Annotated in this window: 54 protein-coding genes (1 of these 54 running past the window's edge); 40 read left to right on the top strand and 14 right to left on the bottom strand. The window is 46.9% G+C overall.

Going from position 1 to position 57,671, the window contains the following annotated elements:
* The 9 genes from IEY34_RS26310 to IEY34_RS26275 all read left to right on the top strand — a co-directional run.
* Positions 1-458 carry the final stretch of a hypothetical protein gene (locus IEY34_RS26310; protein WP_189017297.1) on the top strand. The gene continues 1,987 nt to the left of window position 1, outside the view, so the window shows 458 of its 2,445 coding nt (coding positions 1,988-2,445); its start codon lies off the left edge, out of view; it ends in the stop codon at positions 456-458.
* Positions 459-485: 27 nt separating this feature from the next.
* Positions 486-1,469, top strand: a complete 984-nt coding sequence (locus tag IEY34_RS26305) for an SGNH/GDSL hydrolase family protein (protein ID WP_189017294.1) — start codon at positions 486-488, stop codon at positions 1,467-1,469.
* Between the two features lie 305 nt (positions 1,470-1,774).
* The gene (locus IEY34_RS26300) at positions 1,775-2,185 is read left to right on the top strand and encodes an extracellular solute-binding protein (protein WP_189017291.1); all 411 of its coding nucleotides are present in this window, start codon (positions 1,775-1,777) and stop codon (positions 2,183-2,185) included.
* Between the two features lie 4 nt (positions 2,186-2,189).
* Complete coding sequence (locus IEY34_RS37375; protein WP_268240183.1) at positions 2,190-2,324, top strand: hypothetical protein; 135 nt, start codon at positions 2,190-2,192, stop codon at positions 2,322-2,324.
* 672 nt (positions 2,325-2,996) lie between these two features.
* Positions 2,997-4,745 (top strand): sensor histidine kinase, encoded by a 1,749-nt coding sequence (locus tag IEY34_RS26295; RefSeq protein ID WP_189017344.1) that lies wholly within the window; start codon positions 2,997-2,999, stop codon positions 4,743-4,745.
* Positions 4,738-5,841, top strand: coding sequence for a response regulator transcription factor (locus IEY34_RS26290; protein WP_189017288.1), 1,104 nt, complete (start codon positions 4,738-4,740; stop codon positions 5,839-5,841). Before IEY34_RS26295 ends, IEY34_RS26290 begins: the two co-directional genes overlap by 8 nt.
* A gap of 160 nt (positions 5,842-6,001) precedes the next feature.
* A complete protein-coding gene (locus tag IEY34_RS26285; RefSeq protein ID WP_189017285.1) occupies positions 6,002-7,723 on the top strand; it encodes an extracellular solute-binding protein in 1,722 nt (573 codons plus the stop codon).
* 72 nt (positions 7,724-7,795) lie between these two features.
* Entirely contained in the window at positions 7,796-8,686 is an 891-nt protein-coding gene (locus IEY34_RS26280; protein WP_189017341.1) for an ABC transporter permease, read from the top strand.
* Between the two features lie 17 nt (positions 8,687-8,703).
* The gene (locus tag IEY34_RS26275) at positions 8,704-9,588 is read left to right on the top strand and encodes a carbohydrate ABC transporter permease (protein ID WP_189017282.1); all 885 of its coding nucleotides are present in this window, start codon (positions 8,704-8,706) and stop codon (positions 9,586-9,588) included.
* Between the two features lie 448 nt (positions 9,589-10,036).
* Here IEY34_RS26275 and IEY34_RS26270 read toward each other — a convergent pair whose 3' ends face one another.
* Positions 10,037-10,222 (bottom strand): hypothetical protein, encoded by a 186-nt coding sequence (locus IEY34_RS26270; RefSeq protein WP_189017280.1) that lies wholly within the window; start codon positions 10,220-10,222, stop codon positions 10,037-10,039.
* Positions 10,223-10,373: 151 nt separating this feature from the next.
* On the opposite strand from IEY34_RS26270, the gene IEY34_RS26265 reads away from it, so the two are divergent.
* Positions 10,374-10,907 (top strand): type 1 glutamine amidotransferase domain-containing protein, encoded by a 534-nt coding sequence (locus IEY34_RS26265; protein WP_189017277.1) that lies wholly within the window; start codon positions 10,374-10,376, stop codon positions 10,905-10,907.
* 363 nt (positions 10,908-11,270) lie between these two features.
* Here IEY34_RS26265 and IEY34_RS26260 read toward each other — a convergent pair whose 3' ends face one another.
* From IEY34_RS26260 to IEY34_RS26230, 7 genes are all read right to left on the bottom strand, one after another.
* Positions 11,271-12,320, bottom strand: a complete 1,050-nt coding sequence (locus IEY34_RS26260) for an LLM class flavin-dependent oxidoreductase (RefSeq protein ID WP_373291342.1) — start codon at positions 12,318-12,320, stop codon at positions 11,271-11,273.
* 183 nt (positions 12,321-12,503) lie between these two features.
* Positions 12,504-13,013, bottom strand: coding sequence for an SRPBCC domain-containing protein (locus tag IEY34_RS26255; RefSeq protein WP_189017271.1), 510 nt, complete (start codon positions 13,011-13,013; stop codon positions 12,504-12,506).
* Positions 12,991-13,362: an ArsR/SmtB family transcription factor gene (locus IEY34_RS26250; protein WP_189017267.1), complete on the bottom strand. Its 372-nt coding sequence runs from the start codon at positions 13,360-13,362 to the stop codon at positions 12,991-12,993. The genes IEY34_RS26255 and IEY34_RS26250 overlap by 23 nt, the downstream gene beginning before the upstream one ends.
* A 233-nt stretch (positions 13,363-13,595) precedes the next feature.
* Entirely contained in the window at positions 13,596-14,822 is a 1,227-nt protein-coding gene (locus IEY34_RS26245; RefSeq protein ID WP_189017264.1) for a Ger(x)C family spore germination protein, read from the bottom strand.
* Complete coding sequence (locus IEY34_RS26240) at positions 14,806-15,906, bottom strand: GerAB/ArcD/ProY family transporter (RefSeq protein ID WP_189017261.1); 1,101 nt, start codon at positions 15,904-15,906, stop codon at positions 14,806-14,808. Before IEY34_RS26240 ends, IEY34_RS26245 begins: the two co-directional genes overlap by 17 nt.
* Before the next feature lie 18 nt (positions 15,907-15,924).
* On the bottom strand, positions 15,925-17,475 hold the full coding sequence (locus IEY34_RS26235) for a spore germination protein (RefSeq protein ID WP_189017258.1): 1,551 nt from the start codon (positions 17,473-17,475) through the stop codon (positions 15,925-15,927).
* Position 17,476: 1 nt separating this feature from the next.
* Entirely contained in the window at positions 17,477-17,689 is a 213-nt protein-coding gene (locus IEY34_RS26230; protein WP_189017255.1) for a hypothetical protein, read from the bottom strand.
* A gap of 137 nt (positions 17,690-17,826) precedes the next feature.
* On the opposite strand from IEY34_RS26230, the gene IEY34_RS26225 reads away from it, so the two are divergent.
* Genes IEY34_RS26225 through IEY34_RS26215 form a run of 3 tightly spaced genes read left to right on the top strand, consistent with a single transcriptional unit; the run spans position 17,827 to position 21,447 of the window.
* A complete protein-coding gene (locus tag IEY34_RS26225; protein WP_189017252.1) occupies positions 17,827-19,284 on the top strand; it encodes a spore germination protein in 1,458 nt (485 codons plus the stop codon).
* Positions 19,265-20,362 carry a GerAB/ArcD/ProY family transporter gene (locus tag IEY34_RS26220; protein WP_189017249.1) on the top strand — a complete coding sequence of 366 codons (1,098 nt, stop codon included), beginning with the start codon at positions 19,265-19,267 and terminating at the stop codon, positions 20,360-20,362. The genes IEY34_RS26225 and IEY34_RS26220 overlap by 20 nt, the downstream gene beginning before the upstream one ends.
* Positions 20,359-21,447: a Ger(x)C family spore germination protein gene (locus IEY34_RS26215; RefSeq protein ID WP_189017246.1), complete on the top strand. Its 1,089-nt coding sequence runs from the start codon at positions 20,359-20,361 to the stop codon at positions 21,445-21,447. The genes IEY34_RS26220 and IEY34_RS26215 overlap by 4 nt, the downstream gene beginning before the upstream one ends.
* Positions 21,448-21,821: 374 nt before the next feature.
* Here IEY34_RS26215 and IEY34_RS26210 read toward each other — a convergent pair whose 3' ends face one another.
* Positions 21,822-22,181 (bottom strand): ArsR/SmtB family transcription factor, encoded by a 360-nt coding sequence (locus IEY34_RS26210; RefSeq protein ID WP_189017243.1) that lies wholly within the window; start codon positions 22,179-22,181, stop codon positions 21,822-21,824.
* Between the two features lie 401 nt (positions 22,182-22,582).
* Here IEY34_RS26210 and IEY34_RS26205 point away from each other — a divergent pair, with 401 nt between their 5' ends.
* The 3 genes from IEY34_RS26205 (at position 22,583) to IEY34_RS26195 (ending at position 24,490) form a co-directional block, all read left to right on the top strand.
* Positions 22,583-23,029 (top strand): flavodoxin, encoded by a 447-nt coding sequence (locus IEY34_RS26205; protein ID WP_189017240.1) that lies wholly within the window; start codon positions 22,583-22,585, stop codon positions 23,027-23,029.
* A 21-nt stretch (positions 23,030-23,050) separates the two neighbouring features.
* Positions 23,051-23,761: a hypothetical protein gene (locus IEY34_RS26200; RefSeq protein ID WP_189017237.1), complete on the top strand. Its 711-nt coding sequence runs from the start codon at positions 23,051-23,053 to the stop codon at positions 23,759-23,761.
* 63 nt (positions 23,762-23,824) lie between these two features.
* Positions 23,825-24,490, top strand: coding sequence for a hypothetical protein (locus IEY34_RS26195; protein ID WP_229757849.1), 666 nt, complete (start codon positions 23,825-23,827; stop codon positions 24,488-24,490).
* Positions 24,491-24,581: 91 nt separating this feature from the next.
* Here the strand turns inward: IEY34_RS26195 and IEY34_RS26190 are convergent, their stop codons facing one another.
* On the bottom strand, positions 24,582-24,764 hold the full coding sequence (locus tag IEY34_RS26190) for a DUF2812 domain-containing protein (protein ID WP_189017232.1): 183 nt from the start codon (positions 24,762-24,764) through the stop codon (positions 24,582-24,584).
* Positions 24,751-25,089, bottom strand: a complete 339-nt coding sequence (locus tag IEY34_RS26185) for a PadR family transcriptional regulator (protein WP_189017229.1) — start codon at positions 25,087-25,089, stop codon at positions 24,751-24,753. Before IEY34_RS26185 ends, IEY34_RS26190 begins: the two co-directional genes overlap by 14 nt.
* 178 nt (positions 25,090-25,267) lie before the next feature.
* Here IEY34_RS26185 and IEY34_RS26180 point away from each other — a divergent pair, with 178 nt between their 5' ends.
* The 19 genes from IEY34_RS26180 (at position 25,268) to IEY34_RS26095 (ending at position 44,549) form a co-directional block, all read left to right on the top strand.
* Positions 25,268-25,867 carry a hypothetical protein gene (locus IEY34_RS26180; RefSeq protein ID WP_189017226.1) on the top strand — a complete coding sequence of 200 codons (600 nt, stop codon included), beginning with the start codon at positions 25,268-25,270 and terminating at the stop codon, positions 25,865-25,867.
* A 233-nt stretch (positions 25,868-26,100) separates the two neighbouring features.
* Complete coding sequence (locus IEY34_RS26175) at positions 26,101-26,964, top strand: MurR/RpiR family transcriptional regulator (protein WP_189017223.1); 864 nt, start codon at positions 26,101-26,103, stop codon at positions 26,962-26,964.
* Between the two features lie 12 nt (positions 26,965-26,976).
* Positions 26,977-28,305 (top strand): ABC transporter substrate-binding protein, encoded by a 1,329-nt coding sequence (locus IEY34_RS26170; RefSeq protein ID WP_229757846.1) that lies wholly within the window; start codon positions 26,977-26,979, stop codon positions 28,303-28,305.
* A 21-nt stretch (positions 28,306-28,326) separates the two neighbouring features.
* The gene (locus tag IEY34_RS26165) at positions 28,327-29,280 is read left to right on the top strand and encodes a carbohydrate ABC transporter permease (protein ID WP_229757845.1); all 954 of its coding nucleotides are present in this window, start codon (positions 28,327-28,329) and stop codon (positions 29,278-29,280) included.
* Positions 29,281-29,292: 12 nt separating this feature from the next.
* Positions 29,293-30,108: a carbohydrate ABC transporter permease gene (locus IEY34_RS26160; protein ID WP_229757844.1), complete on the top strand. Its 816-nt coding sequence runs from the start codon at positions 29,293-29,295 to the stop codon at positions 30,106-30,108.
* The gene (locus tag IEY34_RS26155) at positions 30,108-31,577 is read left to right on the top strand and encodes an arylsulfatase (RefSeq protein ID WP_189017220.1); all 1,470 of its coding nucleotides are present in this window, start codon (positions 30,108-30,110) and stop codon (positions 31,575-31,577) included. Before IEY34_RS26160 ends, IEY34_RS26155 begins: the two co-directional genes overlap by 1 nt.
* Before the next feature lie 115 nt (positions 31,578-31,692).
* Positions 31,693-32,196: a GNAT family N-acetyltransferase gene (locus IEY34_RS26150; protein ID WP_189017217.1), complete on the top strand. Its 504-nt coding sequence runs from the start codon at positions 31,693-31,695 to the stop codon at positions 32,194-32,196.
* Positions 32,197-32,720: 524 nt separating this feature from the next.
* A complete protein-coding gene (locus IEY34_RS26145; RefSeq protein ID WP_229757843.1) occupies positions 32,721-33,434 on the top strand; it encodes an ABC transporter ATP-binding protein in 714 nt (237 codons plus the stop codon).
* A 17-nt stretch (positions 33,435-33,451) separates the two neighbouring features.
* On the top strand, positions 33,452-34,669 hold the full coding sequence (locus IEY34_RS26140; protein WP_189017214.1) for an ABC transporter permease: 1,218 nt from the start codon (positions 33,452-33,454) through the stop codon (positions 34,667-34,669).
* A gap of 262 nt (positions 34,670-34,931) precedes the next feature.
* Positions 34,932-35,933 carry an aldo/keto reductase gene (locus IEY34_RS26135; protein ID WP_189017211.1) on the top strand — a complete coding sequence of 334 codons (1,002 nt, stop codon included), beginning with the start codon at positions 34,932-34,934 and terminating at the stop codon, positions 35,931-35,933.
* A 28-nt stretch (positions 35,934-35,961) separates the two neighbouring features.
* Positions 35,962-36,783 (top strand): dienelactone hydrolase family protein, encoded by an 822-nt coding sequence (locus IEY34_RS26130; RefSeq protein ID WP_189017208.1) that lies wholly within the window; start codon positions 35,962-35,964, stop codon positions 36,781-36,783.
* Between the two features lie 284 nt (positions 36,784-37,067).
* Entirely contained in the window at positions 37,068-37,304 is a 237-nt protein-coding gene (locus IEY34_RS26125) for a hypothetical protein (protein WP_189017205.1), read from the top strand.
* 52 nt (positions 37,305-37,356) lie between these two features.
* Positions 37,357-37,488: a hypothetical protein gene (locus IEY34_RS37370; protein ID WP_268240180.1), complete on the top strand. Its 132-nt coding sequence runs from the start codon at positions 37,357-37,359 to the stop codon at positions 37,486-37,488.
* 572 nt (positions 37,489-38,060) lie between these two features.
* Positions 38,061-39,392: a hypothetical protein gene (locus IEY34_RS26120; RefSeq protein WP_189017202.1), complete on the top strand. Its 1,332-nt coding sequence runs from the start codon at positions 38,061-38,063 to the stop codon at positions 39,390-39,392.
* Positions 39,393-39,570: 178 nt separating this feature from the next.
* The gene (locus tag IEY34_RS26115; RefSeq protein ID WP_189017199.1) at positions 39,571-40,587 is read left to right on the top strand and encodes an NAD-dependent epimerase/dehydratase family protein; all 1,017 of its coding nucleotides are present in this window, start codon (positions 39,571-39,573) and stop codon (positions 40,585-40,587) included.
* A gap of 2 nt (positions 40,588-40,589) precedes the next feature.
* Positions 40,590-41,657 carry a dihydrodipicolinate synthase family protein gene (locus IEY34_RS26110; protein WP_189017196.1) on the top strand — a complete coding sequence of 356 codons (1,068 nt, stop codon included), beginning with the start codon at positions 40,590-40,592 and terminating at the stop codon, positions 41,655-41,657.
* A 55-nt stretch (positions 41,658-41,712) separates the two neighbouring features.
* Entirely contained in the window at positions 41,713-42,381 is a 669-nt protein-coding gene (gene sdaAB / locus IEY34_RS26105; protein WP_189017194.1) for an L-serine ammonia-lyase, iron-sulfur-dependent subunit beta, read from the top strand.
* Between the two features lie 45 nt (positions 42,382-42,426).
* On the top strand, positions 42,427-43,344 hold the full coding sequence (gene sdaAA / locus IEY34_RS26100) for an L-serine ammonia-lyase, iron-sulfur-dependent, subunit alpha (protein WP_189017192.1): 918 nt from the start codon (positions 42,427-42,429) through the stop codon (positions 43,342-43,344).
* Positions 43,341-44,549, top strand: a complete 1,209-nt coding sequence (locus tag IEY34_RS26095) for a M20 metallopeptidase family protein (RefSeq protein WP_189017189.1) — start codon at positions 43,341-43,343, stop codon at positions 44,547-44,549. Before sdaAA ends, IEY34_RS26095 begins: the two co-directional genes overlap by 4 nt.
* Positions 44,550-44,926: 377 nt before the next feature.
* Here IEY34_RS26095 and IEY34_RS26090 read toward each other — a convergent pair whose 3' ends face one another.
* The 3 genes from IEY34_RS26090 to IEY34_RS26080 form a co-directional block, all read right to left on the bottom strand.
* Positions 44,927-46,666 carry a methyl-accepting chemotaxis protein gene (locus tag IEY34_RS26090; protein ID WP_189017186.1) on the bottom strand — a complete coding sequence of 580 codons (1,740 nt, stop codon included), beginning with the start codon at positions 46,664-46,666 and terminating at the stop codon, positions 44,927-44,929.
* Between the two features lie 196 nt (positions 46,667-46,862).
* Positions 46,863-51,560 (bottom strand): X2-like carbohydrate binding domain-containing protein, encoded by a 4,698-nt coding sequence (locus tag IEY34_RS26085; protein WP_189017182.1) that lies wholly within the window; start codon positions 51,558-51,560, stop codon positions 46,863-46,865.
* Positions 51,561-51,923: 363 nt separating this feature from the next.
* Complete coding sequence (locus tag IEY34_RS26080; RefSeq protein ID WP_189017179.1) at positions 51,924-53,177, bottom strand: MFS transporter; 1,254 nt, start codon at positions 53,175-53,177, stop codon at positions 51,924-51,926.
* 129 nt (positions 53,178-53,306) lie between these two features.
* Between IEY34_RS26080 and IEY34_RS26075 the strand changes: the two genes are divergently transcribed.
* The 5 genes from IEY34_RS26075 (at position 53,307) to IEY34_RS37915 (ending at position 57,179) form a co-directional block, all read left to right on the top strand.
* A complete protein-coding gene (locus tag IEY34_RS26075; RefSeq protein WP_189017176.1) occupies positions 53,307-53,900 on the top strand; it encodes a TetR/AcrR family transcriptional regulator in 594 nt (197 codons plus the stop codon).
* Between the two features lie 182 nt (positions 53,901-54,082).
* Positions 54,083-54,298, top strand: a complete 216-nt coding sequence (locus IEY34_RS26070; RefSeq protein ID WP_189017173.1) for a hypothetical protein — start codon at positions 54,083-54,085, stop codon at positions 54,296-54,298.
* Positions 54,299-54,458: 160 nt separating this feature from the next.
* The gene (locus IEY34_RS26065) at positions 54,459-55,454 is read left to right on the top strand and encodes an aldo/keto reductase (protein WP_189017170.1); all 996 of its coding nucleotides are present in this window, start codon (positions 54,459-54,461) and stop codon (positions 55,452-55,454) included.
* Between the two features lie 292 nt (positions 55,455-55,746).
* On the top strand, positions 55,747-56,400 hold the full coding sequence (locus tag IEY34_RS26060) for a FusB/FusC family EF-G-binding protein (protein ID WP_189017167.1): 654 nt from the start codon (positions 55,747-55,749) through the stop codon (positions 56,398-56,400).
* A gap of 530 nt (positions 56,401-56,930) precedes the next feature.
* A complete protein-coding gene (locus IEY34_RS37915; RefSeq protein ID WP_189017318.1) occupies positions 56,931-57,179 on the top strand; it encodes a transposase zinc-binding domain-containing protein in 249 nt (82 codons plus the stop codon).
* Positions 57,180-57,671: the final 492 nt, after the last annotated feature.

Here is a 57,671-nt window from a genome sequence, read left to right as displayed (position 1 = left end):
CGCAATCAGCGCTCTTCTTCGTGTCACGTCACGAGAACGCGTTCTGGTTCACAGGTTGTAAACAAGATACGACAGTGCAATTGCAGTTAGGAACACCGGAAGGCGTGCCTTTATTTCCCGGGCAATCGGTTCAGTTGGGGGAAGCGACAGGGCTGTATGCATTGGATCGAACTTTCCATGAGGAGTGCCGCATCTTCGTCTCCCAAACAGACCGAACAAAGGTTCTCTGTCGGGAAAATCAAGCCTTTCCAACGTGGAAGAGGCAATCCCATCGCAATCTGTCGGTTTGGCATTTAAGCAACGCAGATGTAACTATTTTTCCTCCGGTAGAGGCTTTACAGAACGGGAATGTAGAAGTACGATTGAATGACAAAGAGTATTTGGATTTATCTGGATCCGTACACCAAGACCAGTTACTGCTGAAGGGGATTACAGGTAAAATTGATATACTCTGGTAATCATTGATTTAGTAGGAGTGTGTCAGAGTGGGGATTAGCAGACAGATCGGGGAAACGTTTGTATTCACTGGAACGGAACAACAAATCATGCGGTTTATGCCACTTTCCGGAGAGGGTGGCATTCACCTTAGGAGTCAACCGGGAGATTCTACCCCAGATTCCATCACATACGCTGAGGGAATCGACTATACAGTTGACTATGTGAAGGGAACCCTTACCCGAATAGCGAGTGGGCGATTGCCTGATTGGCAGCAGCATCCGCTTTACGGTTTGCCAAAGTTTGACCATCGTGAATATGCCAATGTTTCTAACCGTTTGTTTACCGTTTATGCGGACTACGATTACGAAGCGCCTAACGAGGGAGAAGCCGCTTTGGGCGGCCTGTCAACCCAATGGACGGACAAGCTGCAAGAGAAAGAGGCTATCTCCTATGTTGTGTTGGGTGACAGCATCTCGGCGGGCGCAGAGATCCTAAATCCGCAGCATACTTTCGCTGAACGTTTCAGAGAGCATCTGCGGAAGCAATTCCCTCATGCGGAAGTAACTTTGACGAATAAAGCCATTAGCGGTGAAGCCAGCCCAAGCGGCTTGCGGCGTCTGCAAGCGGATGTGATCGCAGCTAACCCTGATTTGGTGACAATCGGTTATGGTATGAATGACCAGAATGTGAGTGAATCCGGTGGCAACGGCGTGCCTCTTCAGGCGTATGAACAGAATGTAGCTGCAATGATTGAACGTATTCAGGCGCAGACAGACGCTGTTATTATTTTGATTACACCTTGTCTGCCTAACGCTGAGTGGCATTTTGCCAGCGAGAATGTGACTGACTATGCGGATGCCTTGCGCCGATTAGCCCGAACCTACAAGGTAGGGCTTGCTGATGTTCAGCAACTGTGGCAACAAGAGCTGGCGGCAGGCAAATCACAAGCAAGTCTGCTCATAAATCACATCAACCACCCCAATGAGTACGGACATGCTCTGTACGCGAAGGCGTTGTCGAGCTTGGTATAGGTTTTACTTAAAGAATAAGAGCTTTCCCCAAGGTTGAAATACGGCTTCCTGGGGAAGGCTCTTTTCTTTTTTTACCCATGAAATTTGTGAAATCGTCTATCGGCCATGTTGAAATCAGCATGGTTTTTCGGTTTTTGCTCATATCGCACGGCGGCCCCATCCCTTAGTCTTAGGAAAGAGATGCATCTCACATTTCCTACTACACATTTGGAGGGTCATTTGAATGAAGAAAATGCTCGAAGGCAGATACGAAACCAACAACAGATACACAAGAGCCTGCTGCGACGACAGCAACAACGTATCCGATGAAAACAGATAAAACGCTGACCTATTGGGGAGAAATGAACGGAAATCTTACCGGCGTGAAAACCGCGCATAGCGAGGTGCCTTTCTTCCAAGATTGGCAGAAGAAAACGGGCGTGCCAGTGAAATTCACAGCGCCGCCGACAGGTCAAGTGAAGGAAGCACTTAACGTGATGCTTGCTTCCGGAGATTTGCCGGATATGATCGAATATAACTTCCTGAATGATTTCCCAGGAGGACCTGAGAAAGCCATTAAGGATGGCTACATTCTTAAACTGAATGATCTATTTGATAAATATGCGCCGAATTTGATGAAGTATTTGAAAGAACATCCAGAGGTCGACAAATTGATCAAAACCGATAATGGCAGTTATTACGCCTTCCCTTTTATTCGAGGTGACGACGCTTGTTGACGAAATGTCGCTGAAAATCATCCTCCGCGTTGAATCCCCCGACACTTTCGACAGCTATGTCGGCCAGCTCAAAGCCCTGAAGATCGACCGGGCGATCCAGATCCAGCAGCAAGCGCTGGAACGGGACCGTAAACGGTAGGCGTACGAATTTGTTCTGTTGGTGGAGCTAGATAGAAGTTTGGGAGAACGCATAGAGTAGGTGTAAGGTAAAGTAGCTGATTAGGTTGGACGATGCGGCAGCACGCCCAACTTAGAGGAACCAGGATGCGCTATTTGTGACAAATCGGCAGAAGGCTTCTATTGCGTGGATTCAACCAATATAGAGGATCTACGATTCCTCTGGAGTCTGCATTTGTTCTGTTGATAGAGCTAGATAGAGGGTTGGGAGAACGCATAGAGTAGGTGTAAGGTAAAGTAGCCAGTTTGTTCTGTAACGCTGTTTTACAGCGTTACAGATGCGTTTTCCGCACATACTTCCACTTTAACGCTGTATTTCAATCTTAAAACCTGATGCGACCGCTTTCAAGTAGCTGTTCCCCAGCTTTAAGCATGTTTTACAGCGTTATAGATGCGTTTTCCGCACATACTTCCACTTTAACGCTGTATTTCAACCTTAACAGCGCAAATCTGCTGCATCCGCGCGAATTCTCCCTCCGTAACGTTGTTCCACAGCGTTAAGATTCAACAAAAGCCAGCCCCAACCATCCCATTAGCTATTTTTGGCGCATAGAGGAAATAGGTGTTTATCCGCGAATTAGTTCAAAGGGTGAACAAAGTGACATGGGAGGAGGGACTTCATTTGATAGGCAACATGAGCGCGAAGGTGAAGTCGGCATTAACGGATTATTTAACTTTAAAGAAGAGGATTTTTATTATCTTCTTATTCAGCACGTCAATTCCGTTTATTTGTATTGTGCTTATTTCCTACTACACGATTTATTCGATTCTGACGAACAAAATTCAGAATGGGATTCAAAGCAATTTGAAGCAAGTGGAGTTGTCCCTGGAAAGCACGATAAGCAACTTGAATCATGTCTCGCAGCAGCTTGCTTTTGCCGGAAGCGTGGGCAAGAAGCTGGATGAGATGCTGCAGCTTCCGGTCAGTCAATCGTTTGAACGGTCGCAAATGATCAGTGATTTGAAGGATGAACTAAGTTTAGTCACGTTCACGAATCCAAACATCGGGTTAACGTTGTATTATTTTCAGAATGATCGTACGTATGATCTTGAGAATTCGGCTGTGAAGGAGAAGTTCACGCCGGAGAATCTGCCGCTGCTCGCTGAATACTCGGGAATTTCTTATTATGGGCCGCATGTCAGCAACAATCGGTTTGATAATCAGTTCGTGCTGTCTGCGATGCGCAAGGTGGATTTGCCTCTGCGGGATGATGTTTATGTGTATATTGAAACGGGATTTCATTTGACGCAAAATATTTTGAACAGCGATCAATTTGGCGGCGTAAATTCGCATATTTTTCTCGATAATAAGGGGCGGATTGCGTTTAGCGAACTGCCTGACGTATTTGCGAAAGATACGATATTCCCTAATTTTGCCCCAAATCAAACCTTTGGCACGCTCACGGATTATTACTGGTTCAGGCAAGTTAGCAATCAAGGCTGGAGCCTGGTCTCCATGATTCCAAAAGCCGATTACAACAAAGAAATGAATCAATGGTTTGTACAAATTGCTTTGTTTTCGCTGATTTTTCTAGGCATGAGTTTGCTGTTGGCTTGGCTTCTATGGAAGATGGTCTATCGTCCTTTAAATGGTTTTAATAAAGAAATCAAGCTAATGGCTCAAAGCAGAGCGCAGACGGTAGCGGTCAAAACGAATATTCCCGAGTTTGATTTCTTATTGCATCAATTTCGTTCAATGAAGGAGCAAATATGGACGTTATTCGCCGAGGTAGAGTTGAAGGAGAAGCGAAGGGTCGATTTGGAAGTCGAAAAGCTGCTCTACCAAATTAATCCGCATTTTCTAATGAATACGCTGGATACAGTGCATTGGTTAGCGCTTATGAACGGGCAGACGGAGATCGATCGACTGGTGTCATCACTCAATAAGCTGCTGCATTACAATCTGGGGAAGCTGGGACAGGCCTCAACGATTAAGGAGGAAATTGAAGCTTTAAAGCAATATTTGATCTTACAACAAATTCGCTACGATTTTAAATTTGATGTGCAAATGCATGTCGATCAAGAGGTGTGGGATGTGCCGATTCCGCGGTTTATTTTGCAGCCGCTTGTTGAGAATTCACTCTACCATGGGTTAAGCGATGATGGCTATATTAGGGTGGATGTCACGCAAAACAGCGCAATTCAGATTGCCATTCGGGATAATGGCTCAGGTATGTCAGATGAAACGATTCACAAATTGTTGAACAATCCAGATGCTGAGAACACGAAAGTCGGCATGGGCATTGGACTGAATTATGTGAAGCGAATGCTCGAGTCGCAATACGGGGACCAAGCAGAACTGCGAATTCAAAGCATACGTGGAAAAGGGACAACGATAACGGTGTCATTACCTATTACGGAGGTGAAAGCTCGTCATGATTAAAGTGTTAATTGTCGATGATGATAAATTGGTGCGAAAAGGGCTTATCTCAGCGATGCCTTGGAACCGATTTGATATGGAGGTTGTGGGAGAAGCGAGCAACGGTGAGAAAGCGCTGGAGTTTCTGGCAGCGAATGCGGTGGATCTACTGTTGACGGATTTGGCTATGCCCGTTATGTCGGGGATTGAACTGCTGAAGATTGTTCGTAAGCAATACCCCCACATGCATACCGTCGTGTTAACGTTCCATCAGAATTTTGAATATATTCAAGAGGTTTTGCGGCTGGGAGCTATTGATTATATTGCCAAGGTTCAGTTGGAAAAAGAGATTTTTGATGAAGTGCTGGGAAGAATTCATAAACGGATTCTGGAAGAGCAGAAGCAGGTTCCCCCAGCCCAAGCGACCTTTTATGATGAGGAGGTTCAGGCAGGTTGGATCTCAGCTCAATTGGACGTTACCGAGAAGGACTTATCTTTGGTGAAGGAACAATGGTCTGGGCACGAGTGGATTTATCAAGACCAGGTATTTGCCAGCTATAGGCAAGATTTGAAGCACTTGTTGCTGCCGCCAACGAAGTTGATGGGGCTGCTGTATGCGTTGATCGATAAGTGGAATTTGCTATTTAATCGTGTGCATAAGGTGGATATTCAGCTGCCGGACGCTTTTGGGAATTGGCGTGAGGTGGACGAGTGGTTCGCGCAAACACGCGAATTGATTAGGAAAGCTATGGAGAAGCCATCATTCTCCCAGGAAGTTGTGGCTTGTATTATCAAAGCTGTGCATATTGCGCAGGAAGATTTGGGCGAGCAAACGACTGCATCGCATATCGCCAAAAGGGTGAATATGAGCAGAAGCTACTTCAGTCAGTGCTTCAAAGAAATCGTTGGCATCAGTTTCAGTGAGCATTTGCGCCATAATCGCATGGAGAAAGCCAAGGAACTTCTGCACTATACGAATCAAACGATTGCCTTGATTGCCGAGCAAGTGGGGTATATGGATGAGAAGTATTTTAGCCGCACGTTTCGGGAGCAGACAGGTCAATTGCCGAGTGAATATCGACAGAAAGCTACCATGGGTAGAGAAATGTCCGATAATTAGAGGGAAAAATGCGGATTGGAGCGCAAATGGGGAAGAAGATTGTGTGATTAGCAGTCATTTACCCCTCTATATCTGTAACCGCTTTCTATCCATCATAGGTCAGATTACATGATACTTTTAGGGTGTAGACAAATTCTAAAAGCGAAAGAAGGGGCTTCACATGAGCAAGTCTAAAAAAAGTATGCTGCTGCTGCTCGCTGGCATGCTAGTTGTATTATCCGCTTGTTCGGATGCAGGCAAAACGAAAGAATCACCAAAAGCTTCTGCTGTACCGGCAGCAACAGGTGGCACACAGACAGCTGCTGCGTCTGGTGAGGCAGGTCCATTCGCCAAATCGGCGAAGCCGATAACGATCAAGATAGGCAAAGATGTTGACGCCGCAGATAAGAGTTTGCCAGCCGGAGATTCCCCGGAAAGCAACCCGTACACCCGTTATATCAAAGAGAATTTGAATATTGATACGAAAATCGTTTGGCAGGCCGCCACGGGCAAAGACTACGATCAGAAGGTGAATCTATCCATTGCCAGCAATGATTTGCCGGATGCTCTGGTCGTGAAAGATACCCAATTCAGGCAAATGGTGAAAAGTGGGCAGCTCGCTGATCTCACCGAGGTTTATAACAAATATGCCTCACCTGCGCTCAAGCATATCATTGAAACGACGCAAGGACTTGCCCTGAAATCGGTTACCGTTGACGGCAAGATGTATGCCCTTCCGAACGTTACGACCGAATCTGACATGGTTCATATGATGTGGATCCGCAAGGATTGGTTGGATAAACTAGGCTTGCAGCCGCCCAAAACGATGGATGATCTGGAGAAAGTAGCCAAAGCATTCGTCGAACAAGATCCTGATGGCAACGGTAAAGCGGATACGATCGGGATCACAGGTCCTCAACTTGGGGGATTGCTGAACGCGGATTTTATTAATCCTAATAATAATAACTATGGTTTCGATCCGATCTTTGCCTCCTACCATTCCTATCCAGGATTTTGGGTAAAAGGGGCAGACGGGAAAACGGCCTACGGCTCTTTGCAGCCGGAAACGAAGCAAGCGCTCTCCAAGCTCCGCGATTTATATGCCAAAGGCTTAATAGACAAAGAAATGACTATCCGCAAGGATGCTCAGGAGTTAATTAAAAATGGCACGTCCGGAATTTACTTTGGCTTGTGGTGGGCCGGCGGTTATGGTCCTTTGGCCGATGCGATCAAAAATAATCCCAAAGCAAACTGGCAAGCCTATGCCGCACCGCTGGATGTGAATGGGGAATTTACACCGCATATGGGGAACCCAACGAATCAGTATCTGGTTGTCCGCAAAGGATACGAGCATCCAGAAGCTGCTATTCAGATGGAAAATTTGCTGCTTCGTGATGAATCCAAATTTGATGTCAAAGTGAATATTGGCAACTACCCTTTACGTATTGTTTTTGCTCCGATGGATGAAATGGATGTTACGTACAAAATGATAAAAGAGGTTCTGGCGGGCACCAAAAAACCGGAAGAGCTTGACCTTCCAGGCTACAAGCTGCTGAAAGCGGATGCCGAGAACATAAAAAAAGTGAAGCTTGAACCTTACGATAAGGTGGATATTCAATATTGGAATCCTAATGCCGACCTAGGCGCTTGGAAAAGAATGTATTCCACATTGGTAGGCATGGCTCCACTGCAACAGCCATTCAAGAAAATGTATAGTGTGACTTATTCACAAACGAAAACGACGGAAAGCAAGTGGGCTACACTGGATAAGTTGGAAAAGGAAACATTCCTGAAAATTATTATGGGGGCTGCACCGCTTGATTCTTTCGATAAGTTTGTTCAGGACTGGAAGAAGCAGGGCGGAGATCAGATTCTAGCGGAAATCGATGAAATAGCCAAGTAAGCTAACCTTGGAGGCGTCAGTGCAAGCTGGCGCCTTCGCTTCACAACAGAGAGAATGGAAGTGATGAATCGGATGGTTACGAAAGGGTTTGCCAAACATTATTATCTTATGCTGCTTCCAGGCTTTATCTGGTTGACGCTATTCAGCATTGTCCCTATGTTCGGAATCGTGATTGCTTTTCAAGATTTTAATCCAGGGTTAGGCATGTTTCATTCGGATTGGGTTGGGTTGGAGAATTTTCGGTATATGTTTACGCTCAACGATAGCAAAACCGTCTTTTTTAACACGCTGTTTATTGCTGTTATGAAAATTATTGCGAACATGATTGTGCCGCTTGTCTTTGCACTGATGCTGAATGAATTACGGATTGCCATCTTAAAAAGATGGGTGCAAACGATTGTTTACTTGCCGCATTTCTTATCGTGGGTCATTCTTTCCGGCATCCTTTTGGACGTATTGTCTTATAAAGGTCCTGTAAACGGAATTTTGGGCATCTTTGGCATCAGCCCGACCTTATTTTTTGGCAAGGCGGAATTGTTTCCTTTTATCATTGTAGGCAGTGATGTTTGGAAGGAATTTGGGTTTAATACAATTATCTTTTTGGCCGCTTTAACCGGTATTAATCCTTCACTCTACGAAGCTGCGGCGATAGATGGCGCATCGCGGTGGCAGCGATTAAGGCATGTCACGCTTCCCGGTATCATGACGACGGTTATCTTGCTTTCTGTCCTCAGTTTGGGCAATGTGCTCAACGCAGGTTTCGATCAAATCTTTAATCTGTATAATCCACTTGTGTATTCAAGCGGTGATATTATTGATACCTGGGTCTATCGGACAGGATTGCTGAATTTACAATATGGACTGGCCACGGCTATGGGATTATTGAAATCGGTCATTAGTTTTGTGCTAATTACGACGTCCTATTTTCTAGCTGCTAAGTTTGCAAATTATCGTATTTTTTAATATAAAGGAGCATGGCTATGGTTAAAGAGACAACACTCGGCTCCAAAGCATTCGATCTTGTGCTCATCGTGCTGCTGGTCGGGATCGCCATCATGTGTGTGCTGCCGTTGTGGTATACACTGGCCGTCTCATTGAGTGATAATGCGGCTGCTTCATCAGGGCAGGTCAGTCTATGGCCTGTGGGCTTTAATTTCAACTCGTATCAGGAGATCATGGGTGACAGCAAATTTTTCAATTCCTTCTGGATTTCCATTCAACGTGTCGTTCTAGGTTCGAGTCTCAATTTCGTCATTATTATTCTGATGGGTTATCCGTTATCCAAAAATGCCAAGGATTTGCCGTTCCGCAATGTGCTCATGTGGATTCTGGTCTTCACGATGCTGTTCAACGGGGGATTGATTCCGTGGTATCAAACGGTCAAATCATTAGGTTTAATCAACAATATTTGGGCGTTGGTGCTTGGCAACAGCGTGCCGATTTTCAGTGTGATCCTGGTTATCAATTATTTCCGCAATTTACCTAAAGAGCTGGAGGAAGCTGCGCTTGTAGATGGGGCAGGTCCTTGGTACATGTTGATCAAAATATTTATTCCGTTAGCCGTCCCCGTTCTGGCGACTGTCACCTTGTTTAGCATCGTGTATCACTGGAATGAATTTTTTAACGGCCTTGTGCTGATGTCCAACGCGGATCATTATCCGCTGCAGACTTATATTCAGCAATTGGTGGTCATTGTCGATGCCAATACGATGACAGCGGAGCAAATTCAGAAGATGAGTGAGCTGTCCAATCAGACCTTGAACTCCGCCAAAATATTTATTGCGATGATCCCGGTTTTAGTGATTTATCCGTTTCTGCAGCGATTCTTTATTCATGGGATCACGTTAGGATCGGTCAAAGAGTAGGGATGACGGAGTTAGATAGATGGTGGGGAGAACGGGTAGAGTTGCTGCAAGGGAAAGTAGCTGGTTTGTTGGGCGGATGCGGCAGCATGTACGTCTAAAGTCAGCCAGTCAGTCAGTTACCAAGGTCACCCAAGGTCACCCAATCAGTCACCCAGTCGGCCATAGCTAACGAATTGTATGATGCTTATAGACGAGAAAACGGCCTCTTTAGAAATTTAACGAACTGAAACGGCGTTATGCAGTAATTAATAGGCGGAATCGTGATCATTTGCGTGAAATAAAGCATTTGGGATTCGTTATAAATTCAAATGTGCCCATTTTAATCAAATAAAGGTTATTGAGTTCATTAGTGCTTCCGTTCATCAGGCTTTTCGTACACATGGGGCTTCCCCCCAAAGGGCATTGGCCAGCAGGGGGAAGCCCTATTTCCGCGTCACGATTGATTTTCTCACATCGTCGGAATTTCTGTAATTTTCTCAGGTCGAACCTCAGGCACCTGTTTCGGCGTTATTTCGGGCGTAACCACTGGTTGAATCTCATGGGGGACGTCCGGCTTTATTTCTGGGATGAGCTCCGGTGTAATCTCTGGAGTTTTCTTTTGTTCATTCGTTTTATCGTTGAAAAAATTTGTCATGATCAACACCTCCTCTTCATCTTTTACCCTTACTATCGGTTTCAGAATCTGATTTTCCAATTCTCTAACCGTTGTCTGTTATTTAAATAGCCAAAAAGGGTAATCGTATAGTGTAAGCATGTGAATACATGTAAAAGAGGAGTGGATCTAGATGAAGATGATGGTCAAGAAAGTTGCTTTTCTACTCGCAGACGGTTACGAAGATTCAGAGATGAAGAATCCTTACGAGGCGCTAACGCAAAATGGAACCGATGTTGTCATTATCAGTTTGGAAAAAGGCGCACAACTAAACGGCAAGAAAGGCACGATTTCGTATACCGCGCATTTAGCCGCTGAGGAAGCGAATGCGGGAGACTATCAAGCCGTCGTGATTCCTGGAGGGAAATCTCCGGCCAAGCTGCTGGAGAATGAACATATTTTGGCTTTTGTCCAAAAAGCCGATCAAGCGGGCACGACGATTGCAGCGATCTGCCATGGGCCGCAAGTGCTTGCCAAAGCCGGCTTGCTGCAAGGCAGGACGTTGACGGCCTATCCGGGAATTGCCGATGAGGTCAGAGCGGCAGGAGGCACTTTCGTCGACCAGGAAGTCGTGGTGGACGGCAATCTGATTACCTCACGCACACCGGAGGACGAGCCAGCGTTTATTCAGGAAATTATTAATCGAATCGGCGTCGTCGCTTACTGATCTCAGCGCGCGGATCCGGCGATGCTCTTAAATAAAGAAAGTGTATAAGCCAGTGACGGCTTATACACTTTCTTTTTTGAACGGAAATGTAGCTGAGAGTGCTACCTCGCGCAGAGGGAACTACAATCCGCTATTCTAGCCAAAATTGCCCATATCGCGGGGGGGAGGGAACTACGGTCTGCTATTTTGCTATTTCAAGGCAAATGGAGCGTTTTTCTTGGAAATAAGACCCTGTAGTTCCGCTAATACCCTAGCATCCCCGCTACTTGCCTAAATAGAGGCCTAGAGTTCCTTTAAATAAAAAGTTGTCACTTTTAAGAGGGTCATCTCGTAAGAAGGCGAAGCCGTTTATCTCAAAGATCTTTATTTGGCCTCTAAACGGGCTATCTCCTTGCGAACGATAGGGGCAACTTTGGTGCCCAGCAATTCAATAGCGCGGAGAACCTCACGGTGCGGCATTGTGCCGACGTTCACATGCAGGAAGAAACGAGAGATGCCTAAGTTTTTGCGCAGCAGCAGAATTTTCTCTGCCACATATTCCGGATCTCCGACATAAAGCGCCCCGCGGAGGCTTCTTGCGGCATCGAATGTCGCTCGGTTGTAACTTTGTCCCCAGCCGCGTTCACGTCCGATGACATTCATTTGGGCTTGGGTCGGAGCGAAGAAGGACTCCGCAGCCTGCTCGGTCGTGTCGCTTACAAAACCATGCGAATGCGTTGCGATCTGCAGCTTGCTTGGGTCATGCCCAGCGCGCACAGCCGCTTCTTTGTAGAGAGCGACTAAGGGAGCGAAGCTCTCTGGCATGCCGCCGATGATGGCGAAGGCGATCGGAAGCCCCAGCATGCCGGCGCGCACAGCGGATTGAGCATTCCCGCCACTGGCAATCCATACGGGAAGCGGGCTCTGCACGGATCTGGGATAGACGCCCAGATTGTCAATGGCAGGGCGGTGGCCGCCGCGCCAAGTGACCTTTTCCGATTCTCTGATCGCGAGCAGCAGCTCCAGATTTTCTTCGAATAATTCGTCGTAATCCTCTAGGCTATATCCGAAAAGCGGGAAGGATTCGACGAAGGAGCCTCGACCTGCCATGATTTCGGCGCGGCCATTGGAGATGCCGTCAAGGGTAGAGAAAGCTTGATAGACGCGAACGGGATCATCAGAGGACAGCACAGTTACCGCGCTGGTCAGCCTGATATTCTTGGTCATGGCGGCCGCGGCAGCCAGCACGACGGCTGGAGCAGTTCCCGCATAATCGGCGCGATGATGCTCGCCAATGCCATAGACATCCAAGCCTACTTGATCAGCCAGCACGATCTCCTCAACTGCATTGCGCAGTCGCTCGGCGTGACTCATCACCTCTCCGGTCTTGGGATCTGGTGTTGTCTCTAAGAATGTACTAATTCCAATTTCCATGTTTGCTATTTGATCGGTCATGTAATCTTGACGCCTCCTTATCTAAGTTATAGTTTACTCGTTTTTTGTTAGTTTCTCAACTTTAGTAAGCAGAATACGCGATATTCATCTGAACATGTATAAAAAGAGCTATCCCGCAAAGCCCAATGGGCCTTGAGGAAAGCTCTTTTATAGAACCAAACCTTATTGAAGGGACTGCAAGTGCTCGGATAAGCGATCCCAAGTTTCTGTGATACCTTGCTCCATACCCATGTCCATTACTTTCTGCAGTGCTTCCGCAGACGCATATTTAGAACGGCTGATCAGTTTTGTTATCCCATCGTGCTCTTCAAACAACATGCTAATTTCAGAGGATGGCAGATCTTCCTTTACGTTGCCCTCGGCATCCGAAAAGAAGTCGACATAGTCGATTTTCTCAGCTGGGACGATGTCGCCATATACGGCTTTGCCCCAAGATTCATAACCGTAAAAATCACCTTGGTTTTTATCCATACATTTCATGCAGTAGTGCCAGATTCCGCCTGGGCGGAAGTCGACCGTGCAAACGGTAACTTCCCAGCCGCGAGGCCCCCACCATTGCTTCAAATGTTCAGCTTCTGAGAATGCTTTGAAGACGAGCGCACGAGGAGCTTGAAACTCACGCTCAAGAATAAGGACTTGACCTTCTATTTTAGTTATCATTTTGGATGTCATTGCGGATTCCTCCTGAATTTGAATTGGTATTGTGTTCTTTTAACTTTAGTTTCTGCAGGTAATTCTCCAAGGCGTCAAATCGCTCATCCCATACTACGCGATATGTTTTGAGCCAAGCATCCAACTCCTGAAAGGGGTCCAGGCGGAGCTTGTAGTTGCGCCGATTTGCCATGGCCTGAACTTCGACGAGTCCGGCATCGAGCAGTACGCGCAAATGTTTCGAGGCTTGCGGTTGCTGGAGTTCAAGCCGTTCGGCGATTGCCCCAACGGGCAGAGGGCCGTCCAACAGCAGCTCCACAATACGCAATCGATTAGGTTCAGCCAGCGCGCTAAATGTCGTTATATCCATCGTTGTGATGTTCCTTTAATAAATCGAGTGTCTTCAAGTCACGGTCTCTGTGTGCGGGTCCCTTCATATCAGGCCACCTCGTTTCTTAGGTATGTACCGTCCTTGTATTAAATATACCTCTAATGGAATATTCCTGTCAAGGAATATTGTTAAGTGGGATTAACTTACCCCCGCCAACGCATGGAAGTAAGGGGCGGAATAGGCGGAAGGGGCGTGAAACCTGAGAGGGTTTCTCACAATTCCTGGGATTTCACCCAGGGAGAATACAAGTTCCTGGACGTTCTCCGAAGCTTGGCTTTCACTTGAACATCAAGATCAGCATGCGGTAGGATCGACTCCTCCCATCGATCCTTGATTTGCTTCCACTGCCTGGGATTCCTATCTTCCAAGTAATTGCCGAAAGCAAAAATATCTGATTGATAGTCCACAGCTATTTTTTGGAAAGCCACTTTCACTTCGTTTTCGACCTTTTTGGCGAATTGTTCCTCTAAATAGGCAATCGATTTCTCATCTGTTTTGAAAGTAGTGCTCGCTTTGTCGCCAATATTGAATTCCAAAGCAATATGAACGCGGATGGTGGCTTGGCCATCTGTATAGGTAACCCTTCTGACGCTCTTTTTCTCTCCCGCTAATTCTAGCGATATGTGGCAATCCTTTTCGTTCTGGCAGGGGACTACAACGATCGCAGATTTCAACTTTTCTATTGCCCACAAAAAACCTCGTGTCTCCTGACCGCTCAACGTTCCTGCAAGTTGACCATTATGAAATACGGCTGAGCCGGAAGCATAGAATAAGGAGGATTGATGGGTATCTTTTCCTTGGTAAGGCTTCATGCCGACTATCGATTTTACATAATCATTTTGTTCGATTAAATGGAGAATCGGCATGAAAGGCTGGCCGCCGATAGGTTCCGCAAGCTTGCGAAGGAATTCAGTTAACAATACTTTACTGGATTTGCCTTCCAAGTCCGTATTCGACAAGAGGTCTTTCATATATCTTGAAGATAGGGTGGAAATATCAGGACTGGATTCCAGTAGATCCAACGCACGTCCACTCACCATAGCGATATTAGCGGTCCCCCGGAGTTCGGGGTCTGATGAGAAGAAGTCCAAGTATTGACGTGCATTGGTTTTAGCCGCTTGTTCGCCGATCAAGAGCACCTGCAAATGAGCCCAGAAGAGCTTTCTTCCGGTGATTTTAATATAATTGCGCGCTGCCTCGAAGGTTGTATTGCCTGCAACACTCAAGGTTTTTTTTTGTTCGCCCTTAAGCCCGCCGGAAGGTTTCATTTCTTCTAGAACGGGGGTGAGGACAGTTAGCACGATTTGTCCACGATCGTTGATATCAATGCCCGCCGCTAAGACATATTCGACTTTATCAGATTCATGCCGATTCCAACAACCGGTAGTTAAAGTTAGCAACAAGCTTAGCAGGAGCATGGTTTTAACGGTTTTCTTCATGTGCGGATCTCCTTGCTTTCAACTTGCCAGCAAGCCATAGAATGGTTAGAAGAAGCAGTGCGTAGAAGCAGAAGACCGCGCCTTTCGCAATTTCGTATTCGACTATGGCGTTATAAACGTTGTCAGGAATTAAAGACAAATAGAAGACAATTACACTTATCGGAATCATAAGGCCACGAAAATGGCTAGTTCCAAACCAATCTTGGAAGCCGGTACAACAACAATAAAAGGTGAATGTCCCTTTGGTTAAGTTCAGGAAAATCCATAGCGCTAGAAAGGGACTTTCCAGATGTTCAATAAATTCAAAGATGGCAATATCTTTAATTAATTCCATAACTGGGAAGGTGAGTCGTTGCGTAAATGCGCTGCCATAGGTGCCCAAGGTAACAAGAAAGACGATCTCGAACGAAAAGGTAACGATAATTGTTGTCCAAACCATCGTATGAATCATTTTGCTTTTATTTTTGACTTGTGGATAAATAAATAGCACCAGCGTCATTTCCGAGAACGCGCTGCAGATACCCAAGGAGCCTTTGAGCGTAGCCAGCATCGAGGCGTTGAAAAGAGGCTGCATGCGCTGGAACTCGACATTTTCCAATGAGAGTACAAATAAAATCAGCATTAATGCAGCAATGCCAGGTAAAATAACCTCACTCCAACGTGCAATGGACAGTATTCCGCCGTGAGCTAAGTAATATCTTAGAATTAGCATCATGATAATAATGAGTTCGAGGGGAGTCTCCGGCAGTATTAGCGTAACGAATAATTCTGTAATGATGCGGACGGTAATTGCTGAAAAAAGGAGTAGAGGACCTAGCAACAGGAGCGCAAAGACGCGTCCAAAGATAGGTCCGAATAGACTTAAACAATAGGCGATAATACTTTTCTCCTGCATGGATGAGCCTACTTCTGAGATTAACCAGATAATCGGAATGACCAATAGACTGCCGATTAGAATCGATAGCCAGCCGTTGTGTCCTGCTGCTTGTGTCAAGTTGCGCGGCAGCGTAAAAAAGAGCGTGCCATAGACAGTAAAACAAAGAAGCAAAAGTGTTTGTTTGGTCGTCAGATTTGGTGAGAGCAAGAAGGTTCCTCCAACTGTCTAAGGTTTTTGCTTTCTAAGTCCAAGAAATCGTTGTCGATAATTCAAGGCATAGGAAGGTTTTTTGAAAACGAAGGAATCGTCTACAGCACTTAACGTTTGAGGTGTCAATGTAGCCAGATAGTTGACCCCAAAAGAACGTAAATGGATCATATGAATAAGAATCATACTGGTGCCAAAGACGATGCCAAAAATGCCGAAGACTGCGGCAAAGACCATTAATGGGAAGCGGAGGAAACGGATGGCGAGCGACGCATTATAATTGGGAATGACGAAGGTCCCGATAGCGGTAAACGACACGATGATGGTTAGCACCGGACCGACGATATTCGCTTGTACAGCCGCTTGTCCGATCACTAATGCGCCAACGATACCGATCGTTTGTCCCATGGAGCCTGGAAGACGAAGACTGGCTTCCCGCAGAAGTTCCAAACTGATTTCCATAATCAAGGCTTCGAAGAAAGCTGGGAATGGAATCCCGCTGCGATTGGCTGCAATCGCAAGCATCAGCTGCGTCGGCAGCATTTCTTGGTGATAAGAAGTAATCGCAATATAAATGGAGGGAAGCATAAGCGCCATCATGATTGCGAAGAACCGAACCCAACGCAGCATTGTAACCGCTAGATAGTTGGTATAATAATCCTCAGTCGACAGCAGGAATTCTGGAAATGTAATCGGCATGAGCAGAGCGAATGGCGTGCCATCCACAAGCACAACAATTTTCCCCTCTAGAAGAGCTGCCGCAGCCTTATCCGCTCTCTCCGTCGAGCTGACTTGCGGGAAGGGGGAGCGCGGTGAATCCTCCAAATAATCTTCCAATTGCCCGCTATCCAAAATGCCCTCCGTATCAACCAAAGAAAGTCTCCGTTTAACCTCTTTCACAATGCTGGGGTTGGCGACGTCCTGCAAATAAGCGACAACACCATCCGTTAATGTGCGAGTACCAATTTGAATCGGATAGAAAACGAGTTGGGGATCTTTGATTTTCCTTCTGATTAAAGCCGTATTGGTTCTAAGCACCTCATTAAAAGCATCCTGAGGCCCCCGAATGATCGGCTCTACGGTAGGCTTGGAGACGAATCTATGTTCCCATCCCTCGGATGTGATAAGCAATGACTCAGCAAACCCATCGATGATCAGCAGTGTGCTCGAATACAGAAGCCCTGAGATGCTTTCCTTCAAAGTGGTCTCCCGCTTGATTCCACTGGCTGTAATCACATAATTCTCGATATAGCTTAGCGTTATCTCCGTTGTTTGCTCCATTTTCATAAGTGGAAGTATGACGCATTGATGAACAATATCTTTCTCCGCTAGTCCGTCAATGTACATAACAACTGCTCGAATATCCAGATTTTCCTCGCTTTGCAAAATAATTTCACGAACGATTAAATCTGATGCATGTTGAATAGTTTCTTTGATTGCAGCCAAGTTTTCTTCCAGGCTAGCACTCAATTGCAGATCGGCGAGCGCTTGCAACCGGGCTGATTCCTGATGAAGGGGGGGAGGTGCAGGGACAGTGGTTCCTTTGAGCAGCTTATCTAAAAAAGACATATTAAGCGCCTGCCTTTACAACGATGCTGTGCATCACATTTTGAAATAAGGTCGAGAGGATGTACAACGTTCCGGTTAAATGAAGTACAGAGAGAATAAGGCCTAATAGGAATAAAGAGACATAGGCAATCACGATTCGGCTGTCTTGTTCACGGACTTTTTTGGAGGGAAGACCAATTATGAGCAGGATTAGAGCGGCTAAGAATAACAACATGGCTATCACCTTGGGCTTGTTTGCCTTTAGGTTTTGCCATTCCAACTATTTTTATCCAAGGGAAATAATGTATAGCGCGGATCAAACCGCGGAAGAATACCCTGTAATGGAGAAATCAAAGATTGAAAGGTGAGGGCATGCATCATTCAACTCAAGATGTAAGGACCTACTTTCAAAAGGAATTTAATCATGCAAATGATTTAATTATACATACGTTAAGTTGGAACCATAAACCGATTCATATCGTTTACTTAATCACTTTAGTGAATGAGCAGTCGATCCAAGATGGTGTTTTGACGCCGCTTAAACACACTGCAAAGGGAGAATTTCTGCAAACCATAACCTTGGGGCAGATGCAGATTACCTGTCTGCTCGAACAAGCTGTTGACGCTTTATTAAGAGGCTATTGCGTGATTTATTTCGATGATGATGCAGATCTGTATCTCTTCCATACCCCATCGAGTTATCAGAGAAGCATTACGGAGCCTGTCAATGAAAAGGTGCTGGGCAATTCGCATGAAGGATTCATTGAACGATTGGATATTAACTTGCACCTGATTCGAAAAAAAATAACAAGCCAGCATCTAGCTATCCGTTATGCCCATGTTGGATTGGAAGCCGACACCAAGTTGGCTATTGTTTATATGGATCAACTGGCGAATCTGGAAATTGTCGAGGAGATTAATAAGCGGATTGCAGAGATCAGCATTGATTATATTTCTTCGGTTGGCATTGTCGAACAATTCATCGAAGATGCACCGTATTCACCATTTCCACAAGTTCTGAGTACAGAAAGAGTTGACCGCGTATCGGCCAATCTTATGGAGGGGCGCATCGCCCTGCTGGCCGATGGTTCATCGAATGCCATTATTCTGCCTGTAAGTTTCTTTGCTTTCTATCAATCTCCGGATGATTACAATCTGCGTATTCTGAATGGCAGTTTTTTTCGACTGCTGCGGGTTTCCAGTTTTTTCATCGCTATCACGCTGCCGGCCATTTATATCGCAGTGGTCAGTTTCCATTTCGAGACGATTCCGAACGAATTAGTGCTGCCCATGCAGAACGCGGTGCTTGATATCCCTTTCCCGCCGATTATGGAAGCGATGCTTATGGAGTTAACCGTGGAGCTAATCCGAGAAGCGGGGCTGCGTCTACATTCGGCTGTAGGACAAACCATCGGCGTTGTAGGAGGATTGGTTATCGGAGATGCCATTGTCCGAGTGGGTCTTGTCTCTAATATCATGATTGTTGTTGTAGCACTAACGGCAATATCTTCCTTTGTTGTGCCCTCGTACGAATTTCGAGAGACGCTCCGTATCCTCAGGTTCCCCATTATGATTCTAGCAGCCTCATTTGGCTTTCTTGGAATCGCCTTTGGATTATCCATCCTGTTGATTCACATGTGCAAGCTGGAAGTACTGGGCATTCCTTACTTCTACCCGCTGTCGCCACTGAATTGGAAGGGAATGAAAGATACATTTATCCGAATGTCCATTTGGCAAATGAACCAGAGGCCTCAGGATAGTAAACCTCAGAAGAAGTGGAGGAATTTATGGTTGAGAGGCTCGGTGAAACATGGGAGAAACAAAAAATAAGATCTCATCGACACAGTTAGCCTTTTTTACGATACAAACAGCTATCGGTGAAGGCGCATTAACGTTGCCGTTCGGCTTGCACGCCATCTCATCGGGTGATGGTTGGATATCGCTGCTTTTAGCTGGCATTACGACCCAAATTATCATTGTGCTTATTTGGGGGATATGCCGGAGATACCCGGAGCTGACCCTGATGGACATTTTGCCAAAGCTGGTGGGAAAACTGCTGGGCAGAGTGGTCAGCGTTCTATTTATCGCCTATTTCACTGCTTTGGCTAGTATTGTGCTATTAAACTACACAAGAATTATTTCTTCATGGATTTTCCCGACAACGCCAAGATGGGTCATTATGGCATTAATGATGTTGACCACCTTTTATTTGGCCAAAGAGAGCTTGCGCATGATTGTACGGTTTGAAGTGCTTCTATCGAGTATCTTCGTTATCTTATTGGGCCTGGTCATGTTTCCTCTATTCAAGGGGAATGTGCTTTACCTGCTGCCGATTGGCATATCGGGGAGCGGGTCTATTATCAAAGGGATAGAGAATGCGGCGATTGCCATGGCTGGTTTTGAGCTGATGTTCGTGATTTATCCGCAGATTCAATCAAAGGATCGAACAGTGCTGAAAACAATGATGCTGTCTTACGTTATCATTACTCTTTTCTATTTGATTATCGTAATTTCATGCTTTGTATTTTTCAGTCCGAAAGAAATGGATATCGTGCCTGAGCCTGTACTTTATATGCTCAAAGCCGTTTCCTTTCGATTTTTTGAGCGCACTGATCTTATCTTCCTGTCTTTTTGGGTTCCGATTGTTATGACCTCCATCGCAAATTACGTCTTTTTCGCTGCGACGAGTATTCAGAAGTTATTGAAAGTGAACCAACCTACTCTGGTAACCTTCATCGTGGTCATGGTTTGTTGGCTGCTGGTTTTGATGCCCAGTGACGTCTTGCAAATGGAAACGATCAATAAGTGGTTCTCGAAAGCAACCTTAATCATGATCTATGGGTTTCCTATTCTCCTATTTGCAGTCTCCGTGTGGAAGCACAGAAAAAATAAGACGGTGGTAGAATGAAAATTTGGTGTAAATCAGTAAGCTTATGCCTGCTTTTATGTGTATTAACAGGCTGTTGGGATCAAATATTGTTAAAGGATGTAAGGCTGATTCTGAATACGGGATTGGATGAGGGGACGCAAGAAAACCTGAGGACAACTTTTGTCGTGGTGGATAAAAAAAGCAAGCCGCGCTTAGTCGCGGCAGAAGGCAATACGCCAAGGGATACGAGGGTTAATCTTGCCAAAGAGCTAACGAGAGCGCCGGACACTTCCAAGAATCGATTAGTCGCTATTGGCGATAAAATGGCGAAAAATAAGCTGGGTGATATTCTGGATGTGTTTTACCGAGATCCCAAAAGCGCTTTAAGCGCTAAAATTGTCATTGTCGATGGAAAAGCTAATGATTTCTTAGCCAATGAACATAAGCATAAGCCCGACTTGATCGTTAACTTAGACAGGCAAGTAATCAGCGCTGAGAAGATCACGATTGTTCCGAATATCAATTTGCAATCCGTTCTGAAGTTTATCCATGATCCTGGTCAGGATATTGTACTTCCCTATATGGGGCCTGGACATTCCGGCAGCAGGGTGAAGGGGGTTGCCCTTTTTAGCAACCAGGTTTTGTCAGGATTTCTATCCGATTCGGAATCGCCTATTTATTTGTTATTGGCTGGACAAATGGGTGAAACCGCAACTTTTAGCGTGAAAACAGAAAAAAACACAAATAAAGTTGGCAGCTTATTAACGCTGCGGGTCTACAAAGCCCATAGTCAGATGAAGCTTGCTATCGTTGATCAACAAGTACAAGTTAATATCCAGTTAACGATGAAAGCTCAAGTGGAGGAATATCCGCAGGAGCATCAGTTCGATGAAAGCAATGTAAAAAAACTAAATGCGTTTATTTCCGCAGAATTAACAGAAGATGCGAGGCAAGTCATTCAAAAACTTCAGAAGATGAACTGTGATGCTTTGGGAATTGGCAGAAGGTTAATTGCCTTTCACCATGACTACTGGAAAACGTCGAACTGGGATGAGGTTTATCCAGGGATCAAGATAGAGCCGCATGTCACCGTGAAGCTGACTAGACCTGGAATCATTAACTGAACGGCACGGCAGCTTGTGCTGCTGCAATACGAATCAGTAGCTGGGATTAATAATCACAGCAAAGAGGCTGTCTCACAAGGTGTAAACCTTGGGGGCAGCCATTTTTTATTTCCAAACCAATAAAGGCCTTTCAATGCTCCAATACACGCCAAAAGCGGCTCATTCTAGAGAAACGTATCGCGAAAAGGAACTACGATCCGCTAATTGGCGGGAACTGGGTTAAACGTAGCATGAAAGGGAACTGAGGTACGCTATTTAAGCGGAAAAGTTGAATTCCGACCGGGAAATGGTGAAATAGCAGATCGTAGTTCCCCTTGGAGTGGAATTAGGCGGTTTTCAGCATTATAGCGGATCCTAGTTCCCTTTGGGTCCGATTATTTATCTTCCGCGCCTTCTGTGCTGCTCTGCTTTTCCTCTTTGCTCTGAAGCAGCTTCAGATAGTCGTCCAAGCGGTCGAATCTTTCTTCCCACATGCGACGGAATGAATCCAACCAGGCATCCATCTCTATAAGCGGCTGAGGCTGCAGCGTGTAAATGCGCCGATTGGCGCTAGGGTGCACTTCAACGAAACCGCAATCACTTAATACACGAAGGTGTTTGGAAACCTGTGGCTGTGCTAGCCCAAGTTGTACGGTGATTTCTCCTACCGTAAGGGGGCCGTCACGTAGTAGCTCGACAATGTGTAAGCGGTTGGGCTCGGCAAGCGCACTCATCGTTGTAATCGTCATGCCCATGATACCGATCTCCCTTCTTATGTAAATATACCGCGCAAAGAATATGCCTGTAAAGGAATGGTTGGAGAAATTTTATGGGAATACTTCTTCGTGTTAGCTATTTTTTAATGAAAATGTCACAGACATATTGACAACTTGACTGAGAATAGTTATCATTCATAATGACTAATGCAAATGAGTATCATTCTCATCTTTGGAGAAGTAGGAAGGGAGCGTGTCGGACCGTGGGTCTTTTGTATGAATTGGTTAAAAAGAATAATCATAAGCGCGATCAGCAAAGCAAGGATTCACAAGCAAATTCGAACGCTGGCTACATAAAGAAACCCAAAGCGGCAGCTCTTAGGAACATTGAGGAATCCAGCAATAATCCAAATAAATAACAACTAACAGGAGGAATACAAATGAGTTCAGTAATCGTAGTTTTTGCAAGCATGACAGGTAACACGGAAGAAATGGCGGAGGCCATCGCAGAAGGGTTGCAAGAAGCAGGGATTGAGCCTGTCGTGAAAAATGTGATTGACACGAATGCCGAAGAGATTACCAAATATGACGGTATCATCCTGGGCAGCTATACATGGGGAGACGGAGATTTAGCCGATGATTTCCTCGACTTTTACGATGAGATGGATGTTATTCAGTTAGATGGGAAAAAGGCGGCAGTGTTCGGATCCGCTGATTCTTCCTATGCGGAATACGGGGCGGCTGTTGACACATTGATAACAAAATTGAAAGAGCTTGGCGCGGAAGTAACGCTCGACGGATTGAAAGTTGAGTTGTCGCCTTCCAAGGACGATAAAGTATTATGCCGTGAATTTGGCAAACAATTCGTCCAGTCGCTTGGCGCTTAGTCCATCCGAGTGTGAATCTCAATGAACATTCAACAGGACTACAAGATTGCAACGCCGCCACTGCTAGCTGATTATCAACTTGAGAATTGGATTCACGCTAATTTTTCCGATCCGCGAGCCCACTCTCATGAAGATCCAGAATGGAAGCAGCTCACACAATATGCAGCTTATCACGCCATTCATGATTGGCATTGTCTACATCCCCAATACCAAACAGAGATGACATTAGCCGCAATGTTCGAGCGGCGCTGGACTAACAAAGTACATAAATTCAAATCTTCTGCGTTCTATTGGGAAGTCAAACGCATCGTGGTGGCTAATCTGTATAAGTTCCTGTCGGATTCGGATCATTCAGATGAACCGTTTATGGTGTTTGAGAGCAAAAGCGTTTGGGTTCAAGAGCTGGAAAGCCATCTCTCGATGATTGTGCAAGTCATGGAGGTAACTGAGAACTTATTCACCATCCATAAATATATGATGGAGCCGAGTGAAGCGGCTATTGAACTGTTCGTTCATTGGACCATTGTATGCAGCTATGAGGCATTCGGTAAACCGCCCGAGCAGCTGCTGATCTATCATTTGATGAGTGGAGAATGCCAACGGATATCCACAGCCGGTTGTGATCGGCAGCAATCTATTGATTATCTGCGTCTAGTGAAAGATGTGTTTACAGACAGCAGTATGTGTTTTTGCAAGGATTGCTCACCCGGTTCTGGCCGTTTGCTCATGTGATTCTTACCTAGAAATGATAAGATAGGAAGAAACGTGTGAGAGGAGCAGCCAGCTTTGAAACGGATGATTTATAGAGCGCAGTGGAAAGAAGGGCAAGAGGAAGCGGGGCTAAGTCGTATGGCGGATACCGCTTCCGCACAAGCGCGTTTGGATAGCGGCGAGATCATGACCATTGCGGCATTCAAATGGCTTCAGCATATTTTTATCTATTACGAATGCGTACAGGATGAGATAGTTCCTGAGGTAATGTTTGGAGCGATCGATGCTTATCTGGAGGATTGGCCGGGGAAAGTAGTGAAACGGAAATGGATGCCTATGGTCGATGTCTTTCATTTTAATGAACCGGTCAGCTATGAGCATTGGCTTCGCAAGGAGCCCGTTGAGCGCAGGGTGGGAAGGGTCGCTCATCTCAAGCCGGAAATGATTCCGAGCTACATTTATTATCATTACCAGCTGCAGGAAGAGCGAGCGTTCTTAGGAGACAAGTATGAGATGATTGCCTTGCATGACAACCTCATGTTCGGTTATCAAGAATTCCCCCAAGTGATTGAGCAGCCATTAGCTCCTCCCCGATTAACGACATCCGGAACACCGGAGAACTGGAACGATTCCCGTATGGATCTCCACTTCCAGCCGTGGGCGGATGGACATCTGTATTTTAAACCGATTGAGGCTATATTCACGTTGTATAGCGGTGCACCTCTTAAGAACCTTCCTTTCCATCCTTGATGGAAGCAAGGTTCTTTGTGCTATGCGCGGGTGCTGCGCTTTTTGGGCCGACATAACGACAATGAGTATACTCATCAGCCGTTTGTTGCGATCAATGAGCGAGTCGACATCGCTGTAAAACGCGGGGCATTCCCTTAATAAAATGCATGGAATAGCCCATTTTTTTGATCGCTACGAGGTTCCAACCCTGAGCTTCCATCTCTTCCAGATAGTCTTCAATCTTATCACTATTCCAACTAGCCCAAATTTTTGTTGTTTTTTTATTTTCCGACATGCGGATCAGCCTCCATCTGCTTCGAATTATGATACAGCTCACGGATACGAGAAATTTCTTGCGTGAGGATTTCACGTCCCAGTGGTGTTATCTGATACATTTTCCGCCGCTCTTCCTCGGCGATGACAGCAATTAATTTATCCTTTTCCATCTTCGAGAGGCTGCCGTATAAGGTGCCTGGTCCTAGCTTGATTCTACTCTTCGTAATCTCCTCCACATGCTGCATAATGCCATATCCGTGACGGATCTGGGCAAGGGAAAGCAGGATGTAATAGGCGGTTTCAGACATGGGCAGGTAGCTGCGCTGCAGCTTATCGTTACTCATTGGAAAGTCTCCTTCGGTATGGCATAGTCGTCCATACTAGATCGAACTTCGCTATAACGCGTTGCGATATATCATATTATGAGGTATATCGCGGCGCGATGTATAAGTCAAGAGCCGATGTCATAAAATTGCTAGATTCGGAATACATAGTAAGAGAGAGAGAAAGGAGGACGCTTGTATGCTCACTTTGAAATCATGGACAAGCATTTTTCATCGGGCCGCGCCCGCTTTCTATTTGACCGTGAAGGTTCGTGCGCCTCGTGATTATTTCGATCGTGCGGACATTTTTATAGAAGATTTGCTGTATACCACGGAGGAAGAACTTCCGGGATTGAATAAAACTTTCCTGGTCAAACTCTTGTTTGACAATTTTCTGAGTCATGTAAGACAAGGGAAAGATTTGTATGACTACATGTTGAATTTGAAAAGTAACTACGAGGTTTATTTAAATGCGAATACGTATGTTAAAGAACGGAAACTAACGTTTCCTGATAGAGTTCCTAACTTTCAGTGGAGCCTGCCTGGCAAAGGAGGCGTGGACGGATCGAAGGGATACTTAACTTTGAATGTGGGTCTTCGCGAATCTGAGGTCAAACGGGTAGACGTGTTCTTTGCGGACTGGGTATGTAACTACGAAGATTCTCTAGACATGGATATTCATAAGCTGTTGTCGCTGTTATTTATTGAGTTTATTACAGAAATGCGGCATGGATTTACCGGGGAAATGATAGAAGAAATCGTAGCATCGATATTAGCAAAAACGGATGAACGAAAATGAAGTTCAATTCTGAGTTGACAACTATGAATAATGTGTTTATTATGATAAACACATAGCTTTTGTCCAGGATACCGACTAGTAAACTAGAGGTCCAGATGGAAGGAACGGTAGTTATTTTGCCGCCTTCTTATCTGGATTTTTTTATTGGCTTTTTTTTTACGGCACTATGAAACTTTTGTCCGAAAAAACAAAGAAATAATGTAACAATTATCCGAAGATAGGGGGAGAATCAGATGGTCAAAGGTGGTTTAATCAGTATTCGTGAGGCCTTTCATTCCTTGACACCAATGGAACAGCAAGCGGCCCGCTTTATACTGGATCATCCGGAACTGGCTGTGCAATGTTCGATTCAGAAACTGGCAGAGCAGGCAGCAGTTAGCAAAGCGACGCTTATCCGTTTGTCCCAATCCTTGAAGTACAAGGGATTCAAAGAGCTCAAGATCGGAATTGCTTCTGATGTTGCCATTGAGCAGAAAGATCCGAATGTGTATCAGCAATTCCAAGTCAAAGGATCGACGAGTGATTTATTGGAGTCAATCTCCAACAACAACATCAAATCGATCAAAGATACGTTGTCTGTGCTTGATGCGGAGGCCGTGGAACAAGCGATTAACACCTTGTTCAGTGCGCGCAAAATTGCTCTGTTTGGCATCGAGTCATCCTCCGTAGTCGCAGACGATTTCAGGCATAAAGCCGTTCGGCTGGGGCTGTGGTGTGAACCAGGCTATAGTGAAGACGCGCAAACCATCATCGCAGCAAACTTGACTGCGGAGGATGCGGTTCTCGCTATTTCCTATACTGGCCAGACACAAACAGTGCTCGAAGCGATGGAACTAGCCCGGCAAAATGGGGCTAAATTAATTTCGCTGACCCAATTTGGGGTGAACCCGATTGCTCAGTTTGCTGAGATTAACTTGTTCTCCAGTACGGTTGAAAAAGACTTTCGCAACGGAGCCATGGCTTCCAGGATTGCGCAGTTGAATGTCATTGATATTTTGTATGTGGGGCTAGTTGATCGGAATTATGACGTACATATTGAAGCACTGGAACGGACCAAAAAAGCCGTCCATCATGCCAGAACCAGAAAATCGAATTAGGAGGATTTATTTATGAAAATGCGGTTGGGAAGAAAAATGCGGAAAAGCGGAAGTATTGTAGTAAGCATTGCGACGATTGGTGCTTTATTGTCAGGTTGCTCACAAGGAACTACGTCAAGTGTTGCCAGTCCCAAAGCGTCATCTGATGCCGTCAAGACAGCAACAGCTGCACCTAAGGAGAAAGTAACCCTTAATTTGGCCGTCTGGGTAGAAGAATTGAAAGAGACGATCAATCAAACTGTCGCCGTATACACGAAAGACCATACCAACGTGGAAGTCAATTTGACCATAACACCTGTCAAAGATTACTATACGAAGCTGCAAACCTCGCTGGTCGGCGGGGAAGGGCCTGATCTCTTCTTGATGAATGGTCCCAACTTCTATAAATTTGCTTCTTTGAATTTGTTGGCGGATCTTCAACCTTTGGTGGATCGCGATAAATGGGATACGTCCGTCTATCCGAAAGGGATCAACGAGCTGTACAGATATAACAACAAGCAGTACGGCATCCCTTATTTCCAAGGTACGGTCGGCTTATTTTATAACAAGGAACTGTTTGATAAAGCAAAAGTGCCGTACCCCGACGATACGTGGACTTGGGAGACGTTGAAGACGAACGCGGCAAAGCTTACGGATAAAAGTCAAAAACAATTCGGTTATATCGCGGCTAACGAGATCCAAACCGGCTTCTATCCGCTTATTTATCAAGCTGGCGGCTCCGTCATCAACAATGAACATAACAAATCAGGTCTGAATTTGCCGGAAACACAAGCGGCTATCCAGTTCATGAAGGATTTCATCGATCAAGGGATTTCGCCTACGGCTCAACAGCAGGTTGAAACGAAGCCTACGCAAATTTTCGGCTCAGGTAAAGCGGCTATGGTTCCTGGCGGATCGTTCGATGCCTCAACCTTATACAAAATGCTAGGTGACAAGCTAGGTGTGGCAGAACTGCCGGCCGGCAAACAAAAAGGCTACTATATACATGGATCAAGCTGGGTTATCAATCAGAAATCCAAGCATCAGCAAGAAGCTTGGGAAGTTTTGAAAGTATTGACTGGGAAAGTGGGCGAAGATTTGCTCGCCAAAAGCGCTTTTAACTATCCAGCGCACAAAGGGTCTGTCGATCTCTGGCTGCAAGCCATTCCATCGCTGGATATGAAAGCTTTCATTCGCACCGTTGACCAAACAGGACCTTATCCGGTTTCGAAAAACACGGCAGAATGGCAGAATATACTTATTGAACAAGTGACGAACGCTTTGCTCGGCAAAACGCCGGTCAAAGAGGCATTAGACAACGCTGCTGTCAAAATGAATGATTTGTTAGCCAAAGAGAAGTAAAACAGAAAGGGGCGTCTTCCATTGGATAATCACAGCGCAGCGAGAGCAGTCGTACCTCATATGGCTGGTGGCGTATCCGCAAGTAGGAGGTGGCGCAGTAGAACCGCGGAGGCTTGGTGGGCGTATGTCTTCATTCTGCCCGCTTTCCTGTTTCTCGGTTTGTTTCACCTGCTGCCAGCAGCAGCTTCTATCGTTATTTCCGTCCTGGATTGGGACGGTCTTTCCACAGCCAGCTTTGCAGGCTTGAACAATTACATTGCGCTCGTTCATGACGAGCATTTCCTTCAAGCTTGTCGTCATACCTTCTTATTTGCGCTTATAAGCGTGCCTGTTTCTGTGGCAATCGCAACGGTCATTGCTGCTGCGCTGAACAAAAACATTCGCGGACGCACCTTCTACCGAACGATGTATTTCGTGCCGGTTGTTACGATGTCAACAGCGGTTGGATTGATCTGGAAGTGGTTGTTTAATTCCGATTATGGCCCCATTAATGCCGTTCTTCACACGCTGCATCTGCCAGCGCCGAATTGGCTTTCTGATCCTAGTTACATCATGCCGTCCGTTATCATCGTTAGCGTATGGTCTTCACTTGGACATCATATGATTGTGCTGCTTGCAGGACTTCAAGGCATCGCACCCAGTTACTATGAAGCGGCTGAGATGGATGGAGCGAGCAGATCCTATACCTTTTTTAGAATTACACTGCCGCTGTTGTCGCCCAGTTTATTTTTTGTGATCCTAACGGCAACGATACAAGCGCTCCAATTGTTTGATCTCGTATTTGTCATGACCAATGGCAATCCAGCACTTTTGAATACGTCGCGAAGCGTCGTTTATAACGTATATGAAGAAGGATTTACCCTATTTCACATGGGTGCAGCCTCCTCGCAGGCGGTTGTTCTTTTCCTGGCTATCTTCGTGGTGACCATGATTCAGTTGAAATTACAGCGTAGATGGGTTCACTATTCGGGATAAGGAGGGGTACATGTGAAATTAGGAAAATTGTTGCTGCACGCTGGGCTTCTGCTGGGCGTTATGGCAATGGCGATGCCTTTGCTGTGGATGGCGCTTACTTCCGTCAAAACTTTTGCAGAGTCCATGCAGGCGCCGCCAACGATACTGCCAGCTGCCTGGCAGTTTGCCAATTATGGCAAAGTACTGCAAAAAACCGAGTTCTTGCGTTACTTCGGCAACACGTTGTTCGTAACCGTAGTCAAAACAGCAGGGCAGCTGCTATTCTGTTCGCTGGCTGCGTTTGCCTTCGCCACCATGCGTTTTCCATGGAAAAATAGCTTGTTTTTGTTGGTTCTATCCGTCATGATGCTGCCGCACCAACTCGCACTCTTGCCTACCTTTATTCTGATGAAACAGTTAGGCTGGCTGAATACGTACCAAGCTCTAATTGTTCCGGGGCTCGCCAGTGGTTTTGGCATCTTCCTGCTGCGCCAATTCTTCCTGTCCCTACCTATTGAAATCGGCGAAGCTGCCAAAATGGATGGCGCATCCTATCCGCGGATTTACTGGAGTTTGTATCTGTCGCTCTCGAAGCCGGGATTGATCTCATTATCGATCTTTGTCATCATTGCTTCATGGAATGATTTCTTGAATCCCTTGATTCTAACTAGTTCGGACAAAATGCGCGTGCTGTCCTTAGGGGTAGCCAGCTTCGTTGGCGAATTCGCCACGGATTATCCGCTCATGATGGCGGCTGCTTGTATTTCCGTCATGCCGCTGATCTTGATGTTTATTTTGCTGCAGCGGTATTTTATCCAAGGAATTGCTTTGACTGGGGTGAAAAGCTGATGAATAACGTCATTCTGATCATGACTGATCAGCATCGTGCTGATGCGCTGGGTTGTTATGGAAATAGTGTCGTAGAAACGCCTAATCTCGATTGGCTAGCCTCACAGGGGACGCGCTTTACACATGCATACTCGCCATCGCCATCCTGCGTGCCAGCTAGGGCTTCCCTGCTTACTGGCTTGGACCCCTGGCACACAGGAATTCTCGGGATGGGCAGAGGACAGGGACCGATGGGGGTAGGCTTCGACTACACCTTGCCAGGAGCGCTTGCTGAAGCTGGCTATCAAACTTTTGGTGTAGGCAAAATGCACTTTTACCCGCAGCGCGCTAGGAATGGATTCCATGAGACGGTCTTGGATGAATCTGGGCGCCAAGAAGATCCTGGCTTCGTGTCTGATTACAGGAGCTGGTTTTTGCAGCAGCGCAGCGGCCCGTACGACATCTCTGATCATGGCATTGGCTGGAATAGCTGGATGGCTCGGCCTTATCATGCTCCTGAAGCTCTGCATCCAACGGCGTGGACGGTTAATGAAGCCATCTCCTTCGTAGAAAGGCGGGATCCCACCAAACCGTTTTTCTTAAAAGTATCCTTTGCTAGGCCGCATTCCCCTTATGATCCGCCATCGTATTACTTTGATCTTTATGGGGATAAGCCGATTCCTGAGCCTTATCGGGGCGACTGGGATGAGCAGCATAACGATCCGGTAGAAGCATTGAAGCCTGACGCGTGGCGTGGCGTTCAAAGTCCGGAAGCGATCCGGCGCGCGCGGCAGGGATACTATGGTTCCATTACTTTCATCGATCATCAGTTGGGGCGATTAATAAGGGTACTGCAAAAGAAAGGCTTGTTTGACCCCACGTTATTCGTGTTTCTGTCTGATCATGGCGACATGCTGGGGGATCACAATTTGTGGCGCAAAACGTACGCTTATGAAGGATCGGCGCGTATTCCACTCATTGTGAAGCCTCCTGCAGCTTGGCAGCAACCCGTTCTTAGGGAAGTCTCTCACCCTGTCGTCATGCAAGATGTCATGCCAACTATCCTTGATTTTCTCGGTCTGGAAGTGAAGAGGAGGCTGGATGGAATCAGCATGAAAAGCTTAATGGGCGGGGATAAGGAGCATGAACGCACTTATATTCACGGTGAACATGCCACCTGTTACTCGGAAGAGCAGGAGATGCAATTTCTGACGGATGGCAAAATCAAATATATTTGGTTTCCCCGGCTGGGGACTGAGCAGTTGTTTGATCTGCAAACGGACCTGAGCGAAAGTGTGAATTTGGCTTCTCATCCGGAGTGGCATGACGTAATAGCGATGTGGCGGCAAAGGCTGGTGCAGCGCTTGGCATCACGCAATCTCGGATTGACGGAGGGGGATCAGCTCGTCTTGCAAGCTGGTAAACCTTATATCGTCTCTCCGTATTATCAGAAGCGATTAGAAGCTTCTTCCTACGATTGGCTATCCTAAAGCGATGGATTGACAGCGAAAAGTAGGGGATGGTAAAGTTAGATTCATATACGAACATATACCCAGTTAATATATCGGGATAATGTTACTTTGAATCGTCGGGAGTGTTACACAATTGGAAGATGTAGAAATCGTGGAGGCTTCCCCCGCACAAGTGGATGACGTGTTGGCCTTATGGCTGGAAGCTGCGCATTGGATGCTGTCCAAAGGCATTAATCAATGGCGTCCTGAACATTTTAATCGTGATGTCGTGCTGGCTTATTTTGAGGATAGACAGATTTTTCTGGCTAAGCATAAAGGGGAATATGTAGGCAGCTTCGCTCTGCAATGGTCTGATCCTCGCGTGTGGGGAGATTTGCATAATGAAGAGTCCGGTTATTTGCACAGATTTGTGGTTCGCCGAACAAAGGCAGGACACAAATACGGTGAATATTTGCTCAAGTGGATTGAAGATTATGTGAAGTCTCACAACAAAAAGTACGTAAGACTGGATTGCATGGCTACCAATGAGGTGCTGAATACTTATTATCGCAAACAGGAGTTCACTTACATCGGCACCTATGAATTGCATGCGGGAGAGCATAGCTGGTTAGGGAGCTTATATGAGAAGCAAGTATAAGCTGGAACCACGCGCAAGCCGATAAGCTACTGGTGGTGGAATTGGATAGATGGTTGGGAGAACACGGAGAGTTGGCGATTGGAAAAGTAGCTGATGGATTCGACGGTGCGGCAGCAAACCATCGGAGAAGTGAGGCTGCTAGAATAGAGGTTACAAGCAAAAGACCGCCAGGGTGAGAATTCCCTGACGGTCTTTTGCTTATATATGTTGGGACTTTGAGACCCCACCAGGGAGGGGGTGATGCGCGGAGGTAAGAGAACTACAAGCCGTTATTCTGGCCAAAAGTGTCCATATCGCTAAGTTGAGGGAACTACAAGGCGCTATTTTGCTGTTTGCATAATTTCCTTTTGGGCGTACAGAACCAAATTGATGCTTGGTCCAAAGGCGTGGGCAGTTCAATCCTGAAGGAGTATATGGATCAATACAAAGCCGCTCATAAATGATGCTGAAAAGATGATGTTGGAAATTCGTGATCCGTGCTATATGATGAGGTAAGCGATGGGCAGAAGGGAAGGCGAAAGTAAGTGTCAGATGAACGATTAGCTGTTTTACAAGTACATATTGATCAAGCTGGGTATGAGGAACAGCCTGATACCATTAAACAGATTCATTTTGATGTGAAGCAAGGGGAACTGGTCGGTTTATTGGGTCCCAATGGAGCAGGAAAGAGTACGACGATTAAGAGTATCCTAGGTTTGTTGAAGGATTTTAAAGGGGAAATCTCCTTTATGGGTGAACGCAAAAGTTATGCCTACATTCCCGAGCATCCGATTCTGTACGATGAATTGACATTATGGGAGCATATGGAATTCGCGGCTTCCGTCTATGAACTGGATCGTACGGTATTCCTTGAGCGCGCGGATGATCTCTTGCATCGTTTTCGACTGCTGGATGAGAAGCACCAATTACCTGGGAAATTCTCCAAAGGGATGCAGCAGAAAATTATGCTGATCCTCGGATTTTTGAATAAGCCTGATGTGTATATTGTGGACGAGCCCTTCATCGGTCTGGACCCTAAGGCAATCAAAGATTTCTTGGGGATGCTGGATGAAGAACGCAAGCGCGGCGCAGGAATTCTAATGAGTACACATGTATTAGATACGGCAGAACGCATCTGTACATCGTTTGTGCTCCTATCAGGCGGACGATTGGTCGCCAATGGAACGTTGCAGGATATTCAACAACAATGCGGCATGCCGGAAGCGCCGCTCTTCGACTGCTTCCATTCCTTATTATGAAAGGAGGGAGCGCATTGTTGAACAGCAGCTTTCAGCTATTTACGCGAAGAGTTCGTTCGGATTGGTACTTTCAATATAAAGCTTTGCGGATGGCAGTGGATTGGATCATAGCGATTTATTTTGTTATTCCGCTGATCATTGTGGCTGGGTATCAGTATTATTCATGGTGGGTGAAGCAGCCTGATTGGTTTAGTTGGATAACCCCAATGGTTGTGGCTGTGGTCTTCTATCTGTTTACTTGGCTGGGCACGATTCGATATTTTGTGGAGGAAGGCGATCAGCTCTTTCTGAGGCAGAACCAGACGTGGTTTCATCATCTGATGGTGCTTGGCTACAGGTATTCTTTGGTTTTGCAGGGCTTAACAACACTTTTGTTGATCCTTGTTTTTCTTCCGCTGTTGATGCAAAGCTATGCCTACAGCGTGACGCAAGTGATTGCTTTCTGGCTGCTAACCTATGTGTTAAAGCTTAACTTTGGTTTGATGCGTCAATTGCTCGCATTGCGGTTCTACGGGATTGTACTGTGGCTGTTGCGAATCGTCATTTTTGCAGGCGCATTTTTTATGTACCAGTTTATCGTCAAAGAGGCAGATCACGCCTTGTACAATTGGGTTGCGATTCTTTTGCTAGTAGTCTTGTTTGTTTTCTTAACCCGAGCTCGTTTGCAAGAAAAAGGGACCTTCTTCGCGGACATTGCCAGAGAACGTGATGCGCGGATGCGAATCGTCTCGTTAATGTTAATCCGTGTACTGGAGAAGAAAAGAAAACCAACGCGGAAGTATCCGCTGTTTTTTGCCAGATCACAGCGCTTGTTCAAGGGAAAAGGGGCCGGCAACGGGCTTGCTGATTTGTTGACCAAATCCTTTTATAGAAGTGGCACGCAGTGGAAACAGACGCTCCAATTCGTTGTTGTGCTTAGCGGGGCTATGTTTGCTCTGCCTGGTGCGATTAAAATCATTGTTTGGATAATCGCCGCTTGTTTGCTGGTCTTCTGGCGGAAATCCTTTTGCAAAGATGAATTAAGAGCGCCGTTTTTGACCCTTTTTCCAATACAGGACACCGATAAGCATCAAGCGCTGCAAACAGCAATTCCCGTACTAGTGCTGCCAGCCATTGTATTAATCAGCTTATTCGCCGGCATTTCATTCTTTACTTGGTGGGGGCCGCTGCTGATGATCGGGGCTGCCATTCCGCTTGCTTATGGGACATCATCGGTATTTACAAGTTGGTATTAAACGACCAAAGCCATGCTGCTCGGATATCCGTGGGCATGGCTTGACGTGTTTATGCCGGGGTGATACGATGAGTTTAATCCAAGTGAATGACTTGGCATTGAGAACTTGGCAATGAAACGTATATGTGATATCGATTGTTCTACCGTATCAACGGAGACGTGCTTCAAAAGAAGTGCTGCTTCGTTTTTTTGTCTTTCCTGGAGTCGGTACTTATCCTAGATTATTTTGTAAGTATGAATAGCAAGATTAGGGAGATGATGGTATGAGTATTGGCTTTCGAACATTAGGCAGAACGGGATTGCAAGTATCTGAAGTGAGTTTGGGGACCATGGCCTTTGGCCGCTGGATCAGTGAGAAAGAATCGGCTGAAGTGTTGGATGCAGCGCTTGAGGCCGGTATTAATTTGGTGGATACGGCAGATGTCTACGGCTCGGGCATGGATAAGGATAATCCGCTTGAGACGGGAGAATCCGAGACGATTCTCGGTAATTTGCTTGGCGCGCGCAGGCATCAGATCGTTCTGGCAACGAAGGTCCATGGACGTGTCGGGCTGGGCATTAATGATGCTGGACAAAGCCGCTATCATATCCATCGGGCGATTGATAACAGTTTGCAAAGATTAAAGACCGATTACATAGACTTGTACCAAGTTCATCGTTTTGATGAGCAGACTCCGCTTGAAGAAAGTCTGCGTGCACTGGACGATCTGGTTCGCTCGGGGAAAGTCCGTTACATCGGCGCATCCAATTATGCAGCTTGGCAAATTGCCAAAGCGCACGGAATCTCCGCGCAATTGCACTTGGAGCGGTTCCAAAGCGTTCAGCCGGAATACAGCATTATCACGCGCGGCATTGAACAGGAACTGCTGCCATTTGCCATTTCGGAAGGCGTGGGCGTTATTGTCTATAGTCCGCTCGGCCGAGGTCTTTTGACAGGCAAATATGCTTATGGCGAGCAGCCGCCGGCCGGTACAAGAGGCGCTTTCGGTGAAAAACGGATTCAGACCTTGCTGGAGCAGGAGCATCATTTCCGCATTGTAGAGCGATTGAAGCCAATTGCTGCGCGGAAAAATCGGACCCTGCCACAGTTGGCGCTTAGCTGGGTGCTGAGCAGACCAGGCATTACCTCGGCTATTCTGGGGGCGTCGAAGCCTCATCATATTACGGACGCGTGGCCGACAGCTCATGAAAGATTAAATGTGGAAGAATTGAATGAGATTGATGCAATTACGCGTCAAGCGCATGTGGAACTTGTAGGCAAATAAAGGCAGTCGAACATAGGAGGAATTGATCATGAGCGTTGTGTCAGAATGGGTTCATTATGGACAAGGAGCATATACAGGATATGTGGCGAGACCGGAGGATGTGGCTGGTCCGCTTCCTGCCGTGATCATTATTCAGGAAATCTGGGGTTTGGATGCACACATCCAGGACGTAACTAGGAGATTTGCAGAAGCGGGGTTTGTGGCTTTTGCTCCTGATTTATTTTCCCGCAATCAGTCGAGGGAAGCGGTTCTTGAAGCGCCTCGTGTAGCCGCTGCACAGGCGTTTCTGAATGCCATTCCTTCATCTGCATGGCGAAATCCCGAGGAGCGGGCAGAGGCGCTGGCTGGATATCCGGAAGCGGAGCAGATCCAAATCACCGAGACGCTGAATCTTCTCCTTAATTTGCAGACGAGATGGAGCGACTTCGTCCAGCAGTTGCAGACGACATCGCAATTTCTGCGCGATGAGTATGAGCCGACGCAGGGCCAGGGCGTGGCCTCGGTCGGATTCTGTTTGGGCGGCGCGCTGTCAGCCGCGCTTGCGGGCCATGACCCGGCGCTTCGCGGCGGAGTCATTTTTTATGGCAATCCGCCATCGCCAGAGCTGCTAGCGAACATCAAAGCGCCGCTGCTGGGACTTTATGGCGAGCTCGATACGCGGATTTCGGAGCAAATCCCAGGCTTTGCGGAGCAAGCGGAAGCCGCGGACAAATCCTTCGAGTACTACATTTACCCAGCTGCTCAGCATGCGTTCTTCAATGACACGCGTCCAAGCTACCATGCTGCATCCGCCAAGGATGCTTATGAGCGGACGCTGAAGTTTCTTCGTGGTGTGCTGGCTGATCGCTAGCGAGTAGGGATGAGTGAGCCAGACAGCCCAAGCTGTTTGGCTCTTTTTGTTGCCAGTTTTGTTAATGTCGACCGCGGTACCGCGGCAATAGATAGGTGTAGGAGATAGCAGTCTCCCAAGATTTGCGACAAATAGAGGATCTTAGTGTAGTTCCCTTCAAGCTTGGACGTGCCACCGCACAGTCCAGGTATTTCAGCTACTTTCCCTTGCAACTACTCTCAGCGTTCTCCCAAACATCTATCTTCAAGATTCCGTACCAGACTAACAGGAGGAATCTTATTACATTGGATAAATCCAATGTAATCGTGAAATTGGCCGCCCATCGGGCTGTTGGATTGGATTTATCCATTGAAATCCTCAAATCTGTGGCCTATATGGCGTCTTTTATCAGATACCATTGGATTTATCCAATCAACAGCGTGAGGCGATCTTTAGACATTGGACGTGCCGACGCACAGTCCAGGTATTTCAGCTACTTTCCTTTGCAGCTACTCTCAGCGTTCTCCCAACCATCTGTCTAAACTAGCTAACTTCAAGATTCCGTACGAGACTAACAGGAGGAATCTTGTTACATTGGATAAATCCAATGTAATCGTGAAATTGGCCGCCCATCGGGCTGTTGGATTGGATTTATCCATTGAAATCCTCAAATCTGCCGCCTATTTGGCGTCTTTTATCAGATACCATTGGATAAATCCAATGTAGATGCGAAAATAACCACCTATACGGCTGTTTGATTGGATTTATCCAATCAACAACGTGAGGCGATCTTTAGACATTGGACGTGCCGACGCACAGTCCAGATATTTCAGCTACTTTCCTTTGCAGCTACTCTCAGCGTTCTCCCAACCATCTGTCTAAACTAGCTAACTTCAAGATTCCTTACCAGACTAACAGGAGGAATCTTATTACATTGGATAAATCCAATGTAATCGTGAATTTGGCCCCCCATCGGGCTGTTGGATTGGATTTATCCATTGGAATCCTAAAATATGCCGCCTATTTGGCGTCTTTTATCAGATACCATTGGATAAATCCAATGTAGATGCGAAAATAACCACCTATACGGCTGTTGGATTGGATTAATCCAATCAACAACGTGAGGCGTTCTTTAGACATTGGACGTGCCGCCGCACGTCCATGCTAGCACTCCTGTTGATGGAGTCAGATAGATGGTGGGGATAGCGTATAACATGTGAATAGGGTAAATCCCTTGTCCATCTGGGCAGCATGTGGTTATAATGGGGTCACTAACCACTTAAAGGAGTCAGCCTGTTATGGATATTGCCAATCGGATCGCGATCGGGATTCTTGGACCGGAAGCGTTGGTGAACAAGGTGCTGCATGTCATCACCTCGTCATTTCCTTCCTTTCATCCTGTGGCGCGAATATGTTCGGTGGAGGAAGCGCCAGCCGCTGCGGAAGAACTGTTGACGAAGGTCGAGGTGCTCCTGATTACCGGCCCTACACTGTACCGTAGGGTGAAGGAGCAAGTGGTTACCCCGCTGCCCGTGCATGTGATTCCACTAACGGATACAGGTTTATTCAGTGCGCTTTATCGTCTCAAAAGCGGGCGCTGGCATGACTCGAAGCCAGCCATCTACAGCATTGATTCCTTCACGGCCTCTGCTGTGGGAAGGATCGTCGCCGAAATCGGCGAGGCGCCAGCCAGCTTTGAGGTTTATGACGGTCAGCCCTATCCGCAAGCAGACGAGCTTGTGGCGTTTCACACCGCTGCCTATGAGAGCGGCAGCACCCTAGCAGCTCTAACAACGGAGAGTGAGGTTGCGGACGCACTCACGAAGAAAGGGATTCCGTGCGAATGGATCAAGCCGACGGATCAAAACATTACGGTTGTGCTGGAACGGGCACTCTTGTCAACGGAGACGAGACGAAGCAAGGAGGCGCAGATTCTAGTCGGTATGCTGAATGTGGACGACTTCGGCAAAAGGCTGCAGTTCAAAGGATCCGAACACGATATCCAGCGCTTTAAGCTTGATATCCACCGGATGCTAATCGATTATGTGGAATCGTTGGACGGTTATTTGACCCATCTGGGGGCCGATGAGTACTTATTCTTTACGACACGAGGCATCTTCGAGCGGGAAACGGTTGGTTACAAGACAGTGCCGTTGGCCAGAGAGATCTGGAAATCGCTCGGGCTGTCGTTAAGCATGGGCATCGGCTTCGGACGCAGCGCGAATGAAGCGGGCACGCATGCAAGGTTGGCGCTGCGGCGGTGCAAAGAAGCCGGAGGCAATACTTGCTTCATTGTTCGTGAAGACAAGACGTTAATTGGCCCGCTGGAAATGGCGGATTCACTAAGTCGCGATTTATCCGTAACAGACCCTGAACTTCTCAAAAAAGCCGAGGATGCGGGAATGACTTCGGCCTATTTAAGCCGACTATTAGCCACTGTCGCGAGGACGAGCAAGTTGGATTATGAAGTGCATGACCTAGCCACGATTCTTGGCATAACCGTGCGCAGCACGCATCGACTTTTACTGCAATGGATGGATCATGATCTGATCACGATTGCAGGGTCTGTGAAAGTGCCCAAAGGAAGGCCTAAGCAATTGTTTCGTCTTTCATTTTTGGAGAATATGTAGCCATGAAAAGAAGCTCCTGCGCATTCGGATGTTTTCTCGCTGTAAAGCGATTTCCATCTGAAATCGTGGGAGCTTCTCCTTTATTTAAAGACAATTAATAGATTTGTCTTTTATATATCTGGCACGGTATACTTTTTTCATAATCGCACAATATGGAAGGTGAGAGGGGAAAGACAGGATGAGAACATTGGAAGATTTGGAGCAAGTAATGGCGGAGCCGTCAGCGGCATTAATAGCGTTTATGCGGGAATTAGACGGGGATATCATGCTTCTTGGGGTTGGCGGGAAGATGGGACCCAGCCTTGCGAAGCTGGCTATGAATGCCATTGCGGCGGCAGGCGTGAAGAAAGTCGTCTATGGTGTTTCGCGTTTCTCAGAGGCAGGATTAAAAGACGAGCTACAGTCTTACGGCGTGCAAACCATAGCTTGTGATCTGCTCAACGATCAAGCATTGCAAGAGCTGCCAGACGTGAAAAATGTGATCTACATGGCAGGAACAAAGTTCGGAACGACGGGCAAGGAACATTTTACATGGATTATGAATGCTTATTTACCGGGGCGTGTAGCAGATAAATTCAGCCAATCACGCATTGTCGTGTTCTCTACAGGAAATGTTTATCCTTTTACGCCAGTGACTTATGGAGGCGCACATGAAGCTATTGCTCCAGCACCAATCGGTGAGTACGGACAGTCCTGTCTGGGCCGTGAGCGGGTATTCGAGCACTATAGTCAAAAGAATGGAACGCCGGTGTTAGTGTACCGATTGAACTACGCGATCGACCTGCGTTATGGCGTACTGCTTGAAATCGCGAAGTCCATTAAAGAAGGACGTCCAATCAATTTGGCCATGGGACACTTTAACTGTATTTGGCAAGGAGACGCCAATGAGATCGCCATTCGTTCGCTGCTTGCGACGCAAAGCCCGGCTAATTTCCTGAATGTCACAGGTCCTGAGACGGTTTCCGTCAAATATGCTGCTCAGCAATTAGGATTGCGACTTGGTATTGAACCGCAGTTTGTCGGTCAAGAATCCGAAACTGCCTTGCTCAGCAATGCTTCCAAAAGCATGCAATTATTCGGTTATCCGCGTGTTTCCCTGCTGCAAATGTTTGATTGGGTCGCAGAATGGCTGCAACATGGCGGCAGCACGATCAACAAACCGACTCACTTTCAGGAGAGAGAGGGGAAATTCTAAACATGGCGACACGGCGGGAATTATCTACTTTACAGAAAATTGCGCTGCATGACGGGCTGGTCATCCCGGCACATCCACTTGCGCTGAATGTGGATCGACAGTTGGATGAACAGAGTCAACGGGCATTATCCCGATATTATATGGCAACCGGAGCGGGCGGCATCGCGGTTGGTGTGCACTCGACGCAATTTGAAATTCGCGATCCTAAGTTTAATTTGTTTGAAAAAGTGCTGCGGATGGCGTCAGAGGAAGTGGATCGCGCGCAATTGGATCGGCCCTTCCTCAAGGTAGCCGGCATCTGTGGTCCAACGGAGCAGGCGCTGCACGAGATCGAGATCGCCAAAGGGCTTGGATATGACACAGGACTTCTGTCCATGGGTGGATTGAGCGATTGGAGCGAGGCGCAAAGTCTGGAGCGAACCGCACGAATAGCGGAACAAATTCCGGTCATCGGCTTTTATTTGCAACCTTCCGTTGGAGGGAAAGCATTCAGTTTCGATTTTTGGAAAGAATTCGCTAACATCCCTGGCATTGTCGCCATCAAGATGGCTCCGTTCAACCGCTATCAAACGATCGATGTTGCTCGTGCCGTTTGTTACTCTGATCGTCGTGATGAGATCGCCTTGTATACCGGCAATGATGATAATATCGTCAATGATTTGTTGACGGTCTATCGTTTTCAGGTAGAGGGTCAAAGCGTGGAAAAGCGCATCGTTGGTGGGCTTCTCGGTCATTGGGCTGTTTGGACGCATAAAGCAGTTGAGCTTCTGGCTGAAGTGAAGAAAGCAAGATTGAATGATCAAATCGCCTTGGATTGGTTGACACGCAACGTGGAAGTCACCGATTCGAATGCAGCGTTCTTCGATCCTGCTCATGCATTTGCTGGCTGTATCCCTGGCATTCATGAAGTTTTGCGCCGCCAGGGGCTGATCAAAGGAACATGGTGTTTGAATCCGCATGAACAATTGTCACCTGGACAATCGGAAGAAATCGATCGGATGTATCGCGATTATCCGCATTTGAATGATGATGCATTTGTGAAAAAGCATTTGGCCGAATGGTTGTCATAAACGAAAATTTTGATAGGTTTTCGAAGCGGCAGGTTTATTTAAAGGAGGGGATTGCATGCGGTTTAAGGACGTGTTTTCGATCATTGGACCTGACATGATAGGACCCTCCAGTTCACATACAGCCGGCGCAGTAAGGATTGGGTTAGCTGCTCGTCAGTTGTTCGGCAGGTTGCCTGAGCGCGCTGAACTTTATCTCTATGGATCATTCGCCGAAACTTACCGCGGGCATGGCACGGATGTGGCACTTGCCGCAGGCTTGCTGGGTTGGGGCACGGATAACGAAAGGATTCCGGAGGCGTTGGAAGCTGCGAAGGAGCAGGGGGTGGAGCTGCTGCTTATTCCCTCACAAGGTATCGTCGGTCACCCAAACACAGTGCGCATATGCCTCAAAGCAGAGGGTTTTTCTGATTTAACTGTATTAGGCACTTCTATCGGGGGCGGAAATATCGAAATTGTCGGTATCGATGATTTCGATGTCCGTTTCTCGGCTAGTTTCCCGACGATGGTCATTACACATACCGACCAGATTGGCATGCTGGCTGAGATTACTGGTTGTTTTCGGCAAAGTGGCGTGAATATAGGTTCTATGGATGTTGACCGCCGCAGCCGCAGTGGTGAAGTTCTAACTGTAATCGAGGCAGACAGTGAATTTCCGGATGAACTGGTGCGTGCCGTTTCTGCTATTGATGCTGTGCGTTCACTGCGTTTGCTTGTTCTTTCCTAATTATTGTCATGATTAAAATGGGATCTTCAAGCCCCGGGAGGTTATATGAGATTTTCTCATTTACATGAGCTTGCGGCGCTTTGTGTTCAGGAAGGAAAGCCGATTCATCAGCTTATGCTTGAGGAGCAAGCGCAGGAATCAGGACGTTCCTTGCAGCAGGAAAGCGATAAAATGCACAGTTATTATCTGGTGATGAAGGATGCCGTAAACCGTGGGTTGACGAGGGATACTTTGTCGCGCAGCGGGCTAACAGGTAATGATGCCAAACGGGTCATGGCCTTGATTGACGCGCAAACTTTCCTCCTGGGTCCTGTTGCTGGCAAAGCGCTAGCTTACGCGTTATCTGTTTCGGAAGTAAACGCCAGCATGGGTCGTATTATTGCGACGCCAACGGCAGGATCTTGCGGCGTGATCCCTGGTGTTTTTTTGAGTGTGCAGGAACACTTCGGCTGGAGCGATGAGCAGATGACGAAAGGCTTGTTCACCGCTGGCGCGCTCGGTTATGTGATTGCGAACCGTTCGTTCGTTTCGGGCGCAGAAGGCGGCTGCCAAGCCGAGATTGGCTCCGCGGTCGCGATGGCTGCAGGTGCTCTAACGGAGCTGCGGGGTGGAACGCCTGATCAAGCTGTTCACGCTGTAGGCTTGGCCCTAAAGAATTCACTGGGTCTGATTTGTGATCCTGTGGGAGGACTTGTTGAAATTCCTTGCATCGTACGAAATGGTTTCGGCGCTGTTTCGGCAATCACGGCATCAGAGATGGCGATCGCGGGTGTTCGCAGCGCAATTCCGTCCGATGAAGTCATCGGTGCGATGCTCGAAGTCGGCGCCAGTATGCCGGACAAATATCGTGAAACCGCGAAGGGGGGCTTGGCGGCTACCCCGACAGGAACACGTATCATGAAGGAACTGTTTGGCCAAGGCAAACAGCATGAGAAGTCTGAAGATGGGGGTGAGCAGCTATGAAGGCTAGCGACTTGCAGGATGAGTTGACTTCTTTGCTGCATGAAGCGCAAGCGAATCAAGCTGACATTGTGGCGTTCCGCCGCAGCTTGCACGAAGAGCCTGAGCTGAGTTTGGAAGAAGGCGAGACAGCAGCCAAAGTCGCCAGCGAGCTTCGCATGCTGGGGCTCGAACCCACGGTTGGTGTTGGCGGCCACGGTCTTGCAGTCGATATTCAGTTTGGCGAAGACGGCCCAACTATCGCCCTGCGGGCAGATATGGATGCTCTTCCTATTCAGGAAGAGACGGATTTGCCTTTTGCCTCCAAGAAGCTTGGGCGGATGCATGCCTGTGGACATGATGGTCATACCGCTATGTTACTGGGCGCAGCTAAGCTGCTTGTCAATTGCCGCGTTCCTCTTCGCGGACGGATTCGCTTGCTGTTCCAAGCAGCGGAGGAGATCAATGCCGGTGCGAAGGCCATGATCGATGATGGCGCGCTCGCTGGCGTTGATGAAATTTATGGACTACACAATTTGCCAACGCTAGCTCATGGGAAGACGGCAACTAGGCAAGGTGCTTTAATGGGCTCAGTCGACAGGATTGAGATCGAACTGACCGGTAAGGGCGGCCATGGTGCTATTCCTGATCAAAGCATTGATCCCATCGTAGCTGCTTCGGCTATCGTGATGGGTCTGCAAACGGCTGTCAGCCGAGAGATCTCGCCATTCGAGCCGGCGGTCGTTACAATTGGCAGTTTTCAGGCGGGCGAAGCGAACAATGTTATTCCCCATCGGGCTGCATTGACGGGCACAGTTCGAACATTCGCCAAGACAACGCAGCTCGGCATGGAGGAGCGGCTAACGCGCATTATCCATTCGATTGCTGAAGCTTACCGCTGTGAAGCCAAGGTTCGCTATATTGAGCAAACACCAGTGCTTATCAATCATGATGATGCTCTGCAGCATGTAGAGAGCGTCATTAACCTAATGCTTTTGCCTGAAAATAGGGTGGAAGCAAAGCCGACCATGGCTGGCGAGGACTTCTCGCTGTATTTGGAACGTATCCCTGGTTGTTTCTTTTGGCTTGGATCCGGTCCTGAGGAAGATGCCGAGCATGCCTATGGACTTCATCATCCTAAGTTCACAGTCCATGAGGAGTGCCTGCCAACGGGAGCCGCGTTGTTAGCCGGGATCGCTATTAGCAGACTGGCAGACTTGAAAATATAAAGAAAAGACTCCGCTACTTGGAGTCTTTTTGCGTTGCGCGTAGATAATACAACCCAGCTGCCTCGCTTGGAGCATTCCGCTAGTTGCTAATATTTTGGCTTTGCAAGGGAACTACAGTGCGCTATTATAGCCAAAAGTGGCATGAAAGCGGGGGAGAGGGAACTACGGTGCGCTAAATTGCTGTTTGACGGGAAATTCAGCGCTTTTCGTGGAAATAAGGTACTGTAGTTCCCCCAGTACCCTAGTTTCCCCGATATTTACCTAAATAGCGTACTCTAGTTCCCCTCCCTCCCCCAATCGATCCCACGGGAGTTGATTCCCCTCAAGTGAAATAAAAAAGTGGTTGTGCAGTAAGTTGCACAACCACTTTGGATCAATTAAGCCGTACGGAAGCGAGCCAAAATTTGCTGAAGTTCCTCTGCCATCTCGGATAAAGATTGTGCGGCCACATTCACTTCGCCCGTTGTTTCCAACTGGTTGATCGCAGAATGCGAGACGTCTTGAGAGGAAGTTGCGGTTTGTTTGGCGATTGATGCGACTTGCTGTACAGAGGCTGTGATTTCTTGGGCGCCTGCAGACATTTGTTCAGAAGTTGCTGCCATCTCTTGAATTTGCGATGCAACCTGGGAGGTTGATTGCAAGATTTCCCCGAAGTTTTGCTCTGTTTTCTGAACGAGTAGGATGCCCGTTTGCACTTCATCTTTCACATGGCCAAGGGCATCGCCAGATTCGTGAACAGTGAATTGAATTTCTCCCAACAGCTTAGATATTTCACTCGAGAATGAACTTGATTGCTCAGCCAGTTTACGAACTTCTGAGGCTACAACCGCAAACCCGCGTCCTTGTTCACCGGCCCTAGCAGCCTCAATAGCTGCGTTGAGGGCAAGCAGATTTGTTTGCTGGGTAATGTCCTGAATAGATTGCAGGATGTGGCCGATTTCTTGGGATTTGATTTCCAGCAAAGCCATGACCTGATCCGTTTGATGTACGGAATTATGGATGTATTCCATCTGTTGAACGGTGTTTTGCACGTAGGATTCCCCAGCTTCTGCTTGCTGTTTGGTCCATTCGACAGATTCAGCGATGGAAGAAGCACTTTCTGCCATTCGATATATACCTGCGCCGACTTCCTCCATGGAACGAGAAGTTTCCTCCATGGTTAGCGTTTGCTGATCCGCTCCGATGGCAACTTCTTTGACTGTCAACGTAATTTGCTCGGATACTTGCTGCATCTCGTTGGAACTGACTCTCAATTGATCGGCGGAAGAAGCAACACTTTGTGCATGGCCATTGACCGTTTGGATCATCGTTCGCATATGATCAGACATTTGAGCAAAAGAGGTACTGAGTCCCCCAATCTCATCTTGTCGAGTCAGTGCAACATATTGGGTGGAGAGGTCTCCGTCGGAAATCCGCTTAGCAGCTTTACTTAAGGTAATAATGGGCTGAGATACATGGCGAGCGATCAGGAAGGAAATAACCAAACCGAGAATGATGGCAATCGCACTTAAAGTAATAATCCAGCCTAGTCCTGCTTTGTAGGTAGAATCGAGATCGGTTGCCCAGCCATCTGATTGTTCCTGAATTCTTTTGGTAAACAATTCGATTAGGATGCTGCAGCTGCCAAGATTGGAATCCGATTGCTGAATAAGTCTCAAGCCTTCTTCTCCGTGTTTCTGAGCACCTGCCAACGTGGAAGGAAATTGATTGGCGTATTGTGTCCATTGTTCTTGGAACACTTTGATTAATTTATTATCATCATCGACATGAGGGATAGTTTCAAGAAGATTGACTTTCTTCTGAATGTCCTCAAACAATGTTTTTGCTCGATCAGATGGTGAGGAAACACTATCCTCCGTTGAACTGCCTGTTTCATAATTGCCTTGGGATTTATTTTGCATGTTCAATTGAATGCGCAGCATAAGGTCATCCAGGTTCTTGAGATCATGATTCAGGTTTCCTAGCATGATGACATTAGGCAACCCGGTTTGTGTTGTTTGTCGTCCTGTCTCGCCCATTGATTTCATCTGCATGATGGACGTCACACTAATGGCAGAAAGTAGCAGCAGAACGATCACAAAGCTAAAAAGCAGTTTCTTGAAAAGCGTAAGTTTCATTGCGCACAGCCTCCGAAGTTTCTCTTTTTTTATAAGGGGTCATGTTTTCCCTTTGCTATGGATAAATTATCCTTATCTTATTTCGGCGAATGCTGTCGAATATGTTATAGGTTTCCAGAAAAAGATGTGACTAAATTAAGTCATCAACAATGAAGGCTCATTGTTGATGACTTAATTTGTTCCTTAGCACTCTGTTTTATTTCGTCGTTTGTTCTCCTCCATTGGACCTTGGTTCAAAGGAATGTTTGACCGAAGCTTCTTCAATATCTCGGCTTGCCCAGTGATTATCAGGCACGTCCATCCATGACGAATGTTCCGTTCCAAGGAGGGGCCCTCTGCTTAGCATATGATTAATTACAGTAACGGCTTCGGCGCGTGTTAATGGATTAGCAGGGCCAAAGGAGCCATCGGAATATCCGCTGATAAATCCTGCGTTTTGAGAAATTTTAATGACGGCTTCTGCCCAATGGCCAATGGTGTCAGAGAAGCCAACGCCTGATTCAACGGAGTCAGGTGCGAATTTAGCGGCAAGAGCGGCCATTTCGGCGCGGGTTATCGGCTGCTCAGGTTTAAAGGCTTCATCTGCATAGCCCTGCATGAGCCCCATCCGAGTTACCTTTGCAATAGCCTCTGATGCCCAGTGATCCGACTTCACATCCGTGTATAAAGGATCGCTGGCTACTTCTTTATTGGTTGCAATTCGGGAAAGAATCATGGCCATTTCTGCACGAGTGATTTGATTGTCCGGTTTGAAAAAGCCGCCGTCATAGCCCTGAATGTAAGGAGTATGCAAGAAAAGCGAAGAACCCGTTGCGACCTTCAATAATGCGAATGTGCTGAATTTGTTAATTGTGAACTGAACGCCTTTGCCGCCATCGAACGTTGTAAGAGCGACCTTCTTGAACTCAGTCGTGCCATCGCTATGTTCGATGTACACACCAAGCTGTTCCAAATCGGCATCATGCCAATCCATTGACTTCACTGGCAGCACCACTGTGACCTCGCGGTTTTGCAGGTTGGTCTCAATCTCAATCGGACGACCAAGCAACGTAACGTTGGCTTTTCCGGCAACGGCTAGCACAATCTTGGACGAATGGGCCCGATTCACTAGTTTCTGAGTGGCATCTGTCGATTTGACGGGCGTTAGGTTAAAGTAGGCATCTTCGCTAAAGCCATGAAGCGAAACGCTTGGAATGTGAATCTTTACATTGGCAGTGTCGAGATCCAAGCCCAAGCCGCTCTTTTCGATTAAGCTGTGTGAACTTTGTGGAATGCTTATCTTGGTTAGCGATACTGCATCCTTGGCATCCGGCAGTGTGATGATTGCTGACTTGAGCCCAGCAGCTTTGGCCTTGTCGACCAGCGCCTGTGAGTTGTCGTTAGTAAGCTTCACTTCGTCTTGGCTGCTTCCATCAGCTTGCGTTGTACGTACAACATTAACTGTTCCAGTAATGGAGCCTGCTCCACCGCCGCCATAGCTTCCGCCACTTGTCGGAGGGAGTGTTGTTTGGGCAGCTACGTTAAATTTAAGTGCATCCACCAGCATGATGCTGCCCGACTTCTTGACGACTTGGAGGGTATGCGCACCAGCTGCCAGCGAGTCTGCATGAAACAAGCTTTGTTGGGAGCTTCGTATGGTTGAATAAGCATTAATGGTTTGCTTCAAAACGCCATCGATAAATACGTCCATTTCTCCTTGCTCTGGTCCTAAAGGGGCCAGAAGTTCAATGCCCGTACCTTTGAAAGTATACTCGAAGAGATCACCATTGGCAGCAGCAGCATGAATATCATCCGCATAATCGCCTATGAAGGAAAAGGTGAGCTTCAACGTGCCGACGGATTGAGCTGCCAAATAGTCTTTTTTGATCGTGACATGATTGCCCGAAATTTCATAATCCGTGTGATTGCGGAGGGACTGGGTTCCGTTCGAAATGCCGCTTAGGCTTTGCGAGTTGCCAATGATGTTGAGCGTAACATCAGCTTGTGCAGATCCAGCTTTGTTAAAATCCGCAGATGAGATGTCAATCAGATCGGGAAGCTGAACTTTCAAAGCGTCAAGCAGCATAAATTGTCCGGTTTTTTTCACGGCTTTGAGTGTATGAACGCCGAGCGGTAAATTCGAAACGGTGTAGACGTCCCTTTGAGCGTCATTGTGAGCATTGGCCCCATAGGTATGTGCGGTGCCATGCAGCTGCCCGTCGATATACATATCGACATCGCCTTGACCTTGATCGACCTCGGTTATATAAGTGATGCCTGTTCCAGTAAACGTGTAGGTGAAGTAGTCGTTATTTTTCTCCAAATAATGCACATCTTTGCCATAATCATTAAAAGGACGATTGGTGCTGCGATTCCACGATCCAGTGTAATGAATGCCCGGATGATCGTCGTTGATGTAAGCAAATCGTCCAGGAGATGCTGAGTTGCTTATCGTGATCGCTAACGTCTGCGGGTTCCCGGAACTGAATGTGAATGTCAAATTGGTGACGCCGATTGGCTGCTGAACCAAATAAGATTTGAAAATTTTGACTTGACCATTTGAAATCGTATAATCTTCATTTGCTGTCAGAGGGGCTGTTCCGTTCGTGATGCTAGTAAGGCTGTTGCTGCCACCTAGGGTCAACGATGCTGCTACATCGGCTTGTGCAGAAGCTTTTTTATCAAAATTGGCGGTTGTGGGATGCAGCGATGTCCCGGTAACCGCGATGGACAGCGATTGGGTATCCCCGCCGGCAAAAGCGAAATCCAGTGTTGTCAATTGACTGGAAGGCTGCTGTAGCCAGAATTCTTTTTTGATCGTTACAATGTTGTTGCTTACTGTATAGTCCGTATTCAACTGGAGGGAGGTCGATCCGTTCTTAATACTACGGAGCGAACTTGCGCCGAGCACAAGCTGCGACGTAATGTCGGATGGCTGATCTTTATCAAAAATAGTTGCGGAAGGTGGGCTAAGCAGCGATGCTGTTGTCACCTTCAAAGCATCTAGAATGAAATAGTATTGACCACTAGCATTTCTTACTGCCTTGAGCGTATGTGATCCCTGTGGCAAATCGGTGACTTGATACACTGAATGCTGTCCTGCCTGCGGCGTACCCTCTGAGTCGACGGTTGCTTTCAGCAAACCATCGATATAGATATCCATGCGACCATTACTGGAGCCTTGCTCGGATAACACCTCGATGCCGGTGCCTGTAAACGTGTAGGTAAACTCAGGTTCTATACCATTATCAGGTTCTCCGTAATGAACATCACCAGCATAATCATTGAATGACCTTCCGCTGCTGTAACCCCACCTGTTCGTGTATTGAATGGTCGGATCATTGTCATTGATATAGACGGAATGGGTTACAGACTGATTAGGCGAATTAGGCGGCTGTGTGTTGTTGCCCGTAGTTGGATTCGAAGGAGTAGAGAAAGAATCGGTTATGGCGATTGACAAGTCCTGTGCATCACGTGTCCGTTCTTGGCCGCCATTACGTGTCCATCCGCCCGAATATCTCATTCCCGTATCGTCGTCATTAACGATCGACGTCCCATTCTGCGCCGTTACTTTGAACAAGCGCGAAGCATGAGGCTCCAGGTAAATTTGACCTAAACCGGAGTTGAATGAGCCGAGCTCTGTATGACTCCATAAGTCACGAACAGAGGCTGCCCCACTTAATCCCATATCGCTCCAATTCACGCTGACGCCCGTGCCTTTGTTGCCAAGATTGAATAGCGCCACGGTATAGGTGCCATCTCCATTATTGGCATACCATACCTGCTGACTGGTAGCCGTGGAAACCGGGTGTACCGGTCGGCCGGCTTGGTTGACGGCAATGACCTCATCGTTCGTCAATAACTCGAGGCCATAGGCGTCCAAATTGGTTAAATCGTCCCCCGTATACAACTGAGCAGACGAAGCTGCCCATAGGGTCGTCGCTGTTTGCCTTTCATCTTTGGTCAGTCCAGAAGTTGAGCCGTTGCCGACATTCAGGGAATCGAAGTCATTCCAGCCGCCTGGACCGGCATCTCGCCACCATAATGCTGCGTCAGGGAACAAACGGGCGATATTAGCCCATTGTGTCATGCCGATCTCGCGATCGTAGGATTCCACATCCCAATCGACGCGCCAACCATTGGCGTATTTTTTCCAATAATCCACATAGTTGTGATCAAGAGCCCATGACAGCTCGAACCAAATGTTATGCCTGCCGAGCGCAGCGGACCAAGCTTTCACGTCATCGCGAGCATCAATGGTCACATCGTTATGACCAGATCCCGGTGTGACACTGTCGAATTTGACGAAATCGATGCCCCAGGAAGCAATTAAATCTGCGATGGAATCGATATATTTCTGCGCGCATGGATTGCTGAAATCGATTTTATAACCAATATTCCAATAATCTGCGTATTTGTAGGGTTTGACGGCGATGTCACCGATTGTGCAGCCGGGAGCATTATAAATCGGAAGATTGCTGTTCACGGCTTCGGGCGATAGGCCAGGGATGAAATAAACGCCTATTTTCTGACCGTTAGCGTGCACATAGTCGATTAGATTCTGGAATCCGCCTGGATACAACGTTGTGCTGGGAACCGGTCTTCCGTATTCATCCATGCTGCCGTTCCAACCTGCATCGATATTAATCCGATTATAGCCGTGAGCTTGCAGCTTCTCGTGCATCGCATCGGACATTTGTTTGATCTTGGCTTCGGATATCCAATTGCCAGCGGGACCGTCATATACTTGCATACTGTAACTGCTCCAGCCCATATAAGGCTTCTGCGCTAATCCATTGTCTGCCGCTTTGGCGATGCTCCCACTGGCAGGGACGTATCCAATTTGCGCAATGACCACAATAGCTAATAGCAATCCCAGCCAAATTTTCTTGTGGCGTTGTAGCTTATTTCTCATCTTTTCTAGCTCCTTTGTCGTTAGCTTGAATTCAGGGTAGATAATTCTTCTGTGTATGCGCCGTTGCGTGGCTGCGAGTATGCACCTCCTTGTAAGCGCTTTAGAAATGGCGGTCTTCAAGCTGCTGCACAAGTCCGATTATATATAAACTATTCTGGCTGTGGATAGGTACACTTCTGTCCAAAACCGTACGAATTGCCCGATTTCATTGGAAGATCATACGAAACAGCCCTTGCTGATGTTCAAAATAGGAGAAGGGGGCAGCTATCGCAGTCATGCTGCAATGGAGTGGGATGCTGAGGATTTGCTGGAGGAAGTCCACAAAAATGGGTAGAAAAAGTGGGGGGGAGCCCCCCCTAATAATTAAACAGAAGAGCTCGCAACTTGAACAAGAGGTCTACGTTTTCGACTTGTATATACAAAGAAATAACTGAGTGTCATCAGCAAGCAGATGGCGACGTCAACACCAATCAGTACTTGATAATTGTGGAAATAATCGAAGGAAAGTCCGCCGATCAGCGCTCCAAGGATGCCTCCGCCTTGATGGAACAGGAGGAGGAAGCCCGTATGTTGGCCTTTTCCTTTGGCGAATTCATTGATAATCAGCAGTCCGCCAGGAATGGCACTTAAATAGGTGATACCAAAGGCGATGGCAAACAAGAGAGGTGACCATCCAACATGCAGGAAGAGGAAAGCAAATCCCAGTACGCGGATGCCATACAGAATGCTCATCATCATTAGCTTGTTGAGACGATCTAGAAAGTAGCCAAACAGAAGAGAACCGGTAATTTCTAAGACGCCTAGCACACTCATCGAGAGAGCAATCATACTTGGAGAGACATTAGCCAACTGATGGATAGCGACTAAGTTCATTTCCACGGTTCCCATATTGAAGCCGCAGGTAAACAAAGCGAGCGAAACCACAATGAAAATAGGCACATAGAGGGCTGCTCTTTTGATTGGAGGACTCTCAGCTTCCGGTTGCGTCTCCTTCGTCACTGGCTGGAGCTCTGCATCTGGTGAATTTGCTTTATTTGGCGAAGCCGCCGCCTTAATGCCAAACCAAATAACAGGTAAAGTGACGATAATACCCAGGATAAATGAGGCTAGGAAGGCATCCTTCCAAGTCAGCCAACTCGATGAAACGAAAATCGGAGTGCTGATCGCCAATCCAACGGAGGAAGCACTTGCCAGAAGCGCAGTAGCTTTGGCACGATGATGCTGGAACCATTTAAACATCAGCATATAGGTCGTAGTTGATCCGATGCCAACGAACCCGGAGATAACGCCATATCCAATAAAAAACAGCATAGAATCATGCCCGAATACGACGGTACCCGTGCCGACAGTACTCATAATTGCGCTAGCCAGCATGATTTTCTTAGGACCGTAACGATCGACAAGCCATCCACCCAGAGGCGCGCATAGAGCTGCGATCAATAAATTCGTAGACCATGCCATCGAAATAAAGCCCCGGCTGATGCCCAGATCCTCTGAAATCTGCACTTGGAAATAAGCCATGATGAACCGTGTCAGTGCGCTAATAAAGCCAATTATCCAAAGCGAGCCTAATCCAAGCCATGCATATTTAGATTCGTTAAACCATGTCGTTCCCATGCAACACTCCCCTTTGATAAAGATACCGATTGGTATCTTTATCATAACATAATCATTTTCCTTTTCAATAGTTGAGATTCATTTGTTATAATGAAAGGGCTATTTCACGCGCATAACGGAGGAATGTATATGCAAAAAGGAGAAAATACCCGCAAGCATATTATTGCTAAATCGGCTGAGCTTTTTAACCAGAAAGGCTATTCAGCCTCATCCTTATCGGATATAACGGAGTTAACAGGCATTAAGAAGGGTGGCATTTATCGCCATTTTGTCAATAAAGATGAGATTGCGCTTGAGGCGTATAACTATGCAGGCAGCGTAGTTGGCAGCAAGATGCAAGAAGCGATCAATCAACAAGAAACGGCGTCAGACAAGCTGCTGGCTTATTTGCATATTTATGAAAATGTGGTGGAAAATCCGCCCTTTATCGGCGGTTGTCCGCTTCTGAATGTAGCGATCGAAAGCGACGACGGCCATCCCATCCTGCGGAAGAGAGCGCAGCAAGGGTTGGAAGCTACGCTGGCTAAGATGCAAGCTATAATTTCACAAGGGGTGGAAAGCGGGGAGTTTAAAGCTGATCTCGATATTGAAGCATTAGCCACCTTTGCTTTGTCCATTATGGAAGGCGGCGTGATGATGAGTAAGCTCGAAGGCAGCAATCGACATATCCGCATGAATATCACGAGTTTTAAAGCTTATCTAAAGCATGCATGCCTACGATAGATTATGCGCCAGAAGGGGGGATAAAAACTGCTTTTTGCCGATTTTAAGGAAAAGTGTTTGCAATATGGTTTCTCTTTGAGGGCTTGCTATCAGCAGTGGAGAGAAGCACCCAGAGATCGCATTTCGGACTGCCAAGCCTGATTTGGTGTTACCATTTCAGAATTAATCACAATAAAAGAGGGATGCAGGTCCTCAAACCGATCTTAGAAGGAAAACTAAGCTGCCGCACGATTCCGCAAAATACATACAGCCTAATCATTCAACCGCTGCTTAAATTAGGTGAATTTGACCAAGCGATTCTTACAGCGAATAATGGAGCCAAACCAAACGTCGCAAGAAGTTGGTGGAATCCGCTACGGTCACTTTGGCCTGGTTGGATGCTGAGATTCACCGATTAGAACAATCCTTTCACGTCAGAAACAGGAATGAGTATGTGAAACAAGGTATCGCAGAGAAAGAGTTGCAATTCCGCAAATTAATTGCGAAATACAACAAAGCGCAAACAGACAAATAAACAACAGACAAATAAACATAATTCAGTCGTGGAGGCTAATCATTATGCAAATTAGAACATTAGGTCGCAGTGGGCTTGCCGTTTCGGAGCTTTGTTTGGGGACGATGAGTTTTGGCAATACAACCAGCGAGGCGGATGCCATTCGGATGATCCATCAGTTCAAGGAGCAGGGTGGCAATTTTCTGGATACGGCTAATGTTTATGTCGCTGGCCGCTCGGAAGAGATTGTAGGCAAAGCGATCAAGGATATTCGCTCAGAGGTTGTTTTGGCCACCAAGGTGCGTATGCAAACGGCAGATCATCCGAACGGATCGGGTATTTCGCGCAAACATATTTTACAAAGCGTAGAAGAGAGCTTGCAGCGGCTCCAGACGGACTATATTGATCTCTACCAAGTTCATGTGTGGGATCATCTAACACCAATTGAAGAAACGCTTCGCGCGCTTGATGATCTGGTTACTTCAGGGAAGGTCCGGTATATCGGCTGTTCCAATTTTTTTGCTTGGCATCTGATGAAATCTCTCGCTTGCAGTGATGCAAACCGCTATGTGCGCTTTATTTCCATCCAGCCGCAGTACAGCCTTGTCAGCCGTGAAATGGATCGTGAAATGATGTCATTATGCTTGGAAGAGAATGTTGGCGTCATTCCTTGGGCTCCGCTTGGCGGCGGTTTTCTTACTGGCCGTTATACGAGAGAAGAGCCGACATCTGGGCGCCTGTCAGCCAAAGTGGGCGAAAGCGCTTGGGCATTGCGCGGAACAGAGCGTAATTTCGCTATTTTTGATGCTGTCTATTCGGCAGCTAGTGAATTGGATAAGACTCCGGCGCAGATCGCTCTAGCCTGGTTATTGCAAAGAAAAGGCATCACATCGCCGATTTTTGGCGCAACCACGCTTGAACAATTTGCAGATAATATGGGGGCTGTAGGTTGGCAAATGCCGCAGGACATCTGGGACCGACTGGATGAAGCAAGCGCTCTTCCTTCCGAATATCCCAACCGTTTCATTGCGAAATTTGCCAGACCTTATGCGTCCAATTGATTGAACCCGAATCCAGAATCCGACGAAATTTTGTGTAAAATGATTCTTTCCGTTGACCTCATCGTGGAAGTTTCACTATAATAACCCTAACGCGGAAGCGAGGGAGTGGTATAGATATGGCAATAAAAGATTGCCAGATTGGCACAGCCTCATGCAAAGCCTAAGTTTAGAGGCGATACTTTGTGTGGGTTGATCGTGAAATGAAAATCATCGCCCAAGTAAACAAATTCGTTTCTAATACTTGGCTTTGCGCCTTATTCAATAAGTTATCCAATAAGGGGCTGAAGAAACCATGTATAAACCATTTATTAGAAACCACCAATATAATTTTATGAAGAAACAAGCCGATCTGCTGCAAAATACACTTAGAACGAATGCGGATCTCAAAGTCTTGGAATCGGTGAAATATAGCGTTCAAAGCAAAATTGTTGACCTGTTTCCGGATGTTCCGGCTAGCGAAAAAGCCATGCTGGGAAGCATTTCTACCGTGGAAAAAGCGGAGGATTTCCAAGCTTATCTGCGGCAGTTTGTGCCGTATGTATCGGAATTTCCAGCCATCACGGAGAAACAGATTCAGAAGCTATTTCCCAAAAATAAAAAGCTCAAGGTCCCGGATTTATCCACGATCGATTATCGGTACATCACGTATCTGAGTTGGGTGGATATCTCCACGAATAAGCTGTTTCTGGTGTATCATCAGAACGGGCAATTCATCGGAATTGAAGGGAAGTACACGCTGACTTCTAAGAAAAGCTTCTGCTTCTTATGCAATCGGTTTGAGGAGCTTGTTCTGTTCTCCGCCGTTTCCAAAACAAGGCCAGCGAAGTCCTCGCCGGACTATTACAAATCCGTGGGCAATTACTTGTGCATGGATAGTCAGGCATGTAATAAGAACATCACAGATACTTTGGCACTGGAAAAATTTATTGCTGCAGTTGTTGGTTAGATGATGTGAAAATAGGGGCTGCTCCCGCGAGGTTAATTACCTAGGGAGCGGCCTTTTTTTACATAGAAGCGCCAGAATTTATATGTTTTTGGGTTTGGAGTGAGCGAAGCTTACCTCCTATTTATTGGCGTCCACAGTAGACTTCTTTGCTGCCTTCTTTGCTAGAGCGGTTTTCGGTCTCAAAGGGGAAGGGGCAGCTAATGAACTGTATGATGCTTATAGACGAGAAAATGGCTGCTTTGGAGATTTAATGGACTGGATTGGCGTTATATCGAGCAGATATTAGGCGGAAAGGTGATCGTTTTCTTGAAATAGAGCATCTGGCATTCACTAGATTTTCAGAATGAGCAATTTTGGCCGAATAAAGGATATTGAGTTCGTAAGGGGAGCTTGGGGTTTGCCTCAAGGTTCATTGACTTGATGACCTAGCTGGCAGGCTAGGTTATTCAGAAGAAAGTATAAGTTTCTGGGTGGATTTAAGGGGTTCTCCCTTTTTAGTTTTTTGGTACATGTAGAATAAGAAACAGGACATCCTACACCGAATTTTCTTTGATGAGAATCGGGACTGGGAAGCCTTTAAAAGCAAGCATGGCAAAAAGATATGTCCCGTAGTGCTGAAAGAAATCCAAAAATGCCGAGATTGTGGAGACCCGAAAAAAGGGTTAAACTGCTCGCATGTGAAGGGTGCCACGATCTTAAGGTGGTGCCCTTTTCGGTGCAAGGGACGTTTCTGCACGACGTGTTCATGCGGAGAAGGGAACGTCAATCCGCGATACTAGCAAAATGTGTCATGATAGCAAGTTTGAGGGAACTACAGTACGCTATAATTCTGAAAATCGCTATATTCCACGCCAGAGGGAACTAGGATCCGCTATTGCACCATTTCCCGGTTGGAATCAGCAGGTTCCGCTTGAATAGCGGATCTTAGTTCCCTTTCATGCTACGTTTACCCCATTTCCCGCCAGTTAGCGGATCAGAGTTCCTTTTCAAGCTGTGTTCTGTGTCATCGCCTAGCCCCAAAGGAACTAGGATCCGCTATATTGCTGAAAACCGCTATGAAGACGCTCATCTCTCAGTGTGACAAAGCCACTTTACTTATCCACTATGCTCCTGTTTTCACCTTCTATGACTTTTAAATCTCCCGCAAACCCGTTGCACCGCTGCAGCAACCCCATCCAACCCCATCGACCCCAACCAATCCATCGACCCCATCGACCCCATCGACCCCATCGACCCCATCGACCCCATCGACCCCATCGACCCCATCGACC

This window comes from Paenibacillus marchantiophytorum, from assembly GCF_014640555.1.
In the GTDB taxonomy this organism is placed as follows: Bacteria; Bacillota; Bacilli; order Paenibacillales; family NBRC-103111; genus Paenibacillus_E; species Paenibacillus_E marchantiophytorum.
This window is presented reverse-complemented; position numbering and strand designations above follow the sequence as displayed.

Excerpts from the sequence above, each read along its gene's own strand:
- IEY34_RS26300 (WP_189017291.1), top strand. The coding sequence starts at position 1,775 with ATGAAAACAGATAAAACGCTGACCTATTGGGGAGAAATGAACGGAAAT.
- IEY34_RS37375 (WP_268240183.1), top strand. The coding sequence starts at position 2,190 with ATGTCGCTGAAAATCATCCTCCGCGTTGAATCCCCCGACACTTTCGAC.
- IEY34_RS26295 (WP_189017344.1), top strand. The coding sequence starts at position 2,997 with ATGAGCGCGAAGGTGAAGTCGGCATTAACGGATTATTTAACTTTAAAG.
- IEY34_RS26290 (WP_189017288.1), top strand. The coding sequence starts at position 4,738 with ATGATTAAAGTGTTAATTGTCGATGATGATAAATTGGTGCGAAAAGGG.
- IEY34_RS26285 (WP_189017285.1), top strand. The coding sequence starts at position 6,002 with ATGAGCAAGTCTAAAAAAAGTATGCTGCTGCTGCTCGCTGGCATGCTA.
- IEY34_RS26280 (WP_189017341.1), top strand. The coding sequence starts at position 7,796 with ATGGTTACGAAAGGGTTTGCCAAACATTATTATCTTATGCTGCTTCCA.
- IEY34_RS26275 (WP_189017282.1), top strand. The coding sequence starts at position 8,704 with ATGGTTAAAGAGACAACACTCGGCTCCAAAGCATTCGATCTTGTGCTC.
- IEY34_RS26270 (WP_189017280.1), bottom strand. The coding sequence starts at position 10,222 with ATGACAAATTTTTTCAACGATAAAACGAATGAACAAAAGAAAACTCCA.
- IEY34_RS26265 (WP_189017277.1), top strand. The coding sequence starts at position 10,374 with ATGAAGATGATGGTCAAGAAAGTTGCTTTTCTACTCGCAGACGGTTAC.
- IEY34_RS26260 (WP_373291342.1), bottom strand. The coding sequence starts at position 12,320 with ATGGAAATTGGAATTAGTACATTCTTAGAGACAACACCAGATCCCAAG.
- IEY34_RS26255 (WP_189017271.1), bottom strand. The coding sequence starts at position 13,013 with ATGACATCCAAAATGATAACTAAAATAGAAGGTCAAGTCCTTATTCTT.
- IEY34_RS26250 (WP_189017267.1), bottom strand. The coding sequence starts at position 13,362 with ATGGATATAACGACATTTAGCGCGCTGGCTGAACCTAATCGATTGCGT.
- IEY34_RS26245 (WP_189017264.1), bottom strand. The coding sequence starts at position 14,822 with ATGAAGAAAACCGTTAAAACCATGCTCCTGCTAAGCTTGTTGCTAACT.
- IEY34_RS26235 (WP_189017258.1), bottom strand. The coding sequence starts at position 17,475 with ATGTCTTTTTTAGATAAGCTGCTCAAAGGAACCACTGTCCCTGCACCT.
- IEY34_RS26230 (WP_189017255.1), bottom strand. The coding sequence starts at position 17,689 with ATGTTGTTATTCTTAGCCGCTCTAATCCTGCTCATAATTGGTCTTCCC.
- IEY34_RS26225 (WP_189017252.1), top strand. The coding sequence starts at position 17,827 with ATGCATCATTCAACTCAAGATGTAAGGACCTACTTTCAAAAGGAATTT.
- IEY34_RS26220 (WP_189017249.1), top strand. The coding sequence starts at position 19,265 with ATGGGAGAAACAAAAAATAAGATCTCATCGACACAGTTAGCCTTTTTT.
- IEY34_RS26215 (WP_189017246.1), top strand. The coding sequence starts at position 20,359 with ATGAAAATTTGGTGTAAATCAGTAAGCTTATGCCTGCTTTTATGTGTA.
- IEY34_RS26210 (WP_189017243.1), bottom strand. The coding sequence starts at position 22,181 with ATGGGCATGACGATTACAACGATGAGTGCGCTTGCCGAGCCCAACCGC.
- IEY34_RS26205 (WP_189017240.1), top strand. The coding sequence starts at position 22,583 with ATGAGTTCAGTAATCGTAGTTTTTGCAAGCATGACAGGTAACACGGAA.
- IEY34_RS26200 (WP_189017237.1), top strand. The coding sequence starts at position 23,051 with ATGAACATTCAACAGGACTACAAGATTGCAACGCCGCCACTGCTAGCT.
- IEY34_RS26195 (WP_229757849.1), top strand. The coding sequence starts at position 23,825 with ATGATTTATAGAGCGCAGTGGAAAGAAGGGCAAGAGGAAGCGGGGCTA.
- IEY34_RS26190 (WP_189017232.1), bottom strand. The coding sequence starts at position 24,764 with ATGTCGGAAAATAAAAAAACAACAAAAATTTGGGCTAGTTGGAATAGT.
- IEY34_RS26185 (WP_189017229.1), bottom strand. The coding sequence starts at position 25,089 with ATGAGTAACGATAAGCTGCAGCGCAGCTACCTGCCCATGTCTGAAACC.
- IEY34_RS26180 (WP_189017226.1), top strand. The coding sequence starts at position 25,268 with ATGCTCACTTTGAAATCATGGACAAGCATTTTTCATCGGGCCGCGCCC.
- IEY34_RS26175 (WP_189017223.1), top strand. The coding sequence starts at position 26,101 with ATGGTCAAAGGTGGTTTAATCAGTATTCGTGAGGCCTTTCATTCCTTG.
- IEY34_RS26170 (WP_229757846.1), top strand. The coding sequence starts at position 26,977 with ATGAAAATGCGGTTGGGAAGAAAAATGCGGAAAAGCGGAAGTATTGTA.
- IEY34_RS26155 (WP_189017220.1), top strand. The coding sequence starts at position 30,108 with ATGAATAACGTCATTCTGATCATGACTGATCAGCATCGTGCTGATGCG.
- IEY34_RS26135 (WP_189017211.1), top strand. The coding sequence starts at position 34,932 with ATGAGTATTGGCTTTCGAACATTAGGCAGAACGGGATTGCAAGTATCT.
- IEY34_RS26130 (WP_189017208.1), top strand. The coding sequence starts at position 35,962 with ATGAGCGTTGTGTCAGAATGGGTTCATTATGGACAAGGAGCATATACA.
- IEY34_RS26120 (WP_189017202.1), top strand. The coding sequence starts at position 38,061 with ATGGATATTGCCAATCGGATCGCGATCGGGATTCTTGGACCGGAAGCG.
- IEY34_RS26115 (WP_189017199.1), top strand. The coding sequence starts at position 39,571 with ATGAGAACATTGGAAGATTTGGAGCAAGTAATGGCGGAGCCGTCAGCG.
- IEY34_RS26110 (WP_189017196.1), top strand. The coding sequence starts at position 40,590 with ATGGCGACACGGCGGGAATTATCTACTTTACAGAAAATTGCGCTGCAT.
- sdaAB (WP_189017194.1), top strand. The coding sequence starts at position 41,713 with ATGCGGTTTAAGGACGTGTTTTCGATCATTGGACCTGACATGATAGGA.
- sdaAA (WP_189017192.1), top strand. The coding sequence starts at position 42,427 with ATGAGATTTTCTCATTTACATGAGCTTGCGGCGCTTTGTGTTCAGGAA.
- IEY34_RS26095 (WP_189017189.1), top strand. The coding sequence starts at position 43,341 with ATGAAGGCTAGCGACTTGCAGGATGAGTTGACTTCTTTGCTGCATGAA.
- IEY34_RS26090 (WP_189017186.1), bottom strand. The coding sequence starts at position 46,666 with ATGAAACTTACGCTTTTCAAGAAACTGCTTTTTAGCTTTGTGATCGTT.
- IEY34_RS26085 (WP_189017182.1), bottom strand. The coding sequence starts at position 51,560 with ATGAGAAATAAGCTACAACGCCACAAGAAAATTTGGCTGGGATTGCTA.
- IEY34_RS26080 (WP_189017179.1), bottom strand. The coding sequence starts at position 53,177 with ATGGGAACGACATGGTTTAACGAATCTAAATATGCATGGCTTGGATTA.
- IEY34_RS26075 (WP_189017176.1), top strand. The coding sequence starts at position 53,307 with ATGCAAAAAGGAGAAAATACCCGCAAGCATATTATTGCTAAATCGGCT.
- IEY34_RS26070 (WP_189017173.1), top strand. The coding sequence starts at position 54,083 with ATGCAGGTCCTCAAACCGATCTTAGAAGGAAAACTAAGCTGCCGCACG.
- IEY34_RS26065 (WP_189017170.1), top strand. The coding sequence starts at position 54,459 with ATGCAAATTAGAACATTAGGTCGCAGTGGGCTTGCCGTTTCGGAGCTT.
- IEY34_RS26060 (WP_189017167.1), top strand. The coding sequence starts at position 55,747 with ATGTATAAACCATTTATTAGAAACCACCAATATAATTTTATGAAGAAA.